The 41,503-nt window shown below is 53.1% G+C and carries 43 protein-coding genes (1 of these 43 running past the window's edge); 18 read left to right on the forward strand and 25 right to left on the reverse strand.

The window, feature by feature from the left end:
* Together H8L47_RS19255 and H8L47_RS19260 are read left to right on the forward strand one after the other, a co-directional pair.
* Positions 1-437, forward strand: the 3' portion of a protein-coding gene (locus tag H8L47_RS19255; RefSeq protein ID WP_186955225.1) for a zeta toxin family protein. The gene continues 664 nt to the left of window position 1, outside the view; only the last 437 of its 1,101 coding nucleotides appear in the window; the start codon falls outside the window, past its left edge; it ends in the stop codon at positions 435-437.
* A gap of 158 nt (positions 438-595) precedes the next feature.
* A complete protein-coding gene (locus H8L47_RS19260) occupies positions 596-1,087 on the forward strand; it encodes a hypothetical protein (protein WP_186955226.1) in 492 nt (163 codons plus the stop codon).
* A gap of 82 nt (positions 1,088-1,169) precedes the next feature.
* Here the strand turns inward: H8L47_RS19260 and H8L47_RS19265 are convergent, their stop codons facing one another.
* The 18 genes from H8L47_RS19265 to H8L47_RS19350 all read right to left on the reverse strand — a co-directional run bounded on the left by H8L47_RS19265 (position 1,170) and on the right by H8L47_RS19350 (position 24,665).
* Complete coding sequence (locus H8L47_RS19265) at positions 1,170-1,514, reverse strand: hypothetical protein (RefSeq protein ID WP_186955227.1); 345 nt, start codon at positions 1,512-1,514, stop codon at positions 1,170-1,172.
* A 65-nt stretch (positions 1,515-1,579) separates the two neighbouring features.
* Complete coding sequence (locus tag H8L47_RS19270; protein ID WP_186955228.1) at positions 1,580-2,497, reverse strand: hypothetical protein; 918 nt, start codon at positions 2,495-2,497, stop codon at positions 1,580-1,582.
* A gap of 55 nt (positions 2,498-2,552) precedes the next feature.
* Entirely contained in the window at positions 2,553-3,263 is a 711-nt protein-coding gene (locus H8L47_RS19275; RefSeq protein WP_186955229.1) for a hypothetical protein, read from the reverse strand.
* Positions 3,264-3,336: 73 nt separating this feature from the next.
* Complete coding sequence (locus H8L47_RS30100) at positions 3,337-6,438, reverse strand: sensor histidine kinase (RefSeq protein WP_186955230.1); 3,102 nt, start codon at positions 6,436-6,438, stop codon at positions 3,337-3,339.
* A gap of 126 nt (positions 6,439-6,564) precedes the next feature.
* Positions 6,565-7,866, reverse strand: coding sequence for a cytochrome c/ABC transporter substrate-binding protein (locus H8L47_RS19285; RefSeq protein WP_186955231.1), 1,302 nt, complete (start codon positions 7,864-7,866; stop codon positions 6,565-6,567).
* Positions 7,863-8,882 (reverse strand): SCO family protein, encoded by a 1,020-nt coding sequence (locus H8L47_RS19290; RefSeq protein WP_222616607.1) that lies wholly within the window; start codon positions 8,880-8,882, stop codon positions 7,863-7,865. The genes H8L47_RS19285 and H8L47_RS19290 overlap by 4 nt, the downstream gene beginning before the upstream one ends.
* A 64-nt stretch (positions 8,883-8,946) precedes the next feature.
* Positions 8,947-10,875, reverse strand: a complete 1,929-nt coding sequence (locus H8L47_RS19295; protein WP_186955233.1) for a YncE family protein — start codon at positions 10,873-10,875, stop codon at positions 8,947-8,949.
* On the reverse strand, positions 10,875-16,205 hold the full coding sequence (locus H8L47_RS19300; protein ID WP_186955234.1) for a cupredoxin domain-containing protein: 5,331 nt from the start codon (positions 16,203-16,205) through the stop codon (positions 10,875-10,877). The genes H8L47_RS19295 and H8L47_RS19300 overlap by 1 nt, the downstream gene beginning before the upstream one ends.
* Positions 16,206-16,574: 369 nt before the next feature.
* Positions 16,575-17,231, reverse strand: a complete 657-nt coding sequence (locus H8L47_RS19305; protein WP_186955235.1) for a YoaK family protein — start codon at positions 17,229-17,231, stop codon at positions 16,575-16,577.
* Positions 17,228-17,635, reverse strand: a complete 408-nt coding sequence (locus tag H8L47_RS19310) for a DoxX family protein (protein WP_186955236.1) — start codon at positions 17,633-17,635, stop codon at positions 17,228-17,230. The genes H8L47_RS19305 and H8L47_RS19310 overlap by 4 nt, the downstream gene beginning before the upstream one ends.
* Positions 17,636-17,645: 10 nt before the next feature.
* Positions 17,646-17,798, reverse strand: coding sequence for a DUF1427 family protein (locus tag H8L47_RS19315; RefSeq protein WP_186955237.1), 153 nt, complete (start codon positions 17,796-17,798; stop codon positions 17,646-17,648).
* A 1-nt stretch (position 17,799) separates the two neighbouring features.
* A complete protein-coding gene (locus H8L47_RS19320; RefSeq protein WP_186955238.1) occupies positions 17,800-18,027 on the reverse strand; it encodes a DUF1427 family protein in 228 nt (75 codons plus the stop codon).
* A gap of 12 nt (positions 18,028-18,039) precedes the next feature.
* Complete coding sequence (locus H8L47_RS19325) at positions 18,040-19,890, reverse strand: amidohydrolase (protein WP_186955239.1); 1,851 nt, start codon at positions 19,888-19,890, stop codon at positions 18,040-18,042.
* A 99-nt stretch (positions 19,891-19,989) separates the two neighbouring features.
* Entirely contained in the window at positions 19,990-20,643 is a 654-nt protein-coding gene (locus H8L47_RS19330) for a hydrolase (protein ID WP_186955240.1), read from the reverse strand.
* A 114-nt stretch (positions 20,644-20,757) separates the two neighbouring features.
* Entirely contained in the window at positions 20,758-22,194 is a 1,437-nt protein-coding gene (locus tag H8L47_RS19335) for a catalase (protein WP_186955241.1), read from the reverse strand.
* Between the two features lie 27 nt (positions 22,195-22,221).
* Positions 22,222-22,620, reverse strand: coding sequence for a hypothetical protein (locus H8L47_RS19340; protein ID WP_186955242.1), 399 nt, complete (start codon positions 22,618-22,620; stop codon positions 22,222-22,224).
* 27 nt (positions 22,621-22,647) lie between these two features.
* Positions 22,648-23,472 carry an alpha/beta fold hydrolase gene (locus tag H8L47_RS19345; RefSeq protein ID WP_408057721.1) on the reverse strand — a complete coding sequence of 275 codons (825 nt, stop codon included), beginning with the start codon at positions 23,470-23,472 and terminating at the stop codon, positions 22,648-22,650.
* A 341-nt stretch (positions 23,473-23,813) separates the two neighbouring features.
* Positions 23,814-24,665, reverse strand: a complete 852-nt coding sequence (locus H8L47_RS19350; protein ID WP_186955243.1) for a sensor histidine kinase — start codon at positions 24,663-24,665, stop codon at positions 23,814-23,816.
* A 236-nt stretch (positions 24,666-24,901) separates the two neighbouring features.
* Between H8L47_RS19350 and H8L47_RS19355 the strand changes: the two genes are divergently transcribed.
* From H8L47_RS19355 to H8L47_RS19380, 6 genes are read left to right on the forward strand one after another with little or no spacing between them, the layout of a single operon-like run.
* A complete protein-coding gene (locus H8L47_RS19355) occupies positions 24,902-25,579 on the forward strand; it encodes a response regulator (protein WP_186955276.1) in 678 nt (225 codons plus the stop codon).
* Between the two features lie 43 nt (positions 25,580-25,622).
* A complete protein-coding gene (locus H8L47_RS19360; protein WP_186955244.1) occupies positions 25,623-26,066 on the forward strand; it encodes a hypothetical protein in 444 nt (147 codons plus the stop codon).
* Between the two features lie 33 nt (positions 26,067-26,099).
* Positions 26,100-26,831 (forward strand): ATP-grasp domain-containing protein, encoded by a 732-nt coding sequence (locus H8L47_RS19365; protein ID WP_186955245.1) that lies wholly within the window; start codon positions 26,100-26,102, stop codon positions 26,829-26,831.
* Positions 26,832-26,867: 36 nt separating this feature from the next.
* Entirely contained in the window at positions 26,868-27,338 is a 471-nt protein-coding gene (locus tag H8L47_RS19370) for a YbaK/prolyl-tRNA synthetase associated domain-containing protein (RefSeq protein WP_186955246.1), read from the forward strand.
* Between the two features lie 28 nt (positions 27,339-27,366).
* Positions 27,367-27,855, forward strand: a complete 489-nt coding sequence (locus H8L47_RS19375; protein WP_186955247.1) for a hypothetical protein — start codon at positions 27,367-27,369, stop codon at positions 27,853-27,855.
* A gap of 51 nt (positions 27,856-27,906) precedes the next feature.
* A complete protein-coding gene (locus tag H8L47_RS19380; RefSeq protein ID WP_186955248.1) occupies positions 27,907-28,587 on the forward strand; it encodes an O-methyltransferase in 681 nt (226 codons plus the stop codon).
* A gap of 75 nt (positions 28,588-28,662) precedes the next feature.
* On the opposite strand, the gene H8L47_RS19385 is transcribed toward H8L47_RS19380, so the two are convergent.
* The 3 genes from H8L47_RS19385 to H8L47_RS19395 all read right to left on the reverse strand — a co-directional run bounded on the left by H8L47_RS19385 (position 28,663) and on the right by H8L47_RS19395 (position 30,437).
* Entirely contained in the window at positions 28,663-29,061 is a 399-nt protein-coding gene (locus H8L47_RS19385; protein WP_186955249.1) for a hypothetical protein, read from the reverse strand.
* A 16-nt stretch (positions 29,062-29,077) separates the two neighbouring features.
* Positions 29,078-29,965, reverse strand: a complete 888-nt coding sequence (locus H8L47_RS19390; protein ID WP_186955250.1) for a hypothetical protein — start codon at positions 29,963-29,965, stop codon at positions 29,078-29,080.
* 313 nt (positions 29,966-30,278) lie between these two features.
* Entirely contained in the window at positions 30,279-30,437 is a 159-nt protein-coding gene (locus H8L47_RS19395) for a hypothetical protein (RefSeq protein WP_186955251.1), read from the reverse strand.
* Between the two features lie 36 nt (positions 30,438-30,473).
* Here H8L47_RS19395 and H8L47_RS19400 point away from each other — a divergent pair, with 36 nt between their 5' ends.
* From H8L47_RS19400 to H8L47_RS19420, 5 genes are all read left to right on the forward strand, one after another.
* Complete coding sequence (locus H8L47_RS19400) at positions 30,474-30,851, forward strand: hypothetical protein (protein WP_186955252.1); 378 nt, start codon at positions 30,474-30,476, stop codon at positions 30,849-30,851.
* Between the two features lie 146 nt (positions 30,852-30,997).
* On the forward strand, positions 30,998-31,705 hold the full coding sequence (locus tag H8L47_RS19405; protein WP_186955253.1) for a hypothetical protein: 708 nt from the start codon (positions 30,998-31,000) through the stop codon (positions 31,703-31,705).
* A gap of 321 nt (positions 31,706-32,026) precedes the next feature.
* Positions 32,027-33,445 (forward strand): serine hydrolase, encoded by a 1,419-nt coding sequence (locus H8L47_RS19410; protein ID WP_186955254.1) that lies wholly within the window; start codon positions 32,027-32,029, stop codon positions 33,443-33,445.
* A gap of 155 nt (positions 33,446-33,600) precedes the next feature.
* Entirely contained in the window at positions 33,601-34,197 is a 597-nt protein-coding gene (locus H8L47_RS19415; protein WP_186955255.1) for a hypothetical protein, read from the forward strand.
* Between the two features lie 31 nt (positions 34,198-34,228).
* Positions 34,229-34,882: a GNAT family N-acetyltransferase gene (locus H8L47_RS19420; RefSeq protein WP_186955256.1), complete on the forward strand. Its 654-nt coding sequence runs from the start codon at positions 34,229-34,231 to the stop codon at positions 34,880-34,882.
* A gap of 38 nt (positions 34,883-34,920) precedes the next feature.
* Here H8L47_RS19420 and H8L47_RS19425 read toward each other — a convergent pair whose 3' ends face one another.
* Positions 34,921-35,319 (reverse strand): GFA family protein, encoded by a 399-nt coding sequence (locus tag H8L47_RS19425; protein WP_186955257.1) that lies wholly within the window; start codon positions 35,317-35,319, stop codon positions 34,921-34,923.
* A gap of 126 nt (positions 35,320-35,445) precedes the next feature.
* Here H8L47_RS19425 and H8L47_RS19430 point away from each other — a divergent pair, with 126 nt between their 5' ends.
* A complete protein-coding gene (locus H8L47_RS19430) occupies positions 35,446-36,024 on the forward strand; it encodes a GNAT family N-acetyltransferase (protein ID WP_186955258.1) in 579 nt (192 codons plus the stop codon).
* Between the two features lie 176 nt (positions 36,025-36,200).
* Here the strand turns inward: H8L47_RS19430 and H8L47_RS19435 are convergent, their stop codons facing one another.
* Entirely contained in the window at positions 36,201-36,743 is a 543-nt protein-coding gene (locus H8L47_RS19435; RefSeq protein ID WP_186955259.1) for a hypothetical protein, read from the reverse strand.
* Positions 36,740-37,099 carry a DUF1801 domain-containing protein gene (locus H8L47_RS19440; protein ID WP_186955260.1) on the reverse strand — a complete coding sequence of 120 codons (360 nt, stop codon included), beginning with the start codon at positions 37,097-37,099 and terminating at the stop codon, positions 36,740-36,742. Before H8L47_RS19440 ends, H8L47_RS19435 begins: the two co-directional genes overlap by 4 nt.
* Before the next feature lie 364 nt (positions 37,100-37,463).
* Here H8L47_RS19440 and H8L47_RS19445 point away from each other — a divergent pair, with 364 nt between their 5' ends.
* The 3 genes from H8L47_RS19445 to H8L47_RS19455 all read left to right on the forward strand — a co-directional run bounded on the left by H8L47_RS19445 (position 37,464) and on the right by H8L47_RS19455 (position 38,917).
* On the forward strand, positions 37,464-37,718 hold the full coding sequence (locus H8L47_RS19445) for a hypothetical protein (RefSeq protein WP_186955261.1): 255 nt from the start codon (positions 37,464-37,466) through the stop codon (positions 37,716-37,718).
* Between the two features lie 434 nt (positions 37,719-38,152).
* A complete protein-coding gene (grxC, locus tag H8L47_RS19450) occupies positions 38,153-38,404 on the forward strand; it encodes a glutaredoxin 3 (RefSeq protein WP_186955262.1) in 252 nt (83 codons plus the stop codon).
* Between the two features lie 30 nt (positions 38,405-38,434).
* Entirely contained in the window at positions 38,435-38,917 is a 483-nt protein-coding gene (locus H8L47_RS19455; RefSeq protein WP_186955263.1) for a DoxX family protein, read from the forward strand.
* Between the two features lie 79 nt (positions 38,918-38,996).
* Here the strand turns inward: H8L47_RS19455 and H8L47_RS19460 are convergent, their stop codons facing one another.
* Entirely contained in the window at positions 38,997-40,166 is a 1,170-nt protein-coding gene (locus H8L47_RS19460) for an IS4 family transposase (RefSeq protein ID WP_186955264.1), read from the reverse strand.
* 152 nt (positions 40,167-40,318) lie between these two features.
* On the opposite strand from H8L47_RS19460, the gene H8L47_RS19465 reads away from it, so the two are divergent.
* Positions 40,319-41,422: a polysaccharide deacetylase family protein gene (locus H8L47_RS19465; protein ID WP_186955265.1), complete on the forward strand. Its 1,104-nt coding sequence runs from the start codon at positions 40,319-40,321 to the stop codon at positions 41,420-41,422.
* Positions 41,423-41,503 lie beyond the last annotated feature (81 nt).

Genomic DNA, 41,503 nt, shown 5'->3' on the forward strand with positions numbered 1-41,503 from the left:
GAGAAGCAGGCTTGCATGGCACTACCACGCCAATGGCTGCAAAAATCCTGGAACAAGAACGTCAGCGTCCTTTGCGCAGCCAGGAATTACAAGCCTATGCAAAGGATTGGGAAACGGTTGTGACCTCGATGACGAAACGCCAGGCACCAGAAGCGGAAATCACCGAAGCCAAACGCCTCGCAACGGAAATGAGCAAGGCACCCCATGCGTCCGGCACATTGAAAGACACACCTGACGCAATATCCGATAAAAGTTCCGAGGTCAGGCTGGGCGATGCAAAAAATGACAAGCAAGTTCATGCCAAAAAGACTGATGCACCATCTCAAGACGACATGAGTTTGCTGAGCATGCCAGTATCACCGTCTAGCAAACTTCTGGAGAGGCAGATCGAACCTGTATTGTCAGGTGCGAGTATCTCTGCGAGCAAGATCAAATAATTAGGACGAAGGGTTGGATTTCGTAAACACACATTCTAATTCATTGATTCTCTATCATTAAATTCTAATGCTTGTCTCGGCTTGATTTTCAGCGGCGAGCCGATTACAACACTGATATTCTTGCATTTCCATAGCTATGGAATTTAACAAGTAAAGTAATGAACTTAAATTTATTTATTTCGCATTTAGGCAAGGATGTTTCAACGTCATCACTCGCATTACAATTCAGTAGTATCGGCATCGATTTGACAAACGAGTTAGTTCTTCCAGAAGGAGAATTTGATTGTTACATTGAGCGACCAATCGACGGTATATGCTTCGTATTTACAGATGATGCCATGTTTTTAGGCAAGAAGACGCAGGCACTAGGGTCCGGCCCCCTATACTTCTCTGGAATATTTCTCTATGCAGAAGGAAGGGATAGCTATTCGCAGTTTCGCAGTGATATTCCGTTTGGCCTTAGCTTTACCATGAAGCATGAAGATATGATCTCAAAACTCGGAGTTCCGACTTGGCAAAGATTTAGAGAGGATGGAACGCTTGCGGCGGATCGTTGGGATAACAAAGCTGAAGTCCAGATACATATTTCCTATTCGATAAATGATGGGCGACTTGTTTTAGTTTCACTTCAAAAACCAAACCTTTCGTAATTGCGCGGGGGCAGGGTCAGGTATGACGCTAATACAAGTCTAACCTGACGGGCGATTGCGCGCTGCTAAACGCTGCTATGCGCTAAAAATATCTGCCCGCAGCGTCATCCAGCCCCCCTATAAGCTCTTTCACACTGATTCTGACGCTATCAAAATTTTCTACCTCGTCCCATGACTCGTATTCTGAAATTTCCATGATAAATGGTTCAAGTCCCAGACTTGTCAATCCAGACAGCAGCGCGCGAATATTATGATCCGCTTCTGGATGATCGTTCAAAAAGAGTTCGCCGCAAAAAAAAATACCGTCTTTACCGCTGGACAATTTGCTGACTATGGAATCAATCGATAAGCCTACGACAGCTCTGATTAATTTGACTGCTTCCAAACTACGGGTTGGCGTTGCGATAGAGATGGTTATTTTTGACATGACGACGAAGTCTTGAGCACTTTAAAAAACAGTGAAATTCTGGATGCGGTAATTGCAGCTTCGATTCAAGAATGGACATAGGCTATCGTCAACAGCGTATCATCTGCAAGACTATCAAATAGTGCTCTTTCATCCGGGTCTTTCAGAAATACGCCGTCTTTGATAACTCCTGAATAGTTCAGCAGATGGCCAAGATCATAGCTGTTTATATACGCATTTCTTGGTAGGCGTAACCTGTCGATAGCATTGTGATTTGGATACTTCCATAGGAGATTTTTCAAATGCAATTCCTCCCGAGAAAGTTCGTCCCAAAGTGACTCGTCAGGGCAAAGCATGGTAGATATAGCCTTTACGGATGGCTGCTCAGCCCATTCTGTATAGGTTTTTTGATAAAGTTCATCATTGTATTTATCCGTTTTGTACTTAGACCAGAGAGTATCAAAAGCTTCCCAGCTTTGCGACCCGCAGGCTACCATTGCCTGCTCCCAGCGTTCGGCTGTGCATCTATCTACAATTTCCCACATGCTGGTGAGATCAATCGCCGATTTTTTGGCGGAACCTGCAAAACCAGTAACGACAGAAAATTCTTCGGCCAAGTTCACATCTACCCCTGCTGCGTCAGGCTTCAATTTCCAATAACTGAGCGTGCCTTCAAACCAGTCAAAGAAACCTTCCGGAATTGTGCGCTCAATCACCGAAGAAATTTCACCGTTCGCATTCAGCACTATCCAGCCATTTTTTTGTGCCCCAGTTAAATCAGGTTCGTTGCCATCTATAAGAATGTCGACCACGTACATTCTCTTTACCCAATTCAAAAAGCTGTCTTCGGCTTTGGACCCTTTCTCGTAATACGCCTTTGCTTTGTCCAATATTTCAACTGAAAGTACATACTTCGAAAGAGGATCGGCATATTCAGTACGCTGAAACTTGCCAAGCTGATCCAGGAAATTGTCGCCAATTACAAGTATGGTTCGGTGTCCCATTTTTATCTGCTTTGAATTTTAAATGTAAGGAAAAGTCCACACCTGATTGCTTAATTTATTTGCCTTTGTTCACTACGATCTTCCCTCGCATTCGTATATAAATATCGTCGAGATTCATCGCCAGCGCCTCTTCCACTGATTCAAGATTTGCACAATTGTCTACAGTCAGTCTCTTCAAATTTGGTGCAATCGTCATCAATCCGTTCAGTGATTTTAGATTACGGCAATAGTGAATCTCCAGCTTTTCAAGATTAGGTAACTGAGGCAAATGGAGTAGTGATTCCTGGTTGCACCAATTGAATGCCAATTCCCTTAATGACACCGGCAACTGAAGTGCAGAAAAACTCAAGTCTTTTGATTTATATCGCCAGATATGCAAGCGATTCAAGGAGCTAAGTTTTTCGAGTCCTGCATCATTTTTGACAGGTTCCCACACCATTGTTGCAAGCTTAGGAAAACGAGAGAAATCTATCGCTGGGCGCTTGGGGAAAATCCCCAGATATTCAAGGTTTTCCAGATGGTATATACCGCCGACATCTTTCAGCTTAATGTCCCAAAACCAAAGTTGTCGTATCTGAGGGAGTTGAGTCAAGAAGTCCAGATTACTTTCTTCGAAACCAAAATCTGGATTGGCAAAGATGCCCTGGATATGACGCTGCTCAATCTCGGCAATGCAATCCGCTAGCTGCGCACTTTCGATACCAAGTGAATGAGTAATGCCCAGATCCGATGTTTCGAGAAATTGTCCTGTTCTTGATACTGGCATATTCGTCCTGATCGCTATTTACCTGCTTGTTTTAAGAGTATATCTGGCCATTGAAAGAAAGCGGAATTCTTTGTCACTGCCGACCATGAACCGATCGAGCAAACAAGGCCTTACCCCTCGCCAACCACCTCCCCTTCCCCCCATCAAACCCCGCCCCCACTGGCATGGTGTAAGCCAAATTCGCTGGCAACCTGACCTGTATCGCCGTGCCTTCGCCTGCCACTGATTTCATGAGGTAGTTTGCGCCCATGGCCTCTGCGCGTTCTTTCATGCCTACCAGGCCCCAGTGTCCTTCGCGCTGGCCTGCGTCGGCGATGGCGGGGGGGAGGCCCTGGCCGTTGTCGGCGATGCGCAGGGTGAAGTGGTCGCGCTGGTATTCGAGTTCTAGCGTGACCTTGCTGGCGTTGGAGTGGCGGGCGGCGTTGAGCAGGGCTTCACGGGCGATGGCGTGGATTTCATTGCGTATGGGTTCGCACAGCCAGCGTGGTTTGCCGCGCTGGATGAGGGTGAAACGTTCATTGAGCAGGATGCTGCCGTATTGCTGGAGTGCGTCTTCGAGTTCTTCGGGCACGGATTCGCTGCGCAGGTCCATGATGTGTTCGCGGCCTTCGACCATGAGTTGGTCGGCAAGGTCCAGGGTTTGTTCCAGCTTGGCGCGTTCTTCTGAATCGCTGGGCAGGCGGCGGGCCTGGCTGTCAAAATACATGATGAGGCCTTGCACGCTTTGCAGCAGGGTGTCGTGCAGACCACGGGCGATGCGGGCGCGTTCTGCCAGTCTTTCATGCATGAGGTCTTGCATGTGGGCCGTCAGGTAGCGCACGCGCAGCAGGTAGATGGCATACAGGCAGGCAGCGGCCAGCGCGATTAGCAAGGCGATGAACCAGGGTGTTTCTGTGAAGACGGGGGTGATGCCTATCTGCATGGTCGCGCCTTGCTCGTTCCATACACCATCTTCATTGGCGGCCTTGACCATGAAGCGATAATTGCCCGGTGGCAGATTGGTGTAGAAGGCTTCGCGCCGCCCCTGCGGGTCTTGCCAGCCCTTGTCATAGCCTTGCAGTTGATATAGAAAGCGGATGCGCTCTGGCATGCTGAGGCTGAGTGCGGTAAAGCTGATCTGTATATCACGCTCTTCTTTTGGCAATTGCAGTGCAGCCTGTGCTGCGTAGTCTTTGCCTGCCGCGTGGATGGCGGTAATTTGTACAGATGGTGGCAATGCATTGCGGGCGATGTGCTGGGGGTTGATGCTGGCGATTTCGCTGGCGGTTGAGAACCATAGCCTGCCATCACTGCCTTCGATGAGCGAAGGCAGTGGGCGTAGTTGCGGTGCGCTGCCGAGCAAGCCATCAAGTGCTGTGAAGCGTTCATGGTTTGCGGCATGGGTGGGGTCACGCAATAGCTGTTCGACTTCTTTGGCAGGGATATGGATAATGCCGTCGGCGCTGTGCAACCACAGGTCACCAGTAGCGGTGCGGACAATGCCGGAGATGCCACGCAGTGGCTGCCCACCGCTGATCTTGACTGGCACAAAGCGTTTGCCATCGCGCTTGTCATCGTACATAGCCAGACCAAATTCGCCACCGGCCCAGAGCCGCTCTTCATCCGTTTGCAGGGCCAGTACATTGCCGAGCGCCAACCCCTGGGCGTCACCTAAGACTTGTATGCGCTTGCCGTCAATGAGGGCGATGTGGTTCTTGAGATAGCCAGCCCAGACTCGGCCTGCGGCATCTTTGGTCAGACTCATGACGGTCTCGGTGGGGAGGCCATTGAGGCCGCTTTGCAATTGCCATTTACCCTCATTTAAATGGAACAGACCCTTGCGCGATACCGATACCCATTTTTGATTTTTCTGGTCAATGACCATGGCCTGGATCTGGTTGCCTGTAATATCGGGCGGCATGGGAAAAATCCTGAATCTGCCTACATCGCGTTGCCACAGTGCGTTATCGTTACCCAGCCAAAGCCTGCCATCGTCAGCACGATAACTCATGCTGAAATGCGTATCCAGTACTTGCTGGTGCTCGCCATTGGCCTTGAAGCTGCGTACAGGCCCGGCAAAATCAGCGGTGATGACTTCTCCATCGCCAGCACTAGCCATGGCAGGATGGTCAAACGGCAGCGCCACCGGCAATATCTGCAGGCGGTTGCGGCGCAGGCGGTCTAGCCCGTGGGACGTGCCTATCCAGATATTGCCTTCCCTGTCCTGGAAAAAAGTTTGCGGCAGCGGGCCACTCATGCCGCTTTGTTTGGTTAACAGCTGATCGGTGCCGCTGCTGGCTGGCCAGGGAGCTCGGCGGCGTTCGAGTGCGTGTGTACGCAAAATCCACATGACGCCTTCGCGGTCAAAGAACATGCCGTTGCCTTCTATCTCGGGCTTGGGTGCAGGATTATTTGCCGGTGCTCTGGTATGCATGCGGTAGAACTTATAGGTGCCGTCCGATGCCCACAGTGTGCCGTCGGGGCTTTCTGCCATGGCCATTAAATCGAGCCTGGGCCAGGCCTGGGTATAGCGGGCTTCACCCGGCTGGCGGTAATAGACACCGCCCTGGACTGATACCCATTGCACACCGGCCTTGTCAAACAGGATTTGTCGGGCCAGGATACGCGGCAAGCCGGTCTCTGGGCTAACGGCATTGAACCGCTGCGCGCCTGGTATCAACGATGCCAGCCCTTCACGGGTGGCAGCCCAGATCGTGCCGTCTGGGCCCAGGGTCATGCTCATAACGGTGCCGCCCGGCAGGCCGTCTGCCTCAGTAAAATTGCGTACGCTGCCCTTGTTGAACATGCTGATGCCACCCAGGCGGTAACCTACCCACAGGCTGCCATCGGGAGGGGCCAGCAAACCCAGCACATTGCTGGAACGCAGGGCGTGGCCCTGGACTTTATCCATGCGTTCAAAGCGTACCCCATCAAAGCGGAACAGGCCTGTGGGCGTGGCCATCCACAACCAGCCATCGGTGGTCTGGGCAAATTTGAGTACGTCTACGGGTGCGCCGTTAAGGCCGTTCCAGGCGGTGTGGGTATAGTCAGACAGCAGGCGGCTGGGCTGAGTGGTGGTGACGGTCGAATTGTTGAGCTTAGCCGCGGCGGCTGGCCAGTGAACAATCAAAAGGGAACTGAACATGAACGCAGCCATGCCGGTTTTGAGCAAGGTCTGCCATTTGGTAAAAAACACGTGCGTGATCCTGGGCGATAAATAAACAGTTGATAGCCTACAGTCTAACCAAGTTTGCAAGAACAGGACAAAAGATAGTGTATTGCCTTTTAGGCCAGATTTTTCTGCGCGTGTGATGAGAGGCGTTTACCAGCTACGCAGCACAGTGAATACGCCATGCACGGCATCGGCAGCGAGCAATTGCCCGCCGTGGGTGCCATGCTGCTGGCCGGGGTGAAAACTTATTTTGCCAAATCCGGCAACAGTAAAATCCCTGAGCTGGTTCAGTTGCTGCAACAGTTCTGCGTGACCTAGCTGGCGGCCACTGCGTTTGAGTGCTTCTATGAGTACCATGCCTGCTGCATAGGCGGCGTCGCCATAGGCGGCGGGCAAGTCAAACATGGGGCTACTGGTGTGCCACGGTAATAGCAGACGCAGGCGGGCGGCTTGCGCGGGTGGCAATTGCAGGCTGGCCTCGCCTATGTGGATGGCGCTGGCATATACCAAACCATCACCTGTGCGTGCCATTACTTCATGCAGGTTGGCGGCATTGCCAAGATAAATCACCGCTTCGCCGGGCTTACGGACCTTAGCTGACCATATTTGCTCACGCAGTGATTGATGATTTGTCCGTGCTTGCGCGCGCAACTCTTTGAGCAATGTATGCAAGCCGGGATCATTGTCCAGGTCATAGATCAGGGTCAGTTGTTGTATCGCCTTATTGGCGGGAGCATTGCCGCGATAGTCTATCGCAGCCTGGGTCAGCAAGGTGCTGGCTTGCTCGCGCAGAGAGGGCAAAAGCTTGAAGCTGTTTGGTGCAAGCGCATCGGAAAAATTAACAACACCTGGTAAGGGTAGTGCGCCAATGTCTGGCAAGACCCTGGCCTCAGTTGCGGAATGGCGTGTTTGCAATCTGGCGACTTCGACAAACACCTGGTCTGGTGCAGGATTAACGATGAGTTCCAGCTTGCGCCCATACAAACCATTGGCGACCTGATCAAAAGCCCTGTTCAAGCCTGCCTGTATGGCAGCACCGTAAGCCTTATCTGGTAAAGAGACGCCGACGCGTAGCGCGGTGTCAGCGAGACCTGGCGTATCCTTGCCAATGACGTTCAGGTAGGCGAGTAAATCATCAAGGCTTGCGGCATCGATGTGGTAGCGTGGCATGAGAGGATGCAGGGGCTGGCCATTGCTGCCCACGCCTTGAAACAGAGCGCGTTCCAGATGCTGGCGGTCTGGCTTGCCTGCCAGTGGCGGCGCACGCAATCCGCCCTCTTCGCGCCCCTGGCCCTGGTTGCCATGGCAACGTGCACAGGCGGCTTGGCCGTTGCTGCCCTTCTGGTACATGGCCTGGCCGCGTTGCCAGTCTTGATCATCTGCGGCATTGGCAATGTCAGCACAGAACAGCCAGAGCAAGACGGACAGCGTAGTCCACAACCTTGCCTTCATCGTGCGGGCAACAATCTTCCTACGGCCAGGGCGATATCTTCGGGCTTTGCAGTCGCATAGATTTTTTTCCAGTCGCCTGTCTGTACATTGCCTGCCAATAGAATGCCGCTGTGGGCATCTTTGTCGTCACCGCTGCCGCCGAGTTTTTTTGCGACTGCAGTGATGTTGTCTGTACTGCCAGTCAAAAATAACCAGCCGGGGCGCACCTTGAATTTGCTGGCAAAGTCTTTCAAGACCTTGGGAGTATCCGTGTCCGGGTCAACGGTAATGCTGACCATTTGCACGCGTGGGTCAAGCAGTGGCTGCACCCTGGCGAGGTTAGCCGTCATGGGTGAGCAGATACCAGGGCAAGTTGTGAACATGAAATTGATCAGTACGATCTTGTCTTTCATGACATCATCAAAAAAATGCACGGTCTTGCCATCCTGCGTTTGCAAAGGCAAATTGGGAAAGTAGCGGCCATTGGCTGCCTGCATGGCAGGGTCGGGGCCAGCCACTTGTTCAACAGTACTCTGAATAAGCTTGGCCTCAGGCATGCTGGCCAGTTGTTGCCAGGCCTGTTTCTTTTCATTGATGACCAGCACCAGGCCGCTATGGTTGCTGATATCGCCAACACCGGCATTGAGGGCACGCAATAATTTATCGACGACGGCTTTGTTACCCGTCAAAAACTGCCAGCCGGGGCCAGCTTCAAATTGCTGTGCAAAGGCTTTGAGTCGCGCAGGCTGGTCGGTGTTGGGGTCTATGCTGACAGAAATAAATACCACGTCGCGCCCTACCCGCGTACCGAGGTCGCGTTGCACCTGGCGCAAGGTGGCGGTCTGGGTGGGGCAGATCATGGTGCAGGAGGTGAAGATGAAATTGACAACGGCTGTCTTGCCTTGCACCAGGTCACGGTAGAAGGCGACGTTCTTGCCATCCTGGTTGACCAGTTGAGCTTCTGGTATCGAGCGCATGGCTGCCTGTGCAGATGGTATTGCTACGAACAAGACACTGCACACTATGAGTAGCAGCACTTTGTTTATTATGTCTGGTAGGTTTTTTATCATTTGCTTCATATTGATACACTCCAGTCAGTCTTTATTTCACCGTCAATACCAGTCGTGCCGATTGATTCCAGCTCATGCCCAGCGATGCTGCCTGGAAGTAGACATAGTAATGCCCACTGACGGATGGCGCAAAGTCGATGCCATAGTCGCCGTTCTTTTGTTCCTGTGCATCCAGTTGTAGTTGTTGATTACCCGTTGTATTAAACAGCAAGACCTGCAAATCAGGAATACCGGTCTTTGGCTGGCCACTGAGCGCATCGCGGATAGCGAATTGCAGTTTCTGGCTTTCTCCTTTGCTCAAGGCTGGCGCAGTTCCAGCCAGTGTCACCGCATAACGTGTTGCAGGTGGTTTGGCTGGATCAGCCTGCACTGTGATCGGAAAACAATGCAACATCTTGGGCGAGTCGAGATAAAACACTACCTGGTAATTGCCAGCCTTGGGCAAGCGGGCACTGGCCTGGTATAGACCGGGCTGGCGTTCTTGCAGGCTATGGTCCAGCACCAGTACGGCACGCGGCTCGTGGCCGTAATTGCGGAAGCTGCCTGCGGGTGCGCTCATGCCTTCCTGGTAGTAATAGATGGTACGGTCAGCGGGGTTGGCCAGCAAGGCGGCGGCACCATTGGGCACCATCACGGTGGTGTCTGCCAGGCTGCTTGCGCTGCGGCCCTGGTCAAAGGCTTTTTGACCATTACTGACTGATGCCAGCGCCAGTGGCTGTCCTGCCTGTATGTTATGTGCTATAGCATCGAGCGGCACCAGCTGCACGATTTCACTGTGGCGTCGCCGGATATAGGCCATGCGATCAGAAAACGTGACCTGGTCTGGCCCATGTGCAATGTCTGCGCCTTGCACGATCTGGTTGGTAGCAGCATCGAGCAAATCGAGTTTGTTTTTTTGTGGATTGAGGATAAAGCCGTAGCGGCCATCGGGTGTAAAGCGGATGGTGGATATGCCGGGCAGCGCCTTGATACTTGCCACCTGTTTGCCTGCAACATCAAAGGCGACAATCTGGCCATCGCCTTCATGCGCGACGTACAGCAGTTGCGCCTTGGATGACCAAGCCATGGCGACAGGCCTGGTGCCAGCTGTGAGATCAGCAGCTTTCTTGAGGCTGCTCGCGTCGATGAGGCTGATGCTGTTGTCTGCGGCATTGCTAACGAATGCGCTCTTGCCGTCATCACTGAAGGCGATCGTGTGGTGGCCCAGTCCCGTCTTGATTGCTGCCAGCACCTGGCCATTGGATGCTGACAATATGGTCACGCCATCGTCCGTCAATACCCATACTTGCTGCGCGCCAGGGCGCAAAGCCATTTTCCCCGGATGACCAGGTACGGGCACATGGGTTTTGACTTGCCAGTTGCGGGTATCAACCAGCGCCACTTCATGCACCTGTGGCTGGCTGACCAACAGGTTTTGCTCGGGTGTCAGCAACCAGTCTTGCCCTGGCCCATGCAGTATCACCATGGTCAGCAGTTTGGAACCGCCAAAGCCTGTTTGTGGATTGATGACGGAGATGGAATTGTCTTCATTCAGGGCCAGCACGTAATAGGCATTCAGGCTGAGTGCAGGTGCATGCAGCAAATCGCCACCGATGAAGGTGGCGACCTTGCGACGGCAGGCCTGCTCGCTGCTTCCATCCCCTTTACTTAAGCCATCGACCCAGGCTATCGGGCGCGCATTGCGGATGGGATTGGCACTCGCCGCATCGCGCAGGCTCAGGGTGAAGCGTGCCTCTGCCCCCTCCTGCATGGACTGTGACATCTCCAATTGCAAGGAGACACCATCCTTGATCACCTGATTTGGCCTGGTGCTACTTTCAGGCACCGATGCTGCGCTGGCCTTGCCTGTAGAAACAACTGCCAGCGCGGTCGCCAGCACCAGGCCCGCCAGGGCTTGATGCCAGCCATTGCGTTGATAGCCAAGGTTATAGGCGAACTTGCTCAATGTGACGTACCCCATTAACGCTTCCGTCGCTCTATTATTTTCAATGGCAACTCGGCTGACTCGATCTGTTTTTCTACAGACTCTATTGCATTCTTGCTCGCGGTCAAGATGGTCGCTGCCTGCCTGTGCTGCGCCAGTCCACCAAAAGCAGAGCGCACTTCAAGCATGCTGGGCGTAGTCGCTTTGCCCTTGAATTGCCAGCGCCCAGTCTGGTCAACGGCGACCTTACCCAGCACATTGCCGTCAGCCATGATGGTGACAGAGTCTGCCTGCTCCCATTGCACGCTGCCGGGGCGCACCGTGACGCTACCGGTGACTTCAAGAATGCCCTCAACCGACACCACATTGTCAATCACGACGATATCGGCAAACACTTCCTGCACTGTTGCTGTGACTGATCCGGCAGTAATCTGTGGAGCAGGACTGACGCGGAATACGCCCCAGCCACCAGTACCATATTGGCCATTGGGCCAGCTGCGGTACAAATAGTCGCCTGGCACTGCGAATGATCCACCTGCCTTATCCACTACCACATCAAAGTGCGAGGTCGTACCATAGCCGGACTGGGTACCTGTCGATAGTGAGGCTGGGTTACTGGCTATCCTGGTAGAGTTATCGGCATAAGGCTCAAACTGCCATTGATGACCAGTCAGCTCAAATACATTCATGCTATCAGCCAACCCAAGTGGGCCAAACAGGCGGAAGCGTACTGGCGTGCCTGCATTGGCACGGAAGACCGGTGTTTGCGGATCACTATTGACCAGGGTATTTGACACTTCTGCAGTGGTGTCGATCGCAGCCAGATTTACATTGGTCTTGGTTCCATAACGATAGAAGAAAGGCTCGCTACGGTAGTTGACCGCCATCATGGGTGTGCCCGCGCCGTACAGTGATTTGCCTTGGTATTGCATGGCGATATCGGTTTGCATGAAGACCGCAAAATCACGGAAAGGCTTGCCCACCGCAGGCGACACCGTGCTGGAGATATGCGTGCCTGGATCGTCTTGCCATTTCGCACCGAGAGGCTCGATGATCATGCCGCCAAACAAGCCATGGTAAGCCTGCATCAGCGGGTCGGCCGGTGTCAGGTTGAGGGCACCAAATTCTACCGGTGTGGCCCTTGTGACGCCGTTCTCGTTTTGCAGGGTACCGGCATACCATGTGTAGGTAATGGATGGCGGAGTACCAGTGCAAGGTGCCGGATTGCAGGCAGCGACGGTCTGAACAGGATTGAGGCCGACGTTCATGCCATCTGAATGACTGACATCCATCGCCAGCAATTGTGGATGCAGACCTGCCTGGGTAGACGGCAGCAGATTGATGTTGGCATAGGCTTCTGTAAAACCAAGATTAGGCCTTGCCGCAGACTCAGATGTGGTAAATACAGGAGCCCTGGCATTGACGCGGTTGGTCAATTGCAGCTTGATGACATCGCCAGCAGCAGCACGCAAGGCCAGCGGTTCAATATTGAGCCCGGATTTCAAGGTGCCGTTCGGGTTCAAGTCCTGATCTTGCACATACACGATGGCATTGGGGTCGTTCAGGGTATCTTTCGAGAACTGGCCATTCGTCAGCTTGGCACCGCGGCTGTTGTAGAGTAGCGGGTTATTGGAACCGAGCAGTTGTTGTATGGTCGTGGCTGATACCTTGAACTGACGTACGCAAGGGCCGCGCGCTGTGCAATCAGTGGGCAGGTTTGGCATGGTGGTGGCAACCGGCCTGATGCTGGAATTGCCAGGCAAAGGCGAGAGCCATGACACCTGATTATTATGACTGCGCATCAGGCTCCAGGCACCACTGACATTGCCATCATAGGCATTGCTGGCGTTGACCAGATAATCGAGCGACTGCGCCTTGCCGGTTTGCGGGATGGTGAACAGTGTTTCAAAATGCTCGGACAAGCCCATGGTCTGGCTGCCACGGTAGCCAGAGTTGGTATCGAAGGGCTCGAACAACCATTTGTTGCCATTGACAGTGACGGTATGGTTACCCACCAATGCGCCATCGATGATGCGTAATTGCACAGGGTCGTTTTCATAGACATGCAAGATCGGCGTGAAGGGATCAGTGCCAGCCATCTGCGCACTGACTGGCTGCCTTGGGAAAGTAAAGCAGTTATTCGCGGCGGTTTTTACGCAACCTGGATTGATGTTGGCACCACCCGCTGGTTGTACGTTCAGTTGTGCGTCATTACGTAAAATGGAACGGTAAGAGCCTGCCAGGTCCGTGCCTGAATTGACTGCTCCATTGCTGGACGCCACCCGCAAGGCCAGGGATTCATTGCGGTAATTGAGTACCGATACACCGATGCCAAAACCACCAATGATACTTGGCTTGGTCTTAGGCGGAGTAGGCGGATTGACCGGCTTGCTGATTGCCACCGGCGAACAGCCAACGCAGTTGATGCCATTGAGCGGATCAGCCCAGCCAGTGTAAGTACCATTTGCGCTGCGCTTGCAACCGCTGTATATGGGGTCCTGGCCGGGATAGCAATCAAAGCTGGTACGGCTGGATGGCAAATAGGCAAATTGTGAGTCTGCAACAGCCAGCGCAAATTCACGGTAGGCCTTGCCCTGGCGTGGCAAGATGTTGGCTGCATAACTGGTGGGACCACCATCGCTACGGCCACCCAGCCAGGTTTTACCATCGATCGAAGTCCAGCGTGAGTCTGTTGGCTCTACCACCAGCCCGGCATACAGGCCCACCATCTGGTGGGTAGACGGACCAAAATGGTCATGCGTAAATACGGTCAACAGGGTGCGGTCGGCTTTTTGCTTGTCCATTACCGGATCAACCCACCAGCGCTGCACCGTCGCCTGTGCACCCACCCACTGCTTGCTGCCGGGTGTAGGGCCATCGCCAAAGCTGGCTATGGCTTTGGGTGTCAGCCTGACTTGTTTGCCGTTCACGGCGATGCCACCAGCCTGATTGATGCCGGTGATGCGGGCGCGCACTTCGTCGGGGCTGAAAGTACCGTCTTCATAATTGAAGCCATTGGCGGCACCGTCAGAGGCAAGCACATCAAACTTCACCAGATGGATATGCTGGCCGATGATGTCGGTGGGTGTGCGCACCTGGAAATCATCCAGCTCATAATAACTGGGCACGAGATTGGTATGCCAGTATTCCACCACGTCATTGCTGTTCGCGCGGAAGAACAGGGGTTCTGGTGGCTTGTCACCACTCAGTATCGGTTTCACATCCTGCCACAAAGCCAGTATGCGTTGCTGCGGGAAGTGCCAGCCTTTTTTATTGAGCACAACATCAGTCTGCATGGCGGCACCCTTGTAGATGCGAACTGGCGGTGTGACGGTAGCACCTCTGGCTGGGTTGGCAAACGGCGCACCAGGCGCACGCTGCAAACCATTCATGGCAAACTGCGCGGGGCGGCCATCTGGCAACCAGGTAGCAACTGATTTTTGTTCATGCATGGCCATTGCCGCCTGTTCTGTGACGGTGCCCTGCTCCGGCAATTCTATGGCGTTGATACGGCCCATTTCCTTGGTAAAGTCAGTCTGCGTGTATTTGTCTACAGAAATTGTGCCACCGGTGATCAGATGGCGTGGCAAGCCACCATTTAGTGCTACGCCATTCTCGACGGCAAAATCATTGGGTGGATGCGGCGCACGGTGCCCGGCGATGCCCGGTACAAAGAAGGGATAACCAGGGTTACCCGCGCCAGTCACTTTGACCTGGCCTTTATCGATATGCACTGCCGCAGGCAATGGTGCCATTGCACGGGTTGGCAAGGGCACTAGGCCAGGGATGGGTGTGCCAGCCAGAATCTCGGCATCAGGCAGCGCCCGTGAACCAGCCCTGGGCTTGCCGTCGCTGCCAAGAGGCGTGCCCAGTTCCAGCACATCATGCACGCGGAACAAGGCCCACATGCCGCTGGCAAAATGCGGATAGAAATGGCAATGGAAGATAGAGTCACCCGGTGTCAGGTTGCGGTTGCCGCTGCCGTCATAGACCAGGTCCATGGTGTAAGATGTACCTGGGCCTATGGTCTGACTGTCGAGGTAACTGCTGGTATCACTGTCCGGTGAATATAGCCATTGGTGGGCATGGTGATGATGCACATGAAATACCCCCTGCCCCGCATGCAAGACACGGAAACGGGCGCGATCACCCTGGTAAGTGTGATACACATTCGATGGATCATCCGGGTAGTACGCCACGGTCGCTTTGGGCGGGGTGCAAGGCTGGGGCGAGCATGTCAGATTGGCTGGATTATCGACCACCATGGCAGGGTCACCACCCGCCCACGAGCTCAGGAAAAATTCTTCAAACTTGCATTCAGGGCAATCAGCAGTCGGCCCGACCTTGAGACGATTGGCGAGGATTTCAGCAGAAATGCCTGCTGAACCATAATTAATGGAAAACGCATCATTGGCACCGCTGAGCACATTATGTGGATCCGCCAATTGGGGGAAGGCCTGCACCAGTGAGAAAGAGTCGTGGTACATCACCGTCACTTCACGGTATGGCGATTCCGGGTTGGGATAGGATGGATTGCGTGCGCCACTCACAGTGAAAGGGCCATGGTTAGGTCCGGTGATGATGGCCGTCAGATCGCTATGGACAATGTTATTTCTTGCATCCAGCATTTTCAATACCGGCTTGCTGCTGCCAGGTAGCAGCGCACCATAATTAATCACCGGGTAACCCGCAGTACCGTTCGCCGATGCCAGTTGCATTTCAGCCTGCGTGACCTGGCTGCGATACCATTCTGAGCCGCGTGGCTGCACATTGACAGAACCAAACAAACCATAAGTCAATTGCTCTTGCCCGGCCAGGCTATACAGTAAAAAGCTGCCCTCTTCTGCCGCATACAAACGATAGGTCATGGACCTGCCAGGGGCGATGATGCCGCTATCATTGCCCGAAGGTGAAAACGCGTTATTGCCAACAAAGCTGCCATCATCCCTGATGGATGACACCAGTTCCATGCCTGCGATATGGACTGAGGCATTTTTTGTCTGCGGATTAGGATTGACATTGGCCGGTTTGAGCCAGTTCTGGAAATTGACCATCAGGCAGTCACCCACATTCGCCCGCAAGACCATGGGCCGCGGACGTTTGCCTGGCCGCAATTGCGCATTGCCCGGCCCTGGCGTGCTGCCGCTGACCGCAACCACATCACCCCGCAGCGCATACACCATGCCGCCCGGTTGCGAAGTGCCGAGGCGATTAATCATCATGGCCTGATCTATCGCCACCACGTCTGCCGTAATGGTGCGCTCACAACGCGCTGCAACTGAATTATCTGGCGCAGCTTGAGTCTGGGCTGCGAGCATGAATAGCATGGGGGCGAGGCTACCGCCTATCATAGAAAGGATTTTCATCTCTGTTCCATTTCAAGAAAGTGAGGGCAATAAAGCTTGACGCAGCCATGCAGACTTGCCGACTGTTTATATTTTTGAATGTATTTTTTATATTACCAAGTTCACTATACTCCAACTTCTTGAATTTTTTGCAATCAGAGGAAATATTTTAGTGAGGGTGGGAAGGGCGTTGTGTTTTTAATACAGCTCGTGTGAGCATGGGGTGGTGGACATCTAGATTGGGCTGATGAAGCCTAGCCTGGCCCGGCCCGGCCCAACACTCGGCGTTTACATAACCAGGATGCCTGCTTAGGCCCAGTGTTGGGCTGATACCCCGTAGCCCCACCTACGATACTAGCGAGGCCCGGCCCAGCCTACAGTGCTTCAAACTCACTCAGCAAACCCAAATACAAAACACAACATCACCACAGGCAAAGCCAGTGAGAAAAACCCTGCAACCATATACGCAAACGCCCCGCCCACTGCGCCCACGCCAAAGGCCAGCACCGGCCACAAGAATTTCCACAAACGGGCTTTGGTGCCTGCGGCAGCGCTGCCTCTGATGATATCAACCAGATCAATCACGATCTGGGTGACGTTGCCCGTCATCACGGTGGTGGGTGCCAGCTCGGTCCAGACCAGGCGGCTGGCCGCATTTTGTATGCCCATGGCGGCAGCACCGGCGATGCCGGCCAGCACAGGCAAGACTGCATCGGTGCTTTGCACCGGGCTGGACAAATAGCCCAGCAACATAAAGACCAGCAAGAACAGCAACTGCATGCCGGTCAGCGCACGCGCTGCGGATTTTCCGCTGGCTTCGAGCCTGACGGCGACGATGCGCGCCAGTGCCACCGCGAGGATAAAGGCAGGGAAAGCCAGAAACTTGATCAGCACACCATGGCTGGGGTGGGCCAGCTCGCTACCGATGAGCACAAAGTTGCCCGTCACATGGGCAGTGAACAAACCAAATAGGGCGACAAAGCCCACGGTATCGACATAGCCTGCGGTAAAACCCAGGGCCATGCCCAGCGTGTTTTTGTTGATCATGCGGTTTTGCCCTTGCTGATTGCATACGCGCCCGGTCCGGCCAGGGCGACGGTGCTGAAAATGATGAGCAAGAGCCAGCCAAACTGGCCTTCGGCGATGCTCCAGTCCGGGTGTACTGCCAGCATGGATACCAGCAGCAAGAAGATGATGGGCAGGCAGGCCAGCCTCGTCAAGACGCCTGCCGCAATCAGCAGCGGGCAGGCGATTTCTGCCAGCAGAGCCAGCCATAGAGTGGGGCCACGGCCCAGATCAAGCGGATCATCAATCTGTGCCAGCTCGGTGCTGTAGTGCAGGACTTTGGGAAGGCCATGCACATACAAGAGCATAAAGGCTCCTGCCAGCCGCAGGAAAAGCAAACCCAGCTCTGGCCTGGCTGGCAAGGATAAACGTTGAGAAAAGTTCATGGTCAGTCTTTCAAGCTAACTGACCAGCGACGAGATAACCCACGGTCATGGCGACAACCAGCAAGGCACCAACTGGCGTTGGTGGTGCTGGCGAGGGTATATCCAGCCAGCGGCACAAGCCGCCGATAGCCAGGCCCAGAAATGCCCCTATAGCGATATCCATCTCAGTTTCCCTTCTTCTCGTCGAGTGCATGGCCGCCACACAAGGTCTTGTGTTTGGCCTCGCACGCTTGTGTGTAGCGATCCACCAGCCAGTAACCCAGGCTCATGGCGAACACCAAAAAAGCCCCGCTCAATACCGGTGGCGACGGCACGGGGATGTGCAGCATGTTGCAGCCTGCTCCCGTCACAAAGGAGATGAGCAAGCCCAGTAAAATTTTTGAATAACGCATATGAGTACTCTCTTAAAATGCGAAGCAACTGCAACCCAGCGCACCCCAGAACCCTGAGAAATCAGAGACTGGCACATTCGCACCACGCGCCATATCATGCCTGTGTACATGCACGCCGCAAGCGCCACGGCACTGGTGCGGCAAGGCTGTTTGTTGGGTTGCTGGCACTGCGCGATAATGCCCGCTGACCTTTTTGACGGGCGACCAGTCTGGCAACACTGGTATGGCTGGTGGCGACAGCGGGCCAAATTCTGCCGCACCATAGACGATCTTGCCATCGACGATGGTGAGCACTGATTCCAGGTGTTTAATGCTCTCTTCAGGTACGCTGAAATAATCAGCGGAGAGCACAGCCAGATCGGCGAACTGGCCTTCCTTGATCTGGCCTTTTTTGCCTTGTTCATTGGAGAACCAGCTACTGCCCAGCGTCCATAATTCAAGCGCGGCATCGCGTGACAATTGGGCATTGACACTGGCCAAACGCAAGCCACCAACAGTGCGGCCAGAGACCAGCCAGTAGAGCGCTGTCCAGGGGTTGTAACTGGCGACGCGGGTGGCATCGGTGCCTGCCCCGACAGGCACGCCCATCTCCAGCATTTTGGCGACAGGTGGTGTCGCGCGGGCGGCATCGGCACCATAACGTTCTACAAAATACTCGCCCTGAAAAGCCATCCTGTGCTGGATGGCGATGCCGCCACCAAGCTTGCGCACGCGCTCTATGCTGCGTTCTGAAATCGTCTCGGCATGGTCAAACATCCAGTGCAGGCCATCGAAAGGGATTTCGCGGTTTACTTTTTCAAACACATCCAGCATGCGGCTGATGGATTCGTCATAGGTGGCATGCAGGCGGAAAGGCCAGCGCTGGCTGACGAGATGGCGCACGACTTTTTCGAGTTCATCTTCCATGCCTGCGGCCAGTTCCGGGCGTGGCTCCAGGAAATCTTCAAAGTCGGCTGCTGAAAATACCAGCATTTCACCCGCACCATTGTGGCGGTAAAAATCATTGCCATCGCCAGGCTTGACCATGCCGCTCCAGCGTTCAAAGTCTTGCAGCTCTTGCCCCTTGTTCTGGGTGAAGAGGTTATAGGCGATGCGTATGGTCAACTGCTGCTCTTTGGCGAGCTGATCAATAATCGCATAGTCTTCAGGATAATTCTGGAAACCACCACCGGCATCAATGGCGCTGGTCAGGCCCAGGCGGTTCAATTCACGCATGAACTGGCGGGTGGAATTGACTTGCAGATCCAGCGGCAGCCTGGGGCCTTTGGCCAGGGTGGCGTACAGTATCATCGCATTTGGTTTGGCGATGAGCATGCCGGTGGGGTTGCCTGCAGCATCGCGCTGGATTTCGCCACCGGGCGGATTGGGGGTGTCTTTGGTGTAACCCACTGCCCGCAAGGCCGCGCGATTCAGCAGCGCCCTGTCGTACAGGTGCAGGACAAACACTGGCGTATCTGGTGCAGCGGCATTGATTTCATCCAGCGTGGGCATGCGTTTTTCAGCGAACTGGAACTCTGTCCAGCCACCCACTACCCTCACCCACTGCGGCTGCGGTGTGCGCAGCGCCTGCTCTTTCAACATGCGCAAGGCATCGGCCAGGGAGGGCACGCCTTCCCAGCGTAATTCGAGATTGTAGTTAAGGCCACCGCGTATCAGGTGGATATGTGAATCATTCAGACCGGGGATGACGCAGCGTTTTTGCAGGTCGATGACTTTGGTGCTGTCGTTCTTGAAGCGCATCACGCTTTCTGTATCGCCAACGGCCAGGAACTTGCCATCCTTGATGGCCACCGCCGAGGCGAGTGGCTGGCTGCGGTCTACCGTGTGAAACTGGCCGTTATGGAGTATCAGATCTGCGTGCATGGTGCTTACCTCTTGGAAATTCAATGATTGACCCGGCCATGCAAACTCTCTATTGCATGGCCGGGTCGGGTATTGCTAGGGTGTGTTAACTACCAGCGATTAATGGCCTTCGCCGCCATTGAACATGCTCTTCGCATAGATCAAGCCGAGGCCATAGCCGCCGCCGTGGGTGATGGCAGTAGCTACGGTTTGGTTGTAAGTCTCGCCGCGTGCCCAGTCACGTTGCAATTCAAGCAGGTATTGCAAGGATGTCATAGGACGTGCGCCCATTTGTATCATGCGCTCCATGGCGCGCTGATGGGCTTCGTCAGAGACATCACCACAAGCGTCGGCGATGACATACACTTCAAAACCTTGCTCCAGTGCAGAGATGGCCGGGCCAACGATGCAGACCGATGTCCACAAGCCAGCCAGCACGATTCTGTCCTTGCCCTTGGCGTTGACGAGTTCGGCAATGCGGCCATCTTCCCAGGTGTTCATGGTGGTACGGTCAACGATATTTTCATCCGGGAATACCGCTTTGATTTCTTCAAAGATGGGGCCGGAAAAAGACTTCTCTGCCACAGTAGTCAGGATAGTGGCAACCGAGAATTCCTTGGCGGCCTTGGCCACCAGGGCGGCATTATTGCGCAGTGTCACCGGGTCGATAGACTTGGTGGCAAAGGCCATTTGCGGCTGGTGATCAATCATGATCAGGGTGTGGTTAGTCGGGTTCAACAGGGCTTTACCTGGTTCTGCTTTTGCGATAGGCATGATGTTTTCCTTCGTTTAAATGAGGGTGGATAAATGGGTAAAAAAATAGTGGAAATTAATTGGTGCCAGATTGCGTGGGTTACCCAGATTCATGTGTTTTCTGCTTATGCCTGCCTAACTCGACAGCGCCGCCAAGGCCGCGGCTACGCCCGCACCATAGGCCGGATCGGCCTTGCTGCAATTGCTGATATGGCGTTGCTGAATCTCGGTTGCCACGCCAAAAAGTGAGCGGGCCGTATTCTCAAGGAGGAGTTGCTTTTTGTCAACATTGAGCAAGCGAAATAATGCGCCAGGCTGGCTGTAGTAGTCTTCATCCACATGATGATCCCAGTGACCTGCAGCACCTTCCAGCGCCAGCAATGGCTCGGCAAAAGCTGGTTGTTGCTGCCACGCGCCTTTGGAATTTGGCTCATAGCCGATCAGGCCACCATGATTGCCATCGACCCGGCCAGCACCATCGCGGTGGTAGCTGTGGAAGGGGCATTTAGGTGCATTCACCGGTATCTGGTGATGGTTGACACCCAGGCGGTAGCGCTGTGCATCGCCATAGGCAAACAGGCGCGACTGCAGCATACGGTCAGGCGAAAAGCCGATGCCCGGCACCACATTGGCAGGTGAGAATGCAGCTTGCTCCACATCAGCAAAATAGTTGTCAGGGTTGCGGTTCAACTCCAGCACACCTACATCGATGAGCGGATAATCCTTGTGTGGCCACACCTTGCTCAAATCAAAGGGGTTGATGTGATAAGAGTCTGCATCTTTTTCTGGCATGACTTGTATCTTCAATTTCCAGCGCGGGAAATCGCCATGTTCTATGCTATGGAAGAGATCACGCTGGGCACTTTCACGGTCTTGCCCGACCAACTTTTCTGCCTCAGCGTCGGTGAGATTGACGATACCTTGCTGGCAGACAAAGTGGAACTTGACCCAGTGTCTTTCATTGGCGGCATTCAACATGCTGAAGGTGTGACTGCCAAAACCATGCATGTGACGGTAGCTGGCCGGTATGCCACGGTCACTCATGACGATGGTGATCTGGTGCAGGGCTTCTGGCATCAGGGTCCAGTAATCCCAGTTATTGTCGGCGCTGCGCAAGTTGGTGCGCGGGTCGCGTTTTACCGCATGGTTCAGGTCTGGGAACTTGAGCGGGTCACGCATGAAAAATACCGGGGTGTTATTGCCCACCACATCCCAGTTGCCTTCTTCAGTATAAAACTTGACAGCAAAACCGCGAATATCGCGTTCTGCATCGGCAGCGCCGCGCTCACCGGCAACGGTAGAAAAACGCATGAAAATGTCTGTCTTCTTGCCCACTTCAGCAAACAGCCTGGCCTTGCTGAAAGCAGAAATATCGTGCGTCACGGTAAAAGTGCCAAATGCACCTGAACCTTTGGCGTGCATGCGGCGTTCTGGTATCACTTCACGGTTGAAGTGCGCCATTTTTTCAAGGTGCCAGATATCTTGCAGCAGCAGCGGGCCGCGCGGGCCTGCACTCTGGGTGTTCTGGTTGTCAACTACCGGCGCACCGGCAGCAGTGGTGAGTTTATTCATTGGTGTTTCATCCTGTCGTTGTGCATCCTATTGCGGCTCTGTCGCGCTATCCTTGTCGCTCACGAGTATCAGGCGGCGTCCAAAAAATTTGGCATCAAGGGAATATGCCCCAGGCCCCAGCAAACCCACTGCAATGGCATTGGCGATAACCAGGCCGAACATGGGTAGCAGTGGCTGTATTTGTGGCCCATGGTTCAGCAGGCAAAATGCCGCCGTCGCCGCGCACAGCATGGCAAGCAGCGGCGTCAAAATACCTATGCAAAGCAGCACTGCCGTCGCCTGTGCCAGCCATTCCATCCAGTTAGCCAGCACTGGCCTGGCACAGCAGGCGCTGACCGCAGGAAGCTGCAAGGCCACGACAACGCGCAGTATCAGCAAACCTGCCCCGGCCCGGCCAGCCGGGAACATGGAATACAGTCTTTGCATCGCTGGCCTGGCCTAGCTTGGCTGTGCTTAAGCCTTGATAAAGTTCAACATGTCTTTGTTGAACTGATCTTTGTGGGTATCCGTCAAGCCATGCGGTGCACCTGCGTAGACCAACAGTTTGGAATTCTTGACCAGCTTGGCAGCAGCGCGACCTGATGCGTCGATAGGTACGATCTGATCGTCGTCACCATGCACGATCAATGTCGGAATATCGAATTTCTTGAGGTCTTCCCTGAAGTCAGTTTCCGAAAATGCCTTGATGGAGTCATAGGTATTCTTGTGCCCTGCCTGCATGCCCTGCGCCCACCAGGAATACACCAGACCTTGCGATACTTTGGCACCAGGACGGTTAAAGCCATAGAAAGGCCCGCCTGCCACATCCATATACAGTTGCGCACGGTTAGCCAGTGAACCAGCACGCAAACCATCAAACACGGACATGGGCAAGCCACCTGGATTGGTATCTGTCTTTAACATCAAAGGTGGCACAGCCGAGATAAGGCCTGCTTTTGCGAGGCGCTTGGTACCATGGCGGCCAATATAACGCGCCACTTCGCCACCGCCGGTAGAGAAGCCGAACAGGACGACGTTTTTCAGGTCCAGCAACTCGATCAACTGCGCCAGGTCATCGGCGTAGTGATCCATGTCATTGCCATCCCATGGCTGGCTGGAGCGGCCATGGCCACGGCGATCGTGAGCGATACAGCGGAAACCTTGTGAGGCCAGGAATATCATTTGCGATTCCCAGCTATCAGAATTCAATGGCCAGCCGTGGCAAAAAACGACGGGCTGTCCCGAACCCCAGTCCTTGTAATAAATATCGACGCCATCTTTGGTTTTAAAGTAAGCCATTTTTTTCTCTCCGTGAAAGTGAGCTGCTGCGTTGGGATGGATTGCCTGATCGGCGGGAACTGCCATGACGCCAAAAGGAACACTGAGAGCCCCAACTGCAACGACGCCACCCAGCAAGACCTTGCGCCGCTGGTGGTCCACAGTCATGCCGTCGTTTTTTGTTTCCATGAGTTTCTCCATTTGCATCAATAAAGTAGAAGGGCTGCCCCTGCCCGCAAACAAGTCCAGGGATAGCCATGCGATAGAACAAATTGTAGGTATCTTGCAAAAAATACACATCGCTCTAAAGCGGGGGCAGCGACTAATCATTTCGGGTAGTTTTTGCACAAGCAGGCAACGGTCTAATGCAGGTATAACTGCCTCAGTAGAAATCGCCAGGCGGCAAACAGGCATATAGCACGCTGGTCAGATGACGCCTCAGCGTTACGCATAGTCAGTGACAATTCGGTACCGGCGTGGGTGGCACTCCAGATTTCCAGCCTGGCGTGCAGGCCACTCACATGTGCCAGTATTTGTTGCAACCCTGGAAAACTGTGCTTGCCCGAAACGCTTGGCGCAATTCTTGTATAGCCCTGACCGTCGTTGCGGATACGCAATCCGATCAACCCAAATGTGTGACAAAGCTCGACCTCCACCCTGCGCGCATGCGCGTAAAGCGCGGCATTGAGCATTGCCGCACGAGACAGTTGATAAATCGCGTTGTGCGTAGCCGAAGTGATGGGCTGCCCACGCCCGGCGATGCTCACATAAAAACTGGTCTGGCTACTTGCTGCCAGGCTGAATGCAAGTTCAACCAGCGCCTGTTCGAGTTCGCTGCCCGGCCTGGTGCCGATTTGCTCATCCTGAATGGCTTGCCGCCCTTGTGCCAGCAGGCTTTCTGCCTGATCCAGCAGAGTTTCAATCTGGGCGCGGCTCTTCTCTTCGAGTGGTAACTGGCTTGCCGTCGCTTGCAGACTCAACATCAGGCCCTGCACACCCTGTATCAGGGTGTCATGCATCTCTGCAAGCCCTGGTCTACCCTGCAATCGTCTCTGGCTCAAAGCCGCGGCACGCAACATACCGACCTGAATCAAGAAGTAAATGCAGACGCTGAGCAACAGCAAAGCAAGCGTCGATTGCCAGGGCAGCATCGCGCCGTAGTAGACATGGGTATCGCATGAGGTGCAGAAAACCGGCGATGTAGCAAGCAACATGCTGTCCTGGTTTTGTATGAGTGAAAGCAGCAATGTCGTGCCATTGACGCAAAGTGGCAATCACCCTTAGGGGTAATTGACAGTAATTGAAGTGGATTATTGCGCTTGTTATCTGACGGCGCCAATACCAGTTTTGCCAAACGATGCTATATTGCACTTTTTAACAAATACTGCGGATGCGAAGTTCTCTCAGCCAGAGGAAACGCGCTCCCAGGTCCATTTTGCAAACAAGACTCATGGAACATTGCGAATCGACCATACCAATTACAATCTTGTCAGTGGATGACCACCCGCTGTTTCGCCAGGGTATCGCCAGCGTCATCGACAGCCAGGCCGATATGCGCCTGGTGGGTGAGGCCACTACTGGCAATGAAGCGCTGGCAAGTTACCGCTCCTTGCGCCCTGATGTCACCCTCATGGATATCCAGATGCCGGACATGAATGGCATCGACGCCACCATCGCGATACGCCAGGAATTCCCGCAGGCCAGAATCATTATCCTGACCACCTATGAAGGTGATGTACGCGCCCTGCGTGCCATCAAGGCCGGGGCCGCTGGCTACCTGCTCAAGAGCATGCTGCGCAAGGACTTGCTTGATACGGTGCGCCAGGTACATAGTGGCCGCCGCTGCATCCCCGCCGACATCGCCATGGAACTGATCTCCCCTGCCAGTGGTGATGCCCTGAGCAAACGCGAGATAGAAGTGCTCAAGCAGGTGGCCGATGGCAATTCCAATAAACGCATTGCCATCAAGCTCGCCATCTCGGAAGATACGGTCAAAGCCCATGTCAAAAACATCCTGGCAAAACTGAGCGCCAGCGACCGCACCCACGCCGCTGTACTGGCGCTGCAACGTGGGATTATTGATTTGAATTGCCAGCAGCAGGTTCAACACCCGGCGATGAAATCCTGAGTCGGCGACGATCAGCATCAAAAGAAAATCCTCATCTGCTTTAATGACAAATTCAACCGAAGTTCAACAAGACAAGCATAAATACCTGTTCTCCTGGATAAGGCTGACACTATTCTTTTGCCTGATGCTTTACTTTCTCGTGCGCGCCATCGACTATTTACACCAGGCAGGCTGCGCGCAAAGCCCAGGTGCCGGGATGACCATAAAATCCGGCGACCTGGGTTTTATTTCTGCTGGCTACCAATGGCTGGTGATGCTACAGGGCGCAGCCATCGTCGCCACCTGGCCGAGAGTCAGTAAATGGCGTGGCCTGTGGCGGGGATTCTTGTTTTTGGTGATCAGCTTTTGTCTGTCGATTGTTCTGTCGGTCGGGTATGAAAGTCATGTGGCAGAAACTTGCGTACGGCCTGATGCGGCCAAGCACGAGAGTAACGCGGCAGACTTAAGTATGACCAAGCTTGCCAGCGACCCGCGTGCACGTATATAGTCTTTCGTTACGATGCGAGACTGAGCTCATAACATGCCCACACTGATCTTTACCCCACGCTACACCGACGATTCACAAGCCTTGTGGAAAGCCGCAGGTGCGCTGGGCTGGCAAGTGCAACGCCTGAGTAACTGGCGTGTGCCAGATCACATGCAACATATGGATGAACCGGTATTGCATGGTGAAGCCCTGTTTGGCCCCACGCTGGCAGAACAACTGGGCATACGCCTGCTGAACCCGCCAGAAGACTGGCTGGTGCGCCTGCCCATGGAATACAGGCATCGCCAGATCAGCCTGCAAACCCTGGGACAGGCACGCAAACTGACCGCGCCTGCTTTTATCAAGCCGCCCAATGACAAGAGTTTTCCGGCAGATGTCTACACTGGCGCAACGCTGCCAATTGAATATGACGACGAGATGGCTGTGCTGGTGTCAGATGTGGTGCAATGGGAAAAAGAATTTCGCTGTTTCATATTGCAGCGCAAGCTAATCACCTACTCAATCTATTCCCGCTTTGGCGAGGTGCAGCGTGATGCTGATTTCGCCAGCAACACCTATGAGGATCAGGCACTCGTCGCATTCATGAGCACCTTGCTGGCTGATCAGCGAGTGGATTTGCCCGATGCTTGCGTTGTAGATGCCGGTATGCTGGCCACTGGCGCATGGGCTTGCGTCGAACAAAACGCCGCCTGGGGTGCAGGTATTTATGGCTGCGACCCAGCCAGGGTGCTCGAAGTATTGCGGCATGCGTCGGTCAAAATTTAAATTTTATGCGGCACTATTCGTCAAGGATGCCCCCCCATGTTCGACCAAATAAAAACCCTGCTGCAAACCCACAACGCCCGTTTCCGCATCGTCGAGCATGCAGCCGAAGGCCAGTCTGAAAAAGTCGCTGCCATACGCGGCACAGAAGTTGGCCAGGGTGCCAAGGCCATGCTCTGCCAAAGCAAGGATGAAGCTGGAAAATTAATACTGGCGATTTTGCCGGGCGACCAGAAGATCGATTTCAAAAAACTGGCCACTGCCGTGCAGGTCAAGAAAACCAGCTTCGCTGCGCCTGAGGCAGCGATGGAAAGAACCGGCTGCGTCATCGGCGCGATACCGCCCTTTGTGTTTTCTGATGACATACAACTGGTGCTCGACCCGTCGCTGGTGGCGCGTTATGCCGAGATCGCCTTCAACGCGGGTCGACTGGATAAGTCCATCATCCTGAATACGGAAGATTATCTGCGGATTGCCAAACCCATACTGCATGATATCTGCGCGGTCTGATGCAATGCAGCTCACCCGGTTTGCACCTTTGTGGTCACTGATCAAGCGCCACCCTTACCTGATAGCGATATGGACTGGGATCGCCTGGTTCTGTAGCCAGGACTACTTTGGCTTCGCAATATATCTGCTCGCTTTACCCAGCTTGTTTTACACCATCGTCCAATGTGCCTTCAACTGGCGCACGATCGAATTGCGTTATAAATATATCCTCCTTTTCATCATGATCGTGTTGGCCTTCATGACCGTTGACGTGGTACATAAATACAAAGATGACAAAGCGAAGGTGTATGCAGAACACATCGTCGGTGAACTGGAGCAATATTACAAACTATATGGAAAACTGCCTCGCAGCCTGAACGATATTCCAGCACTGGCGACCCAAGAAAAGCGACCCCATATGCTTTTTTACTTGAATGAAAAAAACGGACCATTTCTATTCTATGCAACTAGCTTTGCGCCTTTTTCTGGTTGGAATTATGATTTCGAGAAAAGACATTGGCTTTATCAACACGACTGAACATCATTTCTGCGCTTTTTTGAATCTTCCAATTTTCCCCAAGGACATCCCATGCAACAAACCACCTGGACCGAAGTTGATGACTATTTTTGCGAACGCCTGATCCCTGCTGACCCGGTCTTGACCGCAGCCTTGCAGGATAGTGATGCGGGCGGTTTGCCACAACATCATGTGGCACCGAACCAGGGCAAGTTTTTGCACTTGCTGGCCAAGCTGCAAGGTGCAAAGACGGTGCTGGAATTTGGCACCCTCGGTGGTTACAGCACGATATGGCTGGCGCGGGCTCTGCCAGAAGATGGACGGGTCGTTTCGCTGGAATTCAGCGCTCACAATGCGGCGATTGCGCAAAAGAACATCGAACGGGCTGGTCTCGCGGACAAGGTGGATATACGCGTAGGCAAGGCGCTGGACACCCTGCCCCAACTAGAGGCAGAAGGCATACACCCGTTTGACCTGATCTTCATCGATGCCGACAAACCGAACAACCCACATTATCTCGAATGGTCGCTCAAACTCTCGCGCCCTGGCACGCTCATCATTGGCGACAATGTGGTGCGCAATGGTGCGGTGGCTGATCCTGCCAGCACCGACGCGAATGTACAAGGCGTGCGCAGCTTTTTTGATTTAATGGCGAACAACCCGCGCCTGTCTGCCACGGCCTTGCAGACTGTGGGCAGCAAGGGATACGACGGGTTCTCCATGGCACTGGTGATTGCCTGGCACAAGATGTAGACAGCGCCGATTCCAGCTTTGTCTTGGCAACGGCCTGGTAATATCTTGCCCCGTCCCCACCATCATCCAGGCTCATCAAGCCTGATCTCCCTTGATTGCCTTGGCGGCGGCCAGTACGGCCTTGGGGTCTTTAGCGAATACAGCTACTGCCAGGTCAACGATGGCTGCGGCGGTACTAATGGCTTTCTTGATTTTGTCTACCTTTTCTATGGTGGCCTTGGCACGGCTGATTGCTGCAGTGATTTCTGCCGCAGCATCTGCCGCTCCTGCGCCGATTAGGCGTATGCCATAGCTACGGAACAAGACGACCAGATGGTCGAGGTGGTCTTCAGCTTCTTCGAGGCTGGCACGTTCGGGACTGGATAATGCTTCGCGATGGGTGACGCGGTAATCGAGGATGCGGGCGGACAGTTGTGCAAAGCCATCAGCAACCTGAAACGCCTGCTCTTGCGGTAATTGGATTTCATTCGCCATTTCTTACTCCCTGATGTTAGAAAGCGTCTTTGAGCTGGTTGCGCAAGGCGGCGACTTCTTTGCCAAATTGCTTGAGTTGATCCAGCAATTCTTTGTCATCCAGGCGATCAAACTTCTTGCGGATTTCTGCATTCGATTTTTGCAACTCCGTCACTGATTTAATGAAGGCATCGACGGTTTTTTCGCGGGCAGCAATTTGCCGCTCCTCACTGAGCAAGATGGTTTTCAGGTAATTGGAGGCCAGCATTTCTTTTGCGGCACGCTCATCCAGCGCTTTGCGCAGCACCAGGATTTCGTTCTTTTCATCACGCAGCCAGGCCTTGTAGTTGAGATTGGCATAATCCTTGAGCGCAGTGGTGATGGTATTGATGGCCGCCTCATGCGACAGCAAATCACGGATGGCGGCTTTTTGCATGTGCTGGGTTGCAATGCGGCTTAAAAACTCGGTCAGCGCAGTAATGGCACCGAGCTTGTCGGCATTGATCAGGGCTTCGCCAGTACCTGGCTTTTTGATCTTGCCGAGAGAATTTTTCAGGCCATTGAGCTCAGTCTTGTAGGAAGGCAGTTTTTCATCTGCCAGTGCCGCCAGTGTGTCGGCATATTGTTCCAGCAAGCCATTCAGGTCAGCGATGGTTTTATTGTCGTCATCCATGGGGCCGCATAGTTCTTTGGCCTTTTTCTCGGCCACTTCCGGGTCAAACTTGTCGGCGGTGATGAGTTTTTTTCGTTTGTATTTTTCAACGCAACTGGCGCTGGAGCCTGTCAGCATGGGATCAAAAGCCGCAGACAGTTTTTTTGTTTCATCCGCAAACGTGCGTACTGGTGCTAGATTGCCACAGGCACTGATGATGCAACAGATCAGGACAAGCATGAGGCGTTGCACAACTTGGGAACAGGTATTCATGGGACACCCTTTTAGATCGTTTTACATCTGATGGCGGCTTTTTTATTGGACGGTGCTGTGCTTTGTTGTGTACCCCATTTGTGTTCTGAAGGGCACTACGGATACTGACGAACGCAAGGCGGGGGAATATCTCAACCAATAAATTGTCAATTATTCTAGTTAATTTTTTAATAAAATAAAAGGAATTTCGATTAATTCTTGGTTTATTGCTGGCAAGCAGCAAAATGAGCCCGCCAGCGTGGGCCACATGAAGGACGTGCTGTCATGGCAGAAAGTGAAACCACACTTCATGCGGCCCACAGGTCCTTGCGCTTTACTTGCGCCTCAACCAGCCTTCATCAACGGCTGTATCTGGAGCAGACAAGGAGTTCAGATAATGCCCATATATCTCGCGAAAATCAGCGATCTCAGGGTTGGTACTGCTATAGAAAGTGGCTTCCAGGCCTTTCGATAAATCCTGCCAGAATTCCATTTTTCTGCATCTGTCCCCGATGAAATTTTCGAATTCATGATGGATATCATCCGGATCAGTCATGAAATGAAAGACAAAACCACCAACATCGATTGTGGCGAACTCGCTGCTGAAACATATGCCGCTGGGACGATGTCGCCAATGCTGCCGCATGCTGACTTGTCGTTCTGCATCCAGAGCCATCAGCTCTGCGAAGGTATCGATGAAGATGCCGTCGCTTCTGGTTTCGTACTCAATACTCTGGCTTTCTTCGCTCAACGTATGGCTGTAGCACTCTCCACTGACTACATGCTCAAGATCATATTTATCGGCAAGATTCCAGAGCAGCTCAACATTTGGTGCTACTCTTGGGGAAATAAAAAAGTAGATATCAAGTTTTGCTGTCATAGTTCATATTCAAGTTCGGTAACGTGATTTTTTTGAAGCGCAAGCTCGCTATTACTTTACCATTGACTCTGGAATACGAAGGCTGGGATGCGCAGATTTGTAGCTATGGCTCTATTGTCACATCAACGAACTGGCTGAAATTTCGTTCTATCACCTCTTCCTGGAATTAATCATTGAAAACTTTCTTAAAAAATCTGGCAATCATCGCTATTTTTCTTTCGCCTTCTCTGTCCACGGCTGAGCCACTGGCACCGGAGATGAAACTGGCCTTGCGGGATTTTGTGGCGGTCCAGAATCTGGAAAAGACCTGGCCCACCATCATTGATGGCATAACAAAAATCACGGTAAAACAAGTCATCAAAGGTGCCACACGGGAGTTGAGTGATGCTAGTTCTTTATCTCAGGCTGAACGTGCCACCGGGGAAAAATTTATCCAGGAGATGGCACCAAAAATCGCCGAAGACGTCAGTGCATTTCAGCGTGGCCTGGATATCAAAAGCCTTGTCACCGACATGAGTGAAGAAGTCTATCCCAAATATTACAATGCCCAGGAAATTCGTGAGTTCACTGCTTACTATGGTAGTGCAGGCTACAAAAAAGGGGCTGTAATTGCCCGTGAGATTGACATTGAAAGCGCCAGCACAGGCGAAAACAAAACTGCACTCTGGCGTCGCTATGAGAGCAAATTCACGCCGCAAGAAATAAAACTGATGCAAGCATTTAATAGCTCGGCACTGGGACGAAAACATCAGGTAGCAGGCCCAAAGATCAATGCCGAATGTCTGGAATTTATGTATAAGCGCACCGCCCCCGAAATGAATAAAATTTCTGAACGCTATGGCGAAATGCTGGCGCAGCGGCTCAAGGCAGCATCCAAATAGTGTAATAACTGCCAATATCATCCACCGATTATCACTGCCATTGTTAAGGAGAAGAAAATGCATCACGACCAGTCTGTTGCACATTTGGGCCAATCAACTGTGTGCAGCAAGTTCTTGCAAACCATGGTGGCGGGAGCGACTGAAATGGTGATCTGGAGCGGCATGCGCGTGTAACACCGTTGCGTCCACTGCGGACACATTAGTGTCCGCGTACACGTGTTTCCCCCACCTTAAGATGATTTATGCAGTAAGGGTCTGCGTGGCATACTCTTTGCTGTCTTGGACAGGTTTGCCATTTCAATTTACTTTATAAAAAAACTTATGACACCACGATCGACCTTGCTTTTTTGTGTTGCCTTGCTGGGCAACGCCAGCATGCCAGCCTTTGCCGCTACCCCAGTCAGTGTCACTGCCAATACTGCCATCGCAAAAAACATGGACAGCTATCTGCAAACCACCTTCAAGCCTGATTTGCCTGGTGCAGCCGTACTGGTCTTACGTGATGGGCAGCCTGTGTTCAAAAAAGCCTATGGCAAGGCCAGCCTGGAATTGAATGTAGCCATGCAGGCGGATGCGGTGTTCCATGTGGCTTCGGTCAGCAAGCAATTCACTGGTGCGGCTTTGCTGAAGCTGGCAGAACAGGGCAAGCTGGATATCCATGCCCCACTAAGCCAGTATTTGCCTGACACGCCGCCTGCCTGGGCGGCAATCACACTCAGTCATCTGGCCAGCCATACTTCGGGCATACCCAATCTGTATGGACTGCCTGCCATGCGGGCGCACTTTCGCGAAGACCTGACGCCAGCACAATTGTTCGCCATCGCCAAAGATTTGCCCTTGCTGGCGACGCCGGGCAGCCAGTTTCACTATGCCACCATCAACTACACGCTGCTGGCCATGGTCATTAACAAGGCTGCGGGCAAATCTTACGAGGCTTACGTGGATGAACAATTCATCCAGCCTTTGGGTTTGAAGCACACTGTGTTTTCTATCGGCAATGCGCTGGTGCCTGGTCTGGTCACGCCCTATGCGGCTGGCCCCAGCACGGTGGACTTCATGAGCCACCACCTGGGTTATGGCGGTGGCAGCTATTATTCCAACACCAGCGATATCGCCACCTGGACGCTGGCCCTGCAAGGCGGCAAAATGCTCAGCCCAGCCAGCCTCGCATTGATGAACACGCCTTACCAACTCAATGATGGCAAGCAGGTGCGCTATGGTTATGGACTGCGCCCGCATACTTTGAACCAGGCTGGATATATACAAAGCAATGGCGACATCCCCGGCTTTCATAGTGAAACCGTGTACCTGCCTAAGGCGCGGGTATTTGTCGCGCTTTTGCATAATGGTGAAGGCGTGGCGCGCACAGGCTTGCAAGGCATGGTCAAGCGCCTGGCACTGATTGCCACTGGCCAGGTATATCGCGCACCACAAGCCATCGCACTTGATACAGCAATGCTGCAAGCCTATGTCGGCTTGTATCAGAACGGCGGCGAGACTGGCAAGATCACGCTGGAAAAGGGCAAATTGTATGCGGCGTTTTCTGCAAACTCGCCTGCCCTACCTATCAGCGCGCTCTCGGCCACTGAATTTTTTTATGATGACAACCCGGATTTCCGGCTGCGCTTTGTGCTGCGTGAGGGCAAGGCCGTCAGTGCACACTGGGTGGAGATGGATGCGCTCAATGATGAGCAAGACGCGGTTTTGGCGCGGGTGGAGGCTTTTTCTCAGGCCAAATGATCATCAGATACTTTGATTCTGTTTGTAACAATTTTTTGCAAATTGGCAATATACCTTACTTTAGGTGTAAAATTGCTATTTTAACACTAGCACAGTCTGCCTGATGACAGCAGCGCCTTTCAGTCCGGCGCGCGTATCGTGCAGACAACTTAGCCATGGCCAACGTTGATCCACATGATATCCTGTTTAGCATCCCTACCTTATCGAATGAGCTGGCACCGCTATTGCACGTAACAGAGCAACCCACCGAGGCAGATTTTTTTCTGCATGAAGATGATTGGGAACAGATGGAATTTTTCAGCGCCGACCGTGCTGATGAAGTGCAGGCCGCGCTCAGTGAATATCATTTGTTTGAAGCCGCGCACCGTACAGAAGGCGGCTGGCGCAAGGCTTATCTGCGAACGCTTGCCCGCAGCACAGTGCTGAACTTGTCTGTCTCTGAACTGGCCTCAGCGCTGGGTTGCAGCATAGGCCCGGCCCCTTTGCTGCATTGCGCCAATACCCTGAGTGGCCAGGTGCAAGATGGTTTTAGCATGGCATTGGGTGGCAATGTCAGCCTGTATGGTTTGAGCGATGGGCAGGGCATCCCTGTGCTGGGAGTCAGCATGGGGCCAGATGCTGACAATGCCAGGCTGATCGCCGCCTTTGTAAAGTTGCATGCCAGCCATGGCCTGATCCTGGTCGACTGGCGCTCGCAAATGTTGTTGAGGGCGGCCAACGCCGCAGGCCAGCTTGATATCTGGCGACCATGATCCAGGCAATGTCACCCACCCAAGGATTTTGATGAGCGAATTCAGCATACAGGAAAAAAACCAGTTGCTCAGTGCATGGGCGCATGGCTGGACAATTTCACGCGGCACCGATGCCCCCATCCCGCTGGCCGATTTTGGTTACCGCATACAGGTAGGCTTGCCCGGCCATCTGGAACGTTATGTCTTGCAAGGCCATGTGCTGACCGCCGTGCAAAGGCTGGCGCAAGAAATCGACACGCCCGATACCTGGCTCAAGATATGCGCACCCCATCATTGCGTGGCTGGCCTGCTGCCAGAACGATGGAAAATCAAGCCGCCAGAATACCTGATGAGCAAGGCCATTAAACTCACCGAAGTGAGCCTGCCTGAGGGCTATCAAATCAGCCTGACCGCCGACGGTAGCGCCGTCACAGCGCGCGTTTGCAGCATGGAAGGCAAGCATGCCGCCACCGGCCGCATGGCCCTGACCCTGGATGGGCAGTATGCCGTGTTTGACCAGATCGTCACAGAACCCGCCAACAGGCGGCGCGGCCTGGCCAAGGCCATCATGCAAAGCCTGGCCAATTACGCCATCGGCAAGACCGCTACCACTGGTGTACTGGTCGCCACGGTGGAAGGCCATGCCATGTACGGCGCCCATGGCTGGACCGTGGCTTCTGAAATGACAGCAGCAGTGCTGGCATAAGCACCATGAAGTGGCAGCAGGTTGCGGCTACCAGCCACTCACAGATAACCCACTTCTTCCGGTGGCGTATCCCAGTTATCGTTAAGGCCATCGACATATGTCACTGGCGCGCTGACCAGCTCTGCGATTGCCGCATCATCAAGGCAACTGACGCTGACGCCATAGAAGCGCCCGCGCCGCGGTGATTGCGCAATACCAAATGGCCGCACGCCGCAGTGCTTGCAAAAAAAATGGCGCTCATTCTTTGCGCCAAACTGGTATTCGGCCAGATCAGCATCGCCTGCCAGCAAGCGAAATTTTTCTGGCATGACCACTGTCGCCCAGCACCGTATCTTGCGGCAAAAGCTGCAGTTACAACGCATCGTGCCATCTGCCAAATCGATATCGGCTTCAAAGCGTATTGCCTGGCAGTGGCAACTACCGTGGTAAGTTTTCATGGTTTTCCCATCGGGTTATCTCAGTGTGCGTGGTCACAATAGCTTTTTTCATCTATCATTGTACACAGGCTTTTTGCCACCCCGTACGTGCACCACATCACTCACATAATTGACAGTACGAGCCTCATGCCATCTTTCGACCAACTCACCATCGATACGCCGCGCCTGCACTTGCGCCCCTTGTGCCTGGATGATGCTGCTGCCATTCTGCGCATACGTTCCAACCCGGATGTCATGCGCTACATGACCACAGCACCGTGGACCGATATTAGCCAGGCCATCGCAATGATAGAACGCGACCAGGCTGCCATACTCAAGGGTGATATCGTCAGACTGGGCATGATACGCAAGTCTGACAATGTCTTAATTGGCAGTTGCATCCTGTTCCATCTGGATGCCGGTTGCCGTCGTGCTGAAATCGGTTACGACATGGACGCTGCCGTCTGGGGCCAGGGTTACATGCAAGAAGCCCTGGTCGCCTTATTGAATTATGGTTTCAACGAAATGAACCTCAACCGCGTCGAAGCCGACATAGAACCCAACAACCTGGGTTCTGCCAAAACACTGGAAAGACTGGGTTTTATCCGCGAAGGCTATTTCCGCGAACGCTGGATCATCGAAGGCGTGGTGTCGGATTCGGCGATATATGGCTTATTGCGCAGCGACTGGCTGGCGCGGGTGCCACCTTTGCGGAGTCCTGTATAAAGTTCAAGGCCCAAAATCTCACCTCAGAGACACAGAGCAGATGCTGAGTAAGTGCTTGTGAAAGCCAAATTGCGGCAGGTAGCTTATGTGCAGAGCCAGGTAGCAAATATCACACTGTCTTCCTTAGTGCCCCGCTGTGTCTCCGTGTCTCTGTAGTGAGAATTTTGGTCTTGAGCTTACAACCTGGTCTGCGCAGCGCCAGCCGCCAACGCAGCATTGGCCCGGCGTATTAAACGCCAGTGCAAAATCCAGCAGGGCAGCGCCAGGAAACCGGCAGCAGCACCCAGCTCGTTCGGTATCAGCGAGACGATTTGCAAACCGCACCAGCCCATGCCTGTCAGCATGCCAAAGCTGGTGAAACCCTGCAATGCGGTATTGGTTTTTGCCTCTTGCTGCAAAGACCTGGCAACGTTGGCGATGATGAAAAAATCTTCGACAAAATTATAGGGAAGCAAAAACATCAGCCACACGCTGCGTGGCTGGGCCTTGCGCGCCGCTGGCTGGACCAGGGCAAGTGATGACTGCAAATCACGACAATACAAAAACACCAGCGCCAAAAATACCAGCACCAGCACGATGCCACCGATAGGCCCCAGCATTTCCAGTTCTTTGAAAACACCGCCAGATGCCTGTGGATGAAAGTAGGGGTAAGCCAGCCCATAAGCCACCGGGAGGGTGAGTACTATCTTGAGGAATATAAGTGCGATGTGTCTGTTCATGCTGGGGTCGCTGCCTTCAGTGCCAGCAGCAGATAAGCCTGCACATGTTTGTCCTTGATCTGTTGCTGCGAAGTCAGCTTGATATGGCGGCGAAACTTGCCCTCGCCTTCCAGCATCTGGTACTTGTCCGGCAAGGATGCACCCTCGCCAAACTCCAGGCTCACATGTTTGGCATAAGAAAAAACACCGCAAAAAGGTTTGCTGGCAGAGAACAGCAAGCCGCCATATTTCGCTTCTTCGGTCACGCCCTTATCGAGCTTGAGTATCTGTTCGCGCAAGGCCTGTACCAGGGCATGGCGGTCTTCATCCAGCAGGCGTATGTCTTGCAGTAATTTGTCGATTCTGTCGGCACTCATGGTCTGATGCTCCCTCCTCTTTTTCCGGTTAGATTTGTTGCTGTCGGCGTCAACAATACGAAGGTGCAGATGTCGCGTATTTCGTCCATGATGCACCTTGCATAACGCGGTAATGATAAACGAGTATGCGCGCTCATGCTATTCGCATAACAAATAGATGAATGTTATCTTGAATATGTGTTACCGTGGACAGGCCTGATCAGCCAAATGAGGTTTCTGAGCTCCTGTTGCCTAGATCAATATTGTTCAACATGCCGCCTTGCCGCTTGCAGCCTCTTTGTCAGCCAGTCTGCAAGATCGCAATGCTTATGTGGAGTAACAAGTGGAGCCTCCATTAAACCGAGTGACCTGGCTGGGAATACATATGTTCCTGCTGCCATGCAATGAGCGTGCTGCATTAGCGAATGCCTGGGTCTCAGAAAACCCGCCCGACATTGCGCATTTCAAGCAAGCCTTTCCTGATGCAATGTCAACCTGTGGCCTGATCCCCAGCAACGATACCTTGCAACATTCAATGTGCTCGGCAAAATGCACGCTGCATGAAGTCTGCCTGCTACCCCAACGCCAGGACGAGACAGCCCAGGCCTTGCACATCGCTCCAAACGGCCAGGCAACCTGATTCAGCGATTTTTTCTGCAATCCTGATTGCCTTGGATGTGGGCACAGATCAGTCACCAGACAACACCCGCCAAACAGGTTGGACTTGGAGAGCAAAGAGCCTGCACCTTGACCATTCGTGCTCCCTTCTTGCTGGTCATTCTATTGCCGCCTTGATCCCGATTTTCTACACTACGCCCTTCTTTGTGGCATCAACGACAAGATCGACTGGCGTTCACGGCACATCACAAATGGCCGTGTTTTGATACTCACCGTGACCAGTTGGCCGAAATTCGCATCACTATTCCATTAAATGGAATGATAGATTGCTTTTTTTGAATATTGTTGATCGCATCGTTTTTCATTAAAGTCTCTTCGCGCTGCCAGATGGTCTTGACCCGAATTCGTGTCATAGCAGGCAGCGCCCACACTTTTATCAAGACATGGAGAACAGCAATGAAACAAGTCACGATGTATGGCACCAGCGCCTGCCCTTTTTGCGCCAGTGCAGATCAACTATTGAAAAGCAAAGGGGTGCAGGTGAACAAGATCATGGTTGATGCTGACCCCGCAGAAATGGTGAACATGATGCATCGTAGCGGCAGGCGCAGTGTGCCGCAGATTTTTGTTGAGGATGTCTATATCGGCGGCTTCGACGACTTGTCTGCCCTCGATAGTGCAGGAAATTTTCTCCCATTGCTGGGTTGATGATAAGTCCTCACATTAAAGGAGACGGCAATGCAAGCATCCACAATTGGCGAACCTGGCAGAGCGTCCAGATTCGCACGCATCACCGAACTGGCCGCGGCTATCGCCCATCTTTTGGCACGGCTGTATGTCGCCAAAGTGTTTTTTATGGCAGGCATGAGCAAGACTGGTAATTGGGAATCGACACTCTCCCTGTTTGAAGAAGAGTACCGTGTGCCCATCCTTACACCGCAAATGGCGGCAATATTGGGCACCGGTCTGGAACTGACTTTGCCGGTGCTTCTTGTCATTGGCATCTGCACCCGTTGTGCCGCAGCAGGTTTGCTGATGGTCAATGGCATGGCAGTGTTTGCCTACTACCACGTCTTGGCTGACATGCCTGTGGCACTGCAAGATCATCTGGAATGGGGTTTGTTGCTGCTCTTGCTTGCTGTTCAAGCGCCGGTCTGGACTACCGTCGATTTTTGGTGGGTCCGTGCCCGACTGAACCGTAGCCAGCGATCGGCAGGCTGATTGCTGTTTTCAACTGCGCCCCCTTGGGCGCGTTGTGCTAATTCATTATTTTCAGATAGTTCAAATCACTAGTGTCCGGTTAAAAGTCGAATAAATTCAATTGGTTAGCGGATGGATCTATGTCAGAAATGTAGTCATCAATCTGAAAGGCCTGTGAAATCTCGTTTTTCTCAAAGACAGAGACCGATAAAATCTGTAATAAAGTGTAGAGAGAGGCATTCAATTGCAATTCCTTTTTAATAATAGCGATCAACACATAAGTCGAGATGGCGCACCAGATTTGCGTCTTCACGGCGTTTTCGCTGTTACCCAAAAAGTGCTTGATGCGCAAATGCTGCTTGATCCATTTGAAGAACAATTCGACTTGCCAGCGACTCTTGTACAGTGCGGCGATAGTGGTCGCTGGCAAGGCAGTATTGTTAGTCAGAAACACCAAGGTTTTCCCTGTGTCAGGCTCTTTGTAGCGAATGCGACGCAAGTGTTCTGGAAATTCTTTTGTCTTGTAAAACCCTTTAAGCATGATAGTTTGATCGCAAATGATGCCCAAATCTTTGTTCACTGGGGCCGAATAAATACGCCGGAAACTCAGATTGCTTTTGGCTCTGGTCACAAAGAAAGCGCCTGCCTGATGCATCTTGTAGAGCCGCGTGAAATCCAGATAGCCCCGGTCCATCACATAGAACGCACCCGCTTCGAACGGCAAGAAATCGAGCACATTGACTTCGTGCATTTTTCCATCGCTGATGTGGATAAACGCAGGTATAGCCCCACGCAGATCGAGCAAAGTGTGCAACTTGATTGCTGCTTTGGTGGAGCGAAATGGCGTCCAATCGAACAGCGACAAACAGAGGTCGATGGTGGTTGCATCGAGAGCGTATGCCGTGTTTTGCAACTCCAATCCCAATTCGTCGTGCTGATAAAGCTTGCGAGCACGACGAATCAACAACGCGGCCAAATCTGCCCAGATACGCCAGTCGCGATGTTCGTTGGCGTCGGCCAAGGTGCTGCGATGCACGGTATGGCGCAGCCCCATTGCGTACAACTTGTTGCTGTTGGCACCAAGTGTCACTTCGATGTCGCGCAACGACTCGCGCCAAGTCAACTGCGCAAACGCCATTATCCGAAACTGCTCCGCACAAGTCATCCTGCGAACACCCGCATTGCCAGAATAACGATTCACGATCCGCGTAAAACTTGTCCAAGGGATGAATTCCATTAATTGCGCAAACAAGGTTTTGCCAACATTCATGCTTCACTCCCCAGAACAACAAACCTAGAAAATGACACAAAAATGCAAAATCCAATTTCAAATCGGCACCAAACAAAATCACCCTGTATCCCACGTCATTACTAACTTTCAGTATCGCTTTACTCAATTTAACCGGACACTAGTGAGTTCAAATGAGTGTTCATCAGTTAAGTCAGCATACCGCCATGGGATCGGCGGAAACACCCATCCATCAAGCACCAGCGGTGACACTGGCTGACGGTGGCAGCTTTATTCCGCAACATTATTTGCGTTATAGTCACACGCTCGCCTCCCTGCAGGAGATTGCCAGCAGAGTCCGGTTTGCAGACGAATTACTGATCTTTGCCCATGAAGACAAACAGGGCATGTATATCCAGATTGGCATGGTAGGCCGTGAGAACTATGAAAGGGGCAACACCATCCGCCCCTTGAAGCTGGTCTATGGCAGAAAGTGGCGCATAGATGCCGACACACCGACGTCTGAGATCGTGCAAACCATTTTTCTGGCCATCAAAAAGATGCGCGAACATGAGGTCCGTGAATTGCTCACCTTGCGAGACGAGACCAGCGGCAAGGCCAGTACCCCATTTAGCACGCACCATGACGTACACGTACTTGCCCGTTTCGCACCGCCAGGTACGCCCACCGCCACAACAGCAGATGCCTCGGAGGCCATCGTCAGTTGGCTCGATCCAGTGCGGTTTGGACAGCGACGCATTGCGCTGCTGGAGGTGAACCAGCATCGCGGTGGCTCGTGGATAGTCGATCTGGCTTTGGGTATGCTGCCTTTGGCTCGCGCCATGGAAGCAGATTTACCAGAATTCAATCACCTGGCCTTGACCATCGTGCTCAAAGAGTTGAGCCGCAGTGAGCTGCTGCATCAGATCATGCAGGCCATGATAGATCATAGTGATCGTGCAGTAGAAGCTGCTTTTCAATACCAGGGTTTTGCCCGCTTCAGCCGCACGCTTGATCCAGCGACAATCGCTGGCTTGTCTATCGCTGCCCGCCCCTATGCCAGAGACGCACGAAATCCTGCATTTAGCGAGGCCTTCAAGGCGAGCAACTATGAAGTTGATGCAAGCCGTGCGCCTGCTTTGGGCAAGGGCAGACTTGCCGACATCAACCGCCACAAAATCGCGCAATTCAGCAACTTGTCCGGCCACATGCCCAGGGGTTTGCACACGGCTGCACAGTCTGGCAACCCCTTAGAGGCTGTTCGAGATCTTATTGTAAACAAAAGGAATATTGCGTAAACTTAGGTGATGAGAAAAGCCTACCCAAGCGACATCAGTAGAGAACAGTTTGCAAAGATAGAAGATATTCTGCTGAGCGCA

The sequence above is a fragment of the Undibacterium umbellatum genome (assembly GCF_014284125.1).
In the GTDB taxonomy this organism is placed as follows: Bacteria; Pseudomonadota; Gammaproteobacteria; order Burkholderiales; family Burkholderiaceae_D; genus Undibacterium; species Undibacterium umbellatum.

Coding starts and splice junctions, on each gene's coding strand:
- H8L47_RS19320 (WP_186955238.1), bottom strand. CDS start 18,027: ATGCGTTATTCAAAAATTTTACTGGGCTTGCTCATCTCCTTTGTGACG.
- H8L47_RS19295 (WP_186955233.1), bottom strand. CDS start 10,875: ATGGGGTACGTCACATTGAGCAAGTTCGCCTATAACCTTGGCTATCAA.
- H8L47_RS19315 (WP_186955237.1), bottom strand. CDS start 17,798: ATGGATATCGCTATAGGGGCATTTCTGGGCCTGGCTATCGGCGGCTTG.
- H8L47_RS19325 (WP_186955239.1), bottom strand. CDS start 19,890: ATGCACGCAGATCTGATACTCCATAACGGCCAGTTTCACACGGTAGAC.
- H8L47_RS19345 (WP_408057721.1), bottom strand. CDS start 23,472: ATGGCTTACTTTAAAACCAAAGATGGCGTCGATATTTATTACAAGGAC.
- H8L47_RS19385 (WP_186955249.1), bottom strand. CDS start 29,061: ATGGCGAATGAAATCCAATTACCGCAAGAGCAGGCGTTTCAGGTTGCT.
- H8L47_RS19465 (WP_186955265.1), top strand. CDS start 40,319: ATGAGTGTTCATCAGTTAAGTCAGCATACCGCCATGGGATCGGCGGAA.
- H8L47_RS19305 (WP_186955235.1), bottom strand. CDS start 17,231: ATGATCAACAAAAACACGCTGGGCATGGCCCTGGGTTTTACCGCAGGC.
- grxC (WP_186955262.1), top strand. CDS start 38,153: ATGAAACAAGTCACGATGTATGGCACCAGCGCCTGCCCTTTTTGCGCC.
- H8L47_RS19380 (WP_186955248.1), top strand. CDS start 27,907: ATGCAACAAACCACCTGGACCGAAGTTGATGACTATTTTTGCGAACGC.
- H8L47_RS19335 (WP_186955241.1), bottom strand. CDS start 22,194: ATGAATAAACTCACCACTGCTGCCGGTGCGCCGGTAGTTGACAACCAG.
- H8L47_RS19265 (WP_186955227.1), bottom strand. CDS start 1,514: ATGTCAAAAATAACCATCTCTATCGCAACGCCAACCCGTAGTTTGGAA.
- H8L47_RS19285 (WP_186955231.1), bottom strand. CDS start 7,866: ATGAAGGCAAGGTTGTGGACTACGCTGTCCGTCTTGCTCTGGCTGTTC.
- H8L47_RS19460 (WP_186955264.1), bottom strand. CDS start 40,166: ATGAATGTTGGCAAAACCTTGTTTGCGCAATTAATGGAATTCATCCCT.
- H8L47_RS19395 (WP_186955251.1), bottom strand. CDS start 30,437: ATGGAATTCTGGCAGGATTTATCGAAAGGCCTGGAAGCCACTTTCTAT.
- H8L47_RS19390 (WP_186955250.1), bottom strand. CDS start 29,965: ATGAATACCTGTTCCCAAGTTGTGCAACGCCTCATGCTTGTCCTGATC.
- H8L47_RS19350 (WP_186955243.1), bottom strand. CDS start 24,665: ATGTTGCTTGCTACATCGCCGGTTTTCTGCACCTCATGCGATACCCAT.
- H8L47_RS19360 (WP_186955244.1), top strand. CDS start 25,623: ATGACAAATTCAACCGAAGTTCAACAAGACAAGCATAAATACCTGTTC.
- H8L47_RS19440 (WP_186955260.1), bottom strand. CDS start 37,099: ATGAGTGCCGACAGAATCGACAAATTACTGCAAGACATACGCCTGCTG.
- H8L47_RS19275 (WP_186955229.1), bottom strand. CDS start 3,263: ATGCCAGTATCAAGAACAGGACAATTTCTCGAAACATCGGATCTGGGC.
- H8L47_RS19330 (WP_186955240.1), bottom strand. CDS start 20,643: ATGCCTATCGCAAAAGCAGAACCAGGTAAAGCCCTGTTGAACCCGACT.
- H8L47_RS19425 (WP_186955257.1), bottom strand. CDS start 35,319: ATGAAAACTTACCACGGTAGTTGCCACTGCCAGGCAATACGCTTTGAA.
- H8L47_RS19420 (WP_186955256.1), top strand. CDS start 34,229: ATGAGCGAATTCAGCATACAGGAAAAAAACCAGTTGCTCAGTGCATGG.
- H8L47_RS19365 (WP_186955245.1), top strand. CDS start 26,100: ATGCCCACACTGATCTTTACCCCACGCTACACCGACGATTCACAAGCC.
- H8L47_RS19340 (WP_186955242.1), bottom strand. CDS start 22,620: ATGCAAAGACTGTATTCCATGTTCCCGGCTGGCCGGGCCGGGGCAGGT.
- H8L47_RS19300 (WP_186955234.1), bottom strand. CDS start 16,205: ATGAAAATCCTTTCTATGATAGGCGGTAGCCTCGCCCCCATGCTATTC.
- H8L47_RS19270 (WP_186955228.1), bottom strand. CDS start 2,497: ATGGGACACCGAACCATACTTGTAATTGGCGACAATTTCCTGGATCAG.
- H8L47_RS19355 (WP_186955276.1), top strand. CDS start 24,902: ATGGAACATTGCGAATCGACCATACCAATTACAATCTTGTCAGTGGAT.
- H8L47_RS19455 (WP_186955263.1), top strand. CDS start 38,435: ATGCAAGCATCCACAATTGGCGAACCTGGCAGAGCGTCCAGATTCGCA.
- H8L47_RS19310 (WP_186955236.1), bottom strand. CDS start 17,635: ATGAACTTTTCTCAACGTTTATCCTTGCCAGCCAGGCCAGAGCTGGGT.
- H8L47_RS19435 (WP_186955259.1), bottom strand. CDS start 36,743: ATGAACAGACACATCGCACTTATATTCCTCAAGATAGTACTCACCCTC.
- H8L47_RS19415 (WP_186955255.1), top strand. CDS start 33,601: ATGGCCAACGTTGATCCACATGATATCCTGTTTAGCATCCCTACCTTA.
- H8L47_RS19370 (WP_186955246.1), top strand. CDS start 26,868: ATGTTCGACCAAATAAAAACCCTGCTGCAAACCCACAACGCCCGTTTC.
- H8L47_RS19400 (WP_186955252.1), top strand. CDS start 30,474: ATGATGGATATCATCCGGATCAGTCATGAAATGAAAGACAAAACCACC.
- H8L47_RS19410 (WP_186955254.1), top strand. CDS start 32,027: ATGACACCACGATCGACCTTGCTTTTTTGTGTTGCCTTGCTGGGCAAC.
- H8L47_RS19430 (WP_186955258.1), top strand. CDS start 35,446: ATGCCATCTTTCGACCAACTCACCATCGATACGCCGCGCCTGCACTTG.
- H8L47_RS19260 (WP_186955226.1), top strand. CDS start 596: ATGAACTTAAATTTATTTATTTCGCATTTAGGCAAGGATGTTTCAACG.
- H8L47_RS19445 (WP_186955261.1), top strand. CDS start 37,464: ATGTTCCTGCTGCCATGCAATGAGCGTGCTGCATTAGCGAATGCCTGG.